This window comes from Citrobacter sp. wls615 (assembly GCF_005281355.1).
Lineage (GTDB): Bacteria > Pseudomonadota > Gammaproteobacteria > Enterobacterales > Enterobacteriaceae > Citrobacter > Citrobacter werkmanii.
Window position 1 is genome coordinate 1 of record NZ_SZXM01000026.1, and the last position, 57,671, is coordinate 57,671.

The 57,671-nt window shown below is 50.8% G+C and carries 55 protein-coding genes, 1 tRNA gene and 1 pseudogene (1 of these 57 running past the window's edge); 33 read left to right on the forward strand and 24 right to left on the reverse strand.

What is annotated here, in order from left to right:
* Positions 1–184 precede the first annotated feature (184 nt).
* The 10 genes from FDX04_RS08225 to FDX04_RS08270 all read left to right on the forward strand — a co-directional run bounded on the left by FDX04_RS08225 (position 185) and on the right by FDX04_RS08270 (position 8,330).
* Positions 185–1,672, forward strand: coding sequence for an EmmdR/YeeO family multidrug/toxin efflux MATE transporter (locus tag FDX04_RS08225; RefSeq protein ID WP_304502716.1), 1,488 nt, complete (start codon positions 185–187; stop codon positions 1,670–1,672).
* 99 nt (positions 1,673–1,771) lie between these two features.
* Positions 1,772–1,847 (forward strand) — tRNA-Asn (locus tag FDX04_RS08230).
* A gap of 438 nt (positions 1,848–2,285) precedes the next feature.
* The gene (hinT, locus tag FDX04_RS08235; RefSeq protein WP_061381942.1) at positions 2,286–2,645 is read left to right on the forward strand and encodes a purine nucleoside phosphoramidase; all 360 of its coding nucleotides are present in this window, start codon (positions 2,286–2,288) and stop codon (positions 2,643–2,645) included.
* Positions 2,646–2,647: 2 nt separating this feature from the next.
* Positions 2,648–3,022: a YcfL family protein gene (locus FDX04_RS08240; RefSeq protein ID WP_042309115.1), complete on the forward strand. Its 375-nt coding sequence runs from the start codon at positions 2,648–2,650 to the stop codon at positions 3,020–3,022.
* 13 nt (positions 3,023–3,035) lie between these two features.
* Complete coding sequence (gene lpoB / locus FDX04_RS08245) at positions 3,036–3,677, forward strand: penicillin-binding protein activator LpoB (protein ID WP_042309113.1); 642 nt, start codon at positions 3,036–3,038, stop codon at positions 3,675–3,677.
* The gene (thiK, locus tag FDX04_RS08250) at positions 3,658–4,482 is read left to right on the forward strand and encodes a thiamine kinase (protein WP_137370763.1); all 825 of its coding nucleotides are present in this window, start codon (positions 3,658–3,660) and stop codon (positions 4,480–4,482) included. The genes lpoB and thiK overlap by 20 nt, the downstream gene beginning before the upstream one ends.
* 10 nt (positions 4,483–4,492) lie before the next feature.
* Positions 4,493–5,518 (forward strand): beta-N-acetylhexosaminidase, encoded by a 1,026-nt coding sequence (nagZ, locus tag FDX04_RS08255; protein ID WP_137370764.1) that lies wholly within the window; start codon positions 4,493–4,495, stop codon positions 5,516–5,518.
* Between the two features lie 21 nt (positions 5,519–5,539).
* Positions 5,540–6,082, forward strand: coding sequence for an alpha/beta hydrolase YcfP (gene ycfP / locus FDX04_RS08260; RefSeq protein WP_003030817.1), 543 nt, complete (start codon positions 5,540–5,542; stop codon positions 6,080–6,082).
* A 235-nt stretch (positions 6,083–6,317) separates the two neighbouring features.
* On the forward strand, positions 6,318–7,622 hold the full coding sequence (gene ndh / locus FDX04_RS08265; RefSeq protein ID WP_042309107.1) for an NADH-quinone dehydrogenase: 1,305 nt from the start codon (positions 6,318–6,320) through the stop codon (positions 7,620–7,622).
* Between the two features lie 168 nt (positions 7,623–7,790).
* A complete protein-coding gene (locus FDX04_RS08270) occupies positions 7,791–8,330 on the forward strand; it encodes a glycine zipper 2TM domain-containing protein (protein WP_003030814.1) in 540 nt (179 codons plus the stop codon).
* Positions 8,331–8,387: 57 nt separating this feature from the next.
* Here the strand turns inward: FDX04_RS08270 and FDX04_RS08275 are convergent, their stop codons facing one another.
* Entirely contained in the window at positions 8,388–10,568 is a 2,181-nt protein-coding gene (locus tag FDX04_RS08275) for a TonB-dependent siderophore receptor (RefSeq protein WP_061381748.1), read from the reverse strand.
* A gap of 249 nt (positions 10,569–10,817) precedes the next feature.
* Positions 10,818–11,453, reverse strand: coding sequence for a TetR family copper-responsive transcriptional repressor ComR (gene comR, locus FDX04_RS08280; RefSeq protein WP_061381747.1), 636 nt, complete (start codon positions 11,451–11,453; stop codon positions 10,818–10,820).
* 243 nt (positions 11,454–11,696) lie between these two features.
* On the opposite strand from comR, the gene bhsA reads away from it, so the two are divergent.
* Entirely contained in the window at positions 11,697–11,954 is a 258-nt protein-coding gene (gene bhsA / locus FDX04_RS08285) for a multiple stress resistance protein BhsA (RefSeq protein WP_029139491.1), read from the forward strand.
* An 86-nt stretch (positions 11,955–12,040) separates the two neighbouring features.
* On the opposite strand, the gene FDX04_RS08290 is transcribed toward bhsA, so the two are convergent.
* The 3 genes from FDX04_RS08290 to FDX04_RS08300 form a co-directional block, all read right to left on the reverse strand.
* A complete protein-coding gene (locus FDX04_RS08290) occupies positions 12,041–13,006 on the reverse strand; it encodes a L,D-transpeptidase family protein (RefSeq protein WP_137359948.1) in 966 nt (321 codons plus the stop codon).
* A gap of 148 nt (positions 13,007–13,154) precedes the next feature.
* Complete coding sequence (mfd, locus tag FDX04_RS08295; RefSeq protein WP_137370765.1) at positions 13,155–16,601, reverse strand: transcription-repair coupling factor; 3,447 nt, start codon at positions 16,599–16,601, stop codon at positions 13,155–13,157.
* A 118-nt stretch (positions 16,602–16,719) separates the two neighbouring features.
* On the reverse strand, positions 16,720–17,784 hold the full coding sequence (locus FDX04_RS08300; protein WP_137370766.1) for an acyltransferase family protein: 1,065 nt from the start codon (positions 17,782–17,784) through the stop codon (positions 16,720–16,722).
* A gap of 261 nt (positions 17,785–18,045) precedes the next feature.
* Between FDX04_RS08300 and lolC the strand changes: the two genes are divergently transcribed.
* The 5 genes from lolC to cobB are packed head-to-tail and all read left to right on the forward strand — an operon-like array spanning position 18,046 to position 22,950.
* Positions 18,046–19,245: a lipoprotein-releasing ABC transporter permease subunit LolC gene (gene lolC / locus FDX04_RS08305; protein WP_137370767.1), complete on the forward strand. Its 1,200-nt coding sequence runs from the start codon at positions 18,046–18,048 to the stop codon at positions 19,243–19,245.
* Complete coding sequence (gene lolD, locus FDX04_RS08310; protein WP_042309095.1) at positions 19,238–19,939, forward strand: lipoprotein-releasing ABC transporter ATP-binding protein LolD; 702 nt, start codon at positions 19,238–19,240, stop codon at positions 19,937–19,939. Before lolC ends, lolD begins: the two co-directional genes overlap by 8 nt.
* Positions 19,939–21,183 carry a lipoprotein-releasing ABC transporter permease subunit LolE gene (gene lolE, locus FDX04_RS08315; RefSeq protein WP_042309093.1) on the forward strand — a complete coding sequence of 415 codons (1,245 nt, stop codon included), beginning with the start codon at positions 19,939–19,941 and terminating at the stop codon, positions 21,181–21,183. The genes lolD and lolE overlap by 1 nt, the downstream gene beginning before the upstream one ends.
* 18 nt (positions 21,184–21,201) lie before the next feature.
* Complete coding sequence (nagK, locus tag FDX04_RS08320) at positions 21,202–22,113, forward strand: N-acetylglucosamine kinase (protein WP_137370768.1); 912 nt, start codon at positions 21,202–21,204, stop codon at positions 22,111–22,113.
* Between the two features lie 15 nt (positions 22,114–22,128).
* On the forward strand, positions 22,129–22,950 hold the full coding sequence (gene cobB / locus FDX04_RS08325; RefSeq protein ID WP_042309089.1) for a Sir2 family NAD+-dependent deacetylase: 822 nt from the start codon (positions 22,129–22,131) through the stop codon (positions 22,948–22,950).
* A 102-nt stretch (positions 22,951–23,052) separates the two neighbouring features.
* Here cobB and potD read toward each other — a convergent pair whose 3' ends face one another.
* Genes potD through potA form a run of 4 tightly spaced genes read right to left on the reverse strand, consistent with a single transcriptional unit; the run spans position 23,053 to position 26,880 of the window.
* On the reverse strand, positions 23,053–24,099 hold the full coding sequence (potD, locus tag FDX04_RS08330) for a spermidine/putrescine ABC transporter substrate-binding protein PotD (protein ID WP_042309338.1): 1,047 nt from the start codon (positions 24,097–24,099) through the stop codon (positions 23,053–23,055).
* 27 nt (positions 24,100–24,126) lie between these two features.
* Positions 24,127–24,906: a spermidine/putrescine ABC transporter permease PotC gene (gene potC / locus FDX04_RS08335; RefSeq protein ID WP_006684943.1), complete on the reverse strand. Its 780-nt coding sequence runs from the start codon at positions 24,904–24,906 to the stop codon at positions 24,127–24,129.
* Positions 24,903–25,760: a spermidine/putrescine ABC transporter permease PotB gene (gene potB, locus FDX04_RS08340; RefSeq protein WP_087857769.1), complete on the reverse strand. Its 858-nt coding sequence runs from the start codon at positions 25,758–25,760 to the stop codon at positions 24,903–24,905. Before potB ends, potC begins: the two co-directional genes overlap by 4 nt.
* On the reverse strand, positions 25,744–26,880 hold the full coding sequence (gene potA / locus FDX04_RS08345; protein WP_038639864.1) for a spermidine/putrescine ABC transporter ATP-binding protein PotA: 1,137 nt from the start codon (positions 26,878–26,880) through the stop codon (positions 25,744–25,746). The genes potB and potA overlap by 17 nt, the downstream gene beginning before the upstream one ends.
* 250 nt (positions 26,881–27,130) lie before the next feature.
* On the opposite strand from potA, the gene pepT reads away from it, so the two are divergent.
* The gene (gene pepT, locus FDX04_RS08350; protein WP_061381742.1) at positions 27,131–28,357 is read left to right on the forward strand and encodes a peptidase T; all 1,227 of its coding nucleotides are present in this window, start codon (positions 27,131–27,133) and stop codon (positions 28,355–28,357) included.
* Between the two features lie 104 nt (positions 28,358–28,461).
* On the opposite strand, the gene roxA is transcribed toward pepT, so the two are convergent.
* The 9 genes from roxA to rluE all read right to left on the reverse strand — a co-directional run bounded on the left by roxA (position 28,462) and on the right by rluE (position 38,111).
* Positions 28,462–29,583, reverse strand: a complete 1,122-nt coding sequence (gene roxA, locus FDX04_RS08355; protein WP_038639870.1) for a [50S ribosomal protein L16]-arginine 3-hydroxylase — start codon at positions 29,581–29,583, stop codon at positions 28,462–28,464.
* 92 nt (positions 29,584–29,675) lie between these two features.
* Positions 29,676–31,139 (reverse strand): two-component system sensor histidine kinase PhoQ, encoded by a 1,464-nt coding sequence (phoQ, locus tag FDX04_RS08360; RefSeq protein ID WP_137359951.1) that lies wholly within the window; start codon positions 31,137–31,139, stop codon positions 29,676–29,678.
* Positions 31,139–31,810, reverse strand: a complete 672-nt coding sequence (gene phoP, locus FDX04_RS08365; protein WP_042309337.1) for a two-component system response regulator PhoP — start codon at positions 31,808–31,810, stop codon at positions 31,139–31,141. The genes phoQ and phoP overlap by 1 nt, the downstream gene beginning before the upstream one ends.
* A 578-nt stretch (positions 31,811–32,388) precedes the next feature.
* Positions 32,389–33,372, reverse strand: a complete 984-nt coding sequence (locus FDX04_RS08375; RefSeq protein ID WP_137359952.1) for a glycosyltransferase — start codon at positions 33,370–33,372, stop codon at positions 32,389–32,391.
* A 434-nt stretch (positions 33,373–33,806) separates the two neighbouring features.
* Positions 33,807–35,177, reverse strand: a complete 1,371-nt coding sequence (gene purB, locus FDX04_RS08380; protein WP_016153410.1) for an adenylosuccinate lyase — start codon at positions 35,175–35,177, stop codon at positions 33,807–33,809.
* A 3-nt stretch (positions 35,178–35,180) separates the two neighbouring features.
* Positions 35,181–35,822, reverse strand: a complete 642-nt coding sequence (gene hflD, locus FDX04_RS08385; RefSeq protein WP_042309320.1) for a high frequency lysogenization protein HflD — start codon at positions 35,820–35,822, stop codon at positions 35,181–35,183.
* A gap of 34 nt (positions 35,823–35,856) precedes the next feature.
* Complete coding sequence (gene mnmA / locus FDX04_RS08390; protein ID WP_003832402.1) at positions 35,857–36,963, reverse strand: tRNA 2-thiouridine(34) synthase MnmA; 1,107 nt, start codon at positions 36,961–36,963, stop codon at positions 35,857–35,859.
* A gap of 53 nt (positions 36,964–37,016) precedes the next feature.
* Positions 37,017–37,478: an NUDIX hydrolase gene (locus FDX04_RS08395; RefSeq protein WP_137359953.1), complete on the reverse strand. Its 462-nt coding sequence runs from the start codon at positions 37,476–37,478 to the stop codon at positions 37,017–37,019.
* A 9-nt stretch (positions 37,479–37,487) separates the two neighbouring features.
* Complete coding sequence (rluE, locus tag FDX04_RS08400) at positions 37,488–38,111, reverse strand: 23S rRNA pseudouridine(2457) synthase RluE (RefSeq protein ID WP_061381740.1); 624 nt, start codon at positions 38,109–38,111, stop codon at positions 37,488–37,490.
* Between the two features lie 201 nt (positions 38,112–38,312).
* Between rluE and icd the strand changes: the two genes are divergently transcribed.
* On the forward strand, positions 38,313–39,563 hold the full coding sequence (gene icd, locus FDX04_RS08405) for an NADP-dependent isocitrate dehydrogenase (protein ID WP_042308974.1): 1,251 nt from the start codon (positions 38,313–38,315) through the stop codon (positions 39,561–39,563).
* A gap of 128 nt (positions 39,564–39,691) precedes the next feature.
* On the opposite strand, the pseudogene FDX04_RS24450 reads toward icd, so the two are convergent.
* A pseudogene (locus FDX04_RS24450) lies at positions 39,692–39,820 on the reverse strand (integrase); the annotation flags it as partial.
* A 38-nt stretch (positions 39,821–39,858) separates the two neighbouring features.
* Between FDX04_RS24450 and FDX04_RS08415 the strand changes: the two are divergent.
* From FDX04_RS08415 to FDX04_RS08460, 10 genes are all read left to right on the forward strand, one after another.
* On the forward strand, positions 39,859–40,587 hold the full coding sequence (locus tag FDX04_RS08415) for a MerR family transcriptional regulator (RefSeq protein ID WP_042308973.1): 729 nt from the start codon (positions 39,859–39,861) through the stop codon (positions 40,585–40,587).
* A gap of 204 nt (positions 40,588–40,791) precedes the next feature.
* The gene (locus FDX04_RS08420) at positions 40,792–41,226 is read left to right on the forward strand and encodes a nuclear transport factor 2 family protein (RefSeq protein ID WP_137370769.1); all 435 of its coding nucleotides are present in this window, start codon (positions 40,792–40,794) and stop codon (positions 41,224–41,226) included.
* On the forward strand, positions 41,223–41,942 hold the full coding sequence (locus FDX04_RS08425; protein ID WP_069324322.1) for an SDR family NAD(P)-dependent oxidoreductase: 720 nt from the start codon (positions 41,223–41,225) through the stop codon (positions 41,940–41,942). The genes FDX04_RS08420 and FDX04_RS08425 overlap by 4 nt, the downstream gene beginning before the upstream one ends.
* Complete coding sequence (locus FDX04_RS08430; protein ID WP_137359956.1) at positions 41,939–43,195, forward strand: NAD(P)/FAD-dependent oxidoreductase; 1,257 nt, start codon at positions 41,939–41,941, stop codon at positions 43,193–43,195. Before FDX04_RS08425 ends, FDX04_RS08430 begins: the two co-directional genes overlap by 4 nt.
* Before the next feature lies 1 nt (position 43,196).
* Positions 43,197–43,919 carry a DUF1365 domain-containing protein gene (locus FDX04_RS08435; RefSeq protein ID WP_137370770.1) on the forward strand — a complete coding sequence of 241 codons (723 nt, stop codon included), beginning with the start codon at positions 43,197–43,199 and terminating at the stop codon, positions 43,917–43,919.
* Positions 43,916–45,136, forward strand: a complete 1,221-nt coding sequence (locus FDX04_RS08440; protein WP_137370771.1) for a cyclopropane-fatty-acyl-phospholipid synthase family protein — start codon at positions 43,916–43,918, stop codon at positions 45,134–45,136. Before FDX04_RS08435 ends, FDX04_RS08440 begins: the two co-directional genes overlap by 4 nt.
* Positions 45,133–45,615, forward strand: coding sequence for a DUF2878 domain-containing protein (locus FDX04_RS08445; RefSeq protein ID WP_137359958.1), 483 nt, complete (start codon positions 45,133–45,135; stop codon positions 45,613–45,615). The genes FDX04_RS08440 and FDX04_RS08445 overlap by 4 nt, the downstream gene beginning before the upstream one ends.
* Entirely contained in the window at positions 45,615–46,142 is a 528-nt protein-coding gene (locus FDX04_RS08450; RefSeq protein ID WP_137359959.1) for a hypothetical protein, read from the forward strand. The genes FDX04_RS08445 and FDX04_RS08450 overlap by 1 nt, the downstream gene beginning before the upstream one ends.
* The gene (locus tag FDX04_RS08455; RefSeq protein ID WP_042308962.1) at positions 46,139–46,669 is read left to right on the forward strand and encodes a DUF3833 domain-containing protein; all 531 of its coding nucleotides are present in this window, start codon (positions 46,139–46,141) and stop codon (positions 46,667–46,669) included. The genes FDX04_RS08450 and FDX04_RS08455 overlap by 4 nt, the downstream gene beginning before the upstream one ends.
* 13 nt (positions 46,670–46,682) lie before the next feature.
* Positions 46,683–47,642, forward strand: coding sequence for a DUF523 and DUF1722 domain-containing protein (locus FDX04_RS08460; RefSeq protein ID WP_137370772.1), 960 nt, complete (start codon positions 46,683–46,685; stop codon positions 47,640–47,642).
* A gap of 130 nt (positions 47,643–47,772) precedes the next feature.
* Here FDX04_RS08460 and FDX04_RS08465 read toward each other — a convergent pair whose 3' ends face one another.
* The 3 genes from FDX04_RS08465 to FDX04_RS08475 form a co-directional block, all read right to left on the reverse strand.
* Positions 47,773–48,018 carry a WlaTC/HtrL family glycosyltransferase gene (locus tag FDX04_RS08465; protein ID WP_249935519.1) on the reverse strand — a complete coding sequence of 82 codons (246 nt, stop codon included), beginning with the start codon at positions 48,016–48,018 and terminating at the stop codon, positions 47,773–47,775.
* Positions 48,019–48,190: 172 nt separating this feature from the next.
* Positions 48,191–48,730, reverse strand: coding sequence for a cytochrome b (locus FDX04_RS08470; protein ID WP_137359961.1), 540 nt, complete (start codon positions 48,728–48,730; stop codon positions 48,191–48,193).
* Between the two features lie 149 nt (positions 48,731–48,879).
* The gene (locus FDX04_RS08475) at positions 48,880–49,152 is read right to left on the reverse strand and encodes a hypothetical protein (RefSeq protein WP_042308953.1); all 273 of its coding nucleotides are present in this window, start codon (positions 49,150–49,152) and stop codon (positions 48,880–48,882) included.
* A 237-nt stretch (positions 49,153–49,389) separates the two neighbouring features.
* Between FDX04_RS08475 and FDX04_RS08480 the strand changes: the two genes are divergently transcribed.
* On the forward strand, positions 49,390–50,913 hold the full coding sequence (locus FDX04_RS08480; protein ID WP_137359962.1) for a cyclic diguanylate phosphodiesterase: 1,524 nt from the start codon (positions 49,390–49,392) through the stop codon (positions 50,911–50,913).
* A 166-nt stretch (positions 50,914–51,079) separates the two neighbouring features.
* Positions 51,080–51,286, forward strand: coding sequence for a hypothetical protein (locus FDX04_RS08485; protein ID WP_137359963.1), 207 nt, complete (start codon positions 51,080–51,082; stop codon positions 51,284–51,286).
* A gap of 128 nt (positions 51,287–51,414) precedes the next feature.
* Here FDX04_RS08485 and FDX04_RS08490 read toward each other — a convergent pair whose 3' ends face one another.
* On the reverse strand, positions 51,415–51,705 hold the full coding sequence (locus FDX04_RS08490; protein WP_042309317.1) for a Bor family protein: 291 nt from the start codon (positions 51,703–51,705) through the stop codon (positions 51,415–51,417).
* Between the two features lie 341 nt (positions 51,706–52,046).
* Positions 52,047–54,134, reverse strand: coding sequence for a TonB-dependent receptor (locus FDX04_RS08495; RefSeq protein WP_137359964.1), 2,088 nt, complete (start codon positions 54,132–54,134; stop codon positions 52,047–52,049).
* 429 nt (positions 54,135–54,563) lie between these two features.
* Between FDX04_RS08495 and FDX04_RS08500 the strand changes: the two genes are divergently transcribed.
* The 3 genes in view from FDX04_RS08500 to FDX04_RS08510 are tightly spaced (each overlapping or abutting the next) and all read left to right on the forward strand, a layout consistent with a single transcriptional unit that may run on beyond the window.
* Positions 54,564–56,150, forward strand: a complete 1,587-nt coding sequence (locus FDX04_RS08500) for an ABC transporter substrate-binding protein (protein ID WP_137359965.1) — start codon at positions 54,564–54,566, stop codon at positions 56,148–56,150.
* Complete coding sequence (locus FDX04_RS08505; protein WP_042309315.1) at positions 56,150–57,124, forward strand: ABC transporter permease; 975 nt, start codon at positions 56,150–56,152, stop codon at positions 57,122–57,124. The genes FDX04_RS08500 and FDX04_RS08505 overlap by 1 nt, the downstream gene beginning before the upstream one ends.
* A protein-coding gene (locus tag FDX04_RS08510; protein WP_137359966.1) for an ABC transporter permease crosses the window boundary here: on the forward strand, positions 57,114–57,671 show its 5' portion. It continues 255 nt past the right edge of the window; 558 of the gene's 813 nt are visible here — the first part of the coding sequence; it begins with the start codon at positions 57,114–57,116; its stop codon lies beyond the right edge, outside the window. Before FDX04_RS08505 ends, FDX04_RS08510 begins: the two co-directional genes overlap by 11 nt.

Consider the following 57,671-nt stretch of genomic DNA (forward strand, 5'->3'; position numbering starts at 1 on the left):
TTCTACCGACTGAACTACAGAGGAATCGTTGTGGAGGCTAATCTTAGCGGCGAAATTTTTTTTGTCAAACCCCATTTTCCTGAATAACGCTCAATTGATGCTTCTCTCAACAGTTTGTTGCATTTGCAGACATTTTAAATGGAAAAAACTTTGCAGCTTTTTGGATTCTCCCTCATCATTTGAAATGAGGTTTCAACTTTCTTCTTTAAGGTCCACTTTGAACGTCTCCGCAGCCTTACGCCAGGTCGCATCCCGCACGCCCTGGTACGCCAAACGCAAGAGTTATAAGGTTCTCTTCTGGCGCGAAATCACTCCGCTTGCCGTGCCTATTTTTCTGGAAAACACCTGCGTGCTATTGATGGGTGTCCTGAGTACTTTCCTGGTAAGCTGGTTGGGAAAAGAGGCGATGGCAGGTGTTGGACTCGCCGACAGTTTCAACATGGTCATCATGGCATTTTTCGCCGCTATCGATCTGGGTACCACGGTGGTAGTTGCCTTTAGCCTGGGAAAACGAGATCGTCGCCGGGCCAGAGCTGCTGCCAGGCAATCGCTGGTGATTATGACGATTTTTGCTACCGTGCTGGCAGCGGTCATTCACTATTTTGGTGAGCAGATTATTGACGTTGTCGCTGGTGAAGCAACGCCCGATGTAAAAGCTCTGGCACTCACCTACCTGGAGCTGACGGTGCTCAGCTACCCGGCAGCAGCCATTGCGTTAATCGGTAGTGGTGCCCTACGCGGTGCGGGTAATACAAAAATACCGCTGTTGATTAATGGTGGGATGAACATTTTGAATATCATTATCAGTAGCATCCTGATCTACGGCGTATTTTCCTGGCAAGGGCTGGGGTTCGTCGGTGCTGGACTGGGGCTGACAATTTCGCGCTACATTGGCGCAATTGCCATCATCTGGGTTCTGATGATTGGGTTTAACCCAGCGCTGCGTATTCCCTTCAAAAGCTATTTTAAGCCACTCAACCTCGCCATTATCTGGGAGGTGATGGGGATCGGCATTCCGGCCAGTATCGAATCAGTGTTGTTTAACGGCGGCAAGCTGTTAACGCAGATGTTTGTTTCAGGCATGGGGACCAGTGTGATTGCCGGGAACTTCATTGCCTTTTCTATTGCCGCACTCATTAACCTGCCGGGGAACGCTTTAGGCTCTGCGTCGACAATTATTACCGGCAGACGTTTAGGAAATGGTCAGATTGCCCAGGCCGAAATCCAGTTACGGCATGTATTCTGGCTGTCGACCATCGGTTTAACTGCCATCGCCTGGCTGACCGCCCCTTTTGCCGGCGTTATGGCCTCGTTTTACACCCACGATCAGGACGTAAAAGAGGTCATAGTCATTCTGATTTGGCTCAATGCGGCATTTATGCCGATATGGGCAGCCTCCTGGGTATTACCTGCTGGGTTTAAAGGCGCACGCGATGCCCGTTTTGCAATGTGGGTATCTATGCTGGGCATGTGGGGCTGTCGCGTTGTGGTAGGTTACACCCTGGGGATCGTTTTAGGATGGGGCGTAATCGGTGTCTGGTTAGGAATGTTCTTCGACTGGGCCGTACGCGCCGCATTATTTTACTGGCGTATGGTGACAGGTCGCTGGCTATGGAAATACCCGCGTCCCGAACAGGAAAAGTGCATAAAACAACCTGTTGCGCCTGAATAATCGGCGAAATGGGGAATATTTCGGCAAACGATTGAATTTATCGATTCAGGCTTTGACATCACTGAGTGGTGTCGCTAATATGCGCCTCGTTCACACGATTCCTCTGTAGTTCAGTCGGTAGAACGGCGGACTGTTAATCCGTATGTCACTGGTTCGAGTCCAGTCAGAGGAGCCAGATTTAAAAAGCCCGCTTAAGGAAACTTAAGCGGGCTTTTTGCTTTTGTTTTTGCTGCCAGGCGCTGTTACCTGGCAAGCTGCTTTTTGAGTTGAGCTATACAGTGTTGTTTTTCCACACTGAGTACCGGTGATTAGCACGCCAGTTGATTGCTCCACGTAATCCTCCTCTATGGGAGTATCATCGAGATTCTCTATAACCACTAACATTCCATACGCATACAGATGATACGGCACATATGAAATGTTGTTTCAGTACTATGCTTAAGCAATAGCGTAGGGAAATGGTTATAAGAGCGGCGCTGACCAGGGTTTTTGCTTAAAAAATCGAGGGTTAAAGTTGAAAGAGCGTGAGTAACTCGCTCATACTCTATACTCGCAGTGTTACCCGGCGTAGCATGGCATAACGCTTGGGCTGTTAATGAAAAAGGAAAACGTCGTGGCAGAAGAAACTATATTCAGCAAAATTATCCGTCGTGAAATTCCGTCGGATATCGTGTACCAGGATGACCTGGTCACTGCGTTTCGTGATATTTCCCCTCAGGCACCTACGCATATTCTGATCATCCCTAATATCCTGATCCCCACCGTCAACGATGTGACGGCAGAACATGAGCAGGCGCTGGGCCGAATGATTACCGTTGCGGCGAAAATCGCGGAGCAGGAAGGCATTGCTGCGGATGGATACCGTTTAATCATGAATACCAACCGTCACGGTGGCCAGGAGGTGTATCACATTCATATGCACCTGTTGGGGGGACGTGCGCTTGGTCCGATGCTCGCACATAAAGGTCTTTAAGCATGACCAGAGGATGCATTGCACTTTCACTGGGCTTGCTGTTGCTGGCAGGCTGTCGCTCACACCCTGAAATTCCGGTCAGTGATGAACAGTCTCTGGTGATGGAATCAGCTATTCTGGCGGCGGGCATAACCGCAGAACAGCCCGTGTTAACAACGTCTGATATTCAGGCTTCAGCATCCTCGCGACTCTATAACGAAAGACAAGAATCCGTCACCGTGCATTATCGGTTTTATTGGTATGACGCCAGAGGGTTGGAGATGCACCCTCTGGAAGCGCCACGCAGCGTGACTATCCCGGCTCATTCGTCGGTAACACTGTACGGCAGCGCCAATTATCTGGGTGCGCACAAGGTTAGACTTTATCTATATTTGTAAGGGGTGAATCTTGATGATCAAAATGAATCGCTACGCATTGCTTGCCGCGCTGGCGATGTTTCTCTCTGGTTGTGTGGCTCAACGTGAACCTGCGCCGGTAGAGGAAGTGAAGCCGGTACCGGAACAGCCCGCGCAGCCGCAACAGCCGGTACCGGTGGTACCAACGGTGCCAGGTATACCGCAGCAGCCGGGTCCGATCGAACACGAGGATCAAACGGCGCAGCCAACACCGCGTCAACGTCACTACGACTGGAACAGCGCAATGCAGCCGATGGTGGGTAAAATGCTGCAGGCCGATGGCGTCAAAGCGGGTGGTGTTCTGCTGGTTGATAGTGTGAATAACCGTACTAACGGTTCATTGAACGCTGGCGAAGCGACTGAAACCTTACGTAACGCGCTGGCGAATAACGGCAAATTTACCCTGGTTTCCGCCCAGCAACTGGCTGTCGCCAAGCAGCAGTTAGGTCTGTCGCCGAACGATAGCCTGGGAACGCGCAGCAAAGCGATTGGTATTGCCCGTAACGTTGGTGCGCAGTATGTGCTCTATTCCAGCGCATCTGGCAACGTCAATTCGCCGGCGCTGCAAATGCAATTAATGCTGGTACAAACTGGCGAGATAATCTGGTCAGGTAAAGGTGCCGTTCAGCAACAATAACAGATTGACGCGCGATGAAGTTATGTCGCGCTACTTTCCGCAGTATCATCCCGTCGTAGCCAGCCACCATGGCTTGAGCGGCGGGAGCTGCATAATCGAACATCAGACCCACCGCTTAGTGCTGCGCTGTCATCACGACCCCGACGCGCCGGAATCGCATTTTCTGCGCCAATATCATGCGTTAAAACACCTACCGGAAAATCTTGCGCCCCGACCTCGTTTTTATACGCGGGGGTGGATGGCAGTCGACTTTTTTCACGGTAAGGTAGAATCCAGATTACCGGACGCCGACGAACTTGCTGACTTATTGTATTATCTGCATCAGCAATCCCGGCTGGGCTGGCGAATCAGCCTGCTGCCGTTACTTGAACAGTACTGGCAGTGTGGTGATCCGGCGCGTCGTACACCACATTGGTTACGAGCGTTAAAGCGGCTAAGAAAAAGCGGCGAGCCCCGCCCTTTGCGGCTGGGGCCGCTACATATGGATGTCCACGGTGACAACATCGTACGCGCACCGTCAGGGTTGCGGCTGATTGACTGGGAATATGCCGGAGACGGCGATATCGCCCTCGAGCTGGCGGCGGTGTGGGTCAGTGATGAGCTCCAGCACCAACAGCTAGTCAGCGCCTATGCCCGACGAGCGTGCATTGAGCCAACCGTTTTGTGGCGACAGGTCAGGCGATGGCGACCCTGGGTAATCATGCTAAAAGCAGGGTGGTTTGAGTATCGCTGGCGACAAACCGGCGATCAACAATTTATCAGGCTGGCCGATGAAACCTGGCGGCAGCTAACAATGAAAGGATGAGGAGAGTAGTGTGGGCCCAGTAATGTTGGATGTCGAAGGGTATGAGCTGGACGCTGAAGAGCGAGAGATTCTGGCGCATCCGCTGGTAGGTGGGTTAATCCTCTTTACCCGAAATTATCATGATCCGGAGCAGTTGCGTGAGTTAGTGCGTCAGATTCGTAGCGCGTCACGTAATCATTTGGTCGTGGCGGTTGATCAGGAAGGCGGACGCGTACAGCGTTTTCGCGAAGGTTTTACTCGCCTGCCTGCGGCCCAATCTTTTGCCGCGCTGCACGGTCTGGAAGAGGGCGGAAAACTGGCTCAGGACGCCGGATGGCTGATGGCCAGCGAAATGATCGCCATGGATATCGATATCAGCTTTGCGCCGGTTCTGGACGTGGGACATATCAGCGCCGCGATTGGCGAGCGCTCTTACCATGCCGATCCGCTGAAAGCGTTGGCTATGGCGACCCGTTTCATTGACGGTATGCATGCCGCTGGCATGAAAACCACCGGTAAACATTTTCCCGGACATGGAGCGGTGACGGCGGACTCACACAAAGAAACGCCAACCGATCCACGCTCAGAAGTCGAGATTCGGGCGAAAGATATGTCCGTGTTCCGGACGCTGATTACGGAAAACAAACTCGATGCCATTATGCCTGCGCACGTTATCTACAGCGATGTGGATCCGCGCCCGGCGAGTGGTTCGCCTCACTGGTTGAAAACGGTGCTGCGCCAGGAGCTTGGCTTCGACGGCGTTATTTTCTCTGACGATCTGTCGATGGAAGGCGCGGCGATTATGGGAAGCTACGCCGAGCGTGGGCAGGCATCGCTGGATGCTGGTTGCGATATGATCCTGGTCTGCAATAATCGTAAGGGAGCGGTCAGTGTGTTAGATAATCTGTCGCCGATCAATGCAGAACGTGTTACACGTTTGTATCATAAAGGTTCATTTTCACGTCAGGAACTGATGGACACGACACGCTGGAAGACGGTAAGCGCCCAGCTCAACCAGCTTCATGAGCGCTGGCAGGAAGAGAAAGCAGGTCATTAACGCACGTTTGGCGAGGATGCGATGATTATCTATTTACACGGTTTTGACTCTAATAGTCCGGGCAACCACGAGAAGGTGTTGCAGCTGCAATTTATCGACCCGGATGTCAGGCTGATTAGCTACAGTACGCGGCATCCTAAACATGATATGCAGCATCTGCTGAAAGAAGTGGACAAAATGCTGCAGCTTAATGTGGACGACCGTCCACTGATTTGTGGCGTCGGGCTTGGGGGGTATTGGGCTGAACGAATTGGTTTTCTGTGTGATATTCGTCAGGTGGTCTTCAATCCTAACCTGTTCCCGTATGAGAATATGGAAGGGAAAATCGACAGACCTGAAGAGTATGCTGACATTGCGACAAAATGCGTGACCAATTTTCGTGAAAAGAACCGCGATCGCTGCTTGGTGATCCTCTCTCGCCATGATGAAGCACTGAACAGTCAGCGCTCGTCAGAAGAGCTGCATCACTTTTATGAGATCGTCTGGGACGAAGAGCAGACGCATAAGTTTAAAAATATCTCTCCGCATTTGCAGCGCATTAAGGCGTTCAAGACGTTAGGTTAAGCCTAATGAGTGTCTAAAAAACCAGCTTTCGGGCTGGTTTTTTTGTCTTTAACCTTCGGGTTGTCTATCTTTTCAGCATCAAAACTTGATGCACATCAATTTTGGTATGACCAATGCACCGTTCGTGTTATTCTCACTCTCGAAGGGCATTTTCATTATCGTAACTTGTTGTTAATTAAAGGCTATGTCAATAACTTTTAATTAACAATTGGTTAATAAATTTGAGGGGGTCACGTTGACTACACCATTGAAAAGGATCGTGATTGTCGGCGGCGGTGCTGGCGGACTGGAAATGGCGACGCAGCTGGGTAAAAAGCTGGGGCGTAAGAAAAAAGCCAAAATTACGCTGGTGGACAGAAACCACAGCCATTTATGGAAACCGTTACTGCATGAAGTGGCGACTGGTTCTCTGGATGAAGGTGTGGATGCGCTGAGCTATCTGGCGCATGCCCGTAACCATGGCTTCCAGTTCCAGTTGGGCTCGGTGGTTGATATCGATCGCGAAGCGAAAACCATTACTCTTGCTGAGCTGCGCGATGAGAAGGGCGATCTGCTGGTTCCCGAGCGTAAAGTACCGTATGACACGCTGGTGATGGCGCTGGGCAGTACGTCCAACGATTTCAACACGCCGGGCGTCAAAGAGAACTGTATTTTCCTTGATAACCCGCATCAGGCGCGTCGTTTCCACCAGGAGATGCTGAATCTGTTCCTCAAGTATTCCGCGAATCTGGGCGCTAATGGTAAAGTGAATATTGCCATTGTCGGCGGCGGCGCGACGGGGGTTGAACTCTCCGCGGAACTGCATAATGCGGTCAAACAGCTGCACAGCTATGGCTATAAAGGACTGACCAATGACGCGCTGAACGTCACGTTGGTTGAAGCCGGTGAGCGTATCCTGCCGGCATTGCCGCCGCGGATTTCCAGCGCCGCGCACAATGAGTTAACCAAACTGGGCGTACGTGTACTGACGCAGACGATGGTTACCAGCGCTGACGAAGGCGGGTTGCATACCAAAGATGGCGAATACATTGAGGCCGACCTGATGGTGTGGGCCGCAGGGATCAAAGCGCCAGACTTTATGAAGGATATTGGCGGTCTGGAAACGAACCGCATTAACCAACTGGTGGTTGAGCCGACGCTGCAAAGCACTCGCGATCCTGACGTGTATGCGATTGGCGACTGCGCTTCCTGCGCGCGTCCGGAAGGTGGATTTGTGCCGCCGCGCGCTCAGGCTGCGCACCAAATGGCGACCTGCGCGATGAACAATATTCTGGCGCAGATGAACGGCAAGCCGTTGAAAGCGTATCAGTACAAAGATCACGGTTCTCTGGTCTCGCTTTCTAATTTCTCTACCGTCGGTAGCCTGATGGGCAACCTGACGCGCGGTTCAATGATGGTAGAAGGCCGTATTGCGCGCTTTGTCTACATCTCACTGTATCGTATGCATCAGATTGCGCTGCATGGTTACTTCAAAACCGGCCTGATGATGCTGGTCGGCAGTATTAACCGGGTGATTCGCCCGCGTCTGAAACTGCATTAATATTGACCTCAGGCGTCGGACGCTTTCACGCATCCGACGCCTTCCTTCAGAGTTCTCTGAATTATCTCGCTTTATCCCTTCCTTCCGCTATTTTCATCCGTAATCTGATTGGCATTCCTTACCTTCTGTTGCAAAGTTGTTGCTAATAGCAAAAAAGGAGGAAGTCCCGTGAATAAATCAATGTTGGCGGGTATAGGGATTGGCGTAGCTGCTGCGCTGGGTGTTGCAGCGGTGGCCAGTCTTAACGTTTTCGAGCGTGGCCCACAGTATGCACAAGTTGTCTCTGCAACACCGATTAAAGAATCGGTAAAAACGCCACGTCAGGAGTGTCGGAACGTGACGGTCACGCACCGCAAGCCGGTGCAAGATGAAAACCGTATCGCGGGTTCTGTGCTGGGTGCCGTAGCCGGCGGTGTTATCGGCCATCAGTTTGGTGGCGGACGCGGTAAAGATATTGCCACCGTGGCGGGTGCATTAGGCGGCGGCTATGCCGGTAACCAGATCCAGGGTTCGATGCAAGAAAACGATACGTACACCACCACGCAGCAGCGCTGTAAAACGGTGTATGACAAATCAGAAAAAATGCTGGGCTACGACGTGACGTACAAAATTGGCGATCAGCAGGGGAAAATTCGTATGGATAAGGACCCCGGCGCGCAAATTCCGTTGGATAACAACGGACAGTTGGTACTGAATAACAAAGCGTAAAATAGCATTATCCTGAACATTAGCCCCCCATTCGCTCAGGCTGGGGGGCTTTTTTTATCAGAAGGTTAAGGCGTAGTTCAGACCAAAGGTACGACCCCGGCCCTTGTATTCATACAGTGACGGGCTACCATAAGTTGGGCTGTACAGCAGTGGCGCACGTTGTCCCCATAGCGTGGTGTACTCTTCATTCAGCAGGTTTTCCACACTGAAGGTCAGCTTACCTAACGGGAGCTGGTAGCTGCCGATAAAGTCCATAGTGTTATAGCCGTCCAGCTTATTGCCGCTGGCGTCACTCAGATCAAATGTTTGCTGGCTCTGTACTCGCAGCGACCACGGTTCAGGCGCCCAGCCGACCCATGCGGTTGCTTTAGATGGCGAAGCCAGAGTGACATCCCATTTCTGCCATTTACCGTTTTGTTTCACTTCGGATTTAATGACGTTGAAGTTGCCGCCCAGACTCCAGTCGGTATCGGCGATGAAATAATCTACCGCACCTTCCAGACCATAAATCCGACGATCGTCGGGCTGTACGTTTATGGTCATATCACTGCGGTTGATAACGATCGATTTATCCGAAGTGGAGTAATAAGCGGCGAGTTGCGTGCGCAGGCTATCGCCCGTGTAACGCCATCCCAACTCGTACGAGTTAACTTTAATCCCTTCCAGTCGTGAATCCGCAACGTTGACGCTGCGCTGAAGCTGGTAATGATCGCCAACCAGAGAATAGGTACCATTACCGTAATATTTCCCCGGATCCGGAAGCTCCACGCCCTGAGAGAAATTAAACCAGGTTTGCTGGCGCTCAGTCAGGTGGGCGAGGATCCCGGCGTTAAACAGGAAGTTATCGTAATCGGTTTTGCCGCCCGGAATGGTATCCGCGGAGTTTGCAAGGCCCGTCGCGATGCCCTGCTGTTGCGCATAGCCAACGAAATCATCAACTCTGTTTTCGGTCCATTGATAGCGTACGCCGCCACTGAGGGTAAAGATGTCGTTTATGTCATAGCTGTTTTGCAGGAAAGGTGCGAAGTTGGTGATGCTGTAACCAGGATAACGCCCGGTAGTATAGGCGGTACGGTTGTCCATGCCGCCGGAGGGCAGAGAGTAAGCCAGATCGAAGAATTTCTGATTGGAGTCGAAGGTTTCATGATCCGCATCGATACCCCACGTCAGTTCCCAGTCATCCATCACCTGGCTGTTGAGGGTGATTTTGGCGCCGAACTGGTCGGTATCCTGCTGTGAGGCGGAGAAACTGGTGACCTTACCTTTGCTGAGCGTCGGGAAAGGATAGAATTTCAGCGATTCGTCGCGGTAATAGATTTGGCTGACCAGGTTCTGACCAAAGAAATCTGCATCTGAATATTGCAGGCTGATCAGATGACGTTCGGTGCCGGGAATACGATCGGAGTTCAGTCCGCTGCTGGTATAAGCTTTACCATTTCCGGTCACGGCGGACATGTTCTCGCCGAGATCCAGCCCGTAATCTTCATCCCCCTGGCTCTTGTAGTACTGGGTAACCAGTTGCAATTGACGGTTATCATCCAGCTCAATCGTCCCGGTGCCCATCACGTCCAGACGATCGGAATGCTGCAGGCCGGTTTGGGTGTTATCCAGCAGCAGAGCATCGTGGTTTCCATCATACCAACCGCCAAACCGTTGATATGCGACGGACATACGACCGGATGCACGATCGGTTCCTCCGCTCACCGCGGCGGCGACGCGTTCGTCATGATCGTTACTGTTATTAAACCCGCTTTTACTGCCCAGTTCGAGTTCAACTTCACGCTCAGGCTGACCTTTTTTGGTGACGATGTTGATCAAACCGCCGGTACTTCCCCCGCCATATAGGGATGTTGCGCCTGAGATGACTTCAATATGAGCAATGTTAAACGGGTCAATGGAGTCAAGTTGGCGGCTGTCGGTGCGGGAAGAATTCAGACGGACACCGTCTATCAATACTACGATGGCGCGACCGCGCATGTTCATGCCGTAGTTGGTTCGTCCCTGACTGCTGACATCAATTCCGGGGATTAACTGAGCAAGAACATCCTTGAACTCTTTACCACCCTGAACTTGCTGTTCAATTTCGCTTCCTTCAATAACCCAGGTCGTTTGTGCCATTTCTGCCACGGTGCGTTGGCTGCGGTTAGCGCTGACGATGAGATTCTCTTCCTCCGCTGCGATAGCCGGTAGGGTTAAGGATAATAAGAGCGGATTGAGCACCCAGAGACGCTTATGCATTTGTATTCCTTTTAAAAAAGTCGGTCTGTTTTTGTTATTGCGGTAGAGAAACCGATAGTTACATTGGGAAACAGGTGTTAAAACAAATGCGAATATTGCTGATAATAATTGTCGTTATCAATACATTTTTTTAAAAAAGATCTGCTAATGCGATGAAAACAATAAGGAATGAAGGGGTATTGGTACAAAAAAACCGAGGGCTTTTGGCCCCCGGGGGTGTCATCTGTTCATGGAAGAGAGAGGAAAGGATTAAGCTTTGATGAGTTCGGGCCACAGTCGCAGGGTGGTGTGTGCGATCTGCATCAGTTTCTCAAATGACGCGCCTTCACGGGCGCTAATCGACATACCCTGTAAAATGCAGTTCAGATATTCGGCCAGCTTTTGCACGTCGCAGTGGGCCGGAATTTCGTCCCGCTGCTGGCGCTGACGAAGGAACTGGGTAAGCGTCTGTTCCTGCATCGCATGGCGTGATTTCACGGTATGGGCGATCTCGCGGGAAGAGGCCGCCAGCGTAGCGGACGTATTAATCATAAAACATCCTGCCGGAGTATCTTTACTGGTAAAGCAGGTGGCTATGGCAGTGAAATAGTCTTCCAGTGCGGACTCCAGGCTTTTTTCCTCACAAAACAGCTGGGCTTCATGTTTCGCCGCGAAGCGAGTTATATAGCGGTCCAGCACGGCACGAAACAACCCTTCCTTGTTGGTAAACTCCGCATACAGCGTGGGCGCTTTGGCACCGGTTGCTTCCACGAGATCGGCGAGCGATGTCGCTTCATATCCGTGCTGCCAGAAGAGTGTCATGGCCTTATCAAGCGCGGCTTCCCTGTCGAACACTTTTGGTCGGCCACGGCTTTTTTTTGCACAACCTGTCGTTTCAGTTGTCATGGCGCCGATGTACCTTTGTTGGCTTTATTGAATAATCATTATAAAAATATTCCCCCCCACACTCCAGCGGATTAGCGATAAAAATAATTTATAGCTATTAGCATGAAAAATAAGGTCTTTATCTTTTATATAACGATCATTATAAAAAAGAGTTGACGTGTGACCTGGATCACATCTATGATTTACCTATCGATCGTTAAGTTAATCATTACGACACCCATTCATCTGCAAAAGGTCACTATTATGAAAAACGTAAAAACTCTGTTTGTTGCTGCTGTTCTTAGCTCACTGTCATTTGCCAGCTTCGCGGCTGTTGAAGTTCAGGCCACGCCTGCAGGTCAACAGAAAGTTGGTACTATCTCTGCAAATGCGGGGACGAACTTAGGTTCTCTGGAAGATCAACTGGCGCAGAAAGCGGATGAGATGGGCGCGAAGTCTTTCCGTATAACTTCCGTTACCGGTCCTAACACCCTTCACGGGACTGCAGTTATCTACAAATAAGATTTAACCCATCGCAATGCCACTGCGAGTTAAATAAAAAACCCCCGCGGAATAAAATCCAGCGGGGGTTTTTTTATGGGGAATGTTTACATCGGTTGTTGAGCCACGTCGTGATGACGGGTGACATCGACCGGCATGCCTGAGCGAATCTCCATCGCATGTTCCATGACGGCAGGGTCCGTTTGCGCCGCATTCTTAAAGGTCTGCATTGCGGTGTTCAACACGATTGGCAACAGTTGCGGGTCGTCATTAATCTTTTCTGACAGCGGCTGGTGTACTTCCACCAGCCGCATGCCGTTAGGCTCGACTGAGGCTTTGATCGGTGTATTAATGATATTGACCTTGGTTCCTGGTTTCACTTGACGGAACAGGGTTTCGATATCACCGTCGCGCAGACGAATACAACCAGAACTGACGCGCATGCCGATGCCAAAGTCAGCATTGGTGCCGTGCAGCAGATAAACGCCGCCGTATGCGGCTAAGCGAATCGCGTGATGGCCCATCGGGTTATCTGGCCCGGCAGGGACAACGGCAGGAAGGTCGATGCCATTTGCTTTATAGCGCGCACGGATATTTGCTGTAGGCGTCCAGGTGGGGTTGGCGCGTTTATCGGAAATGGTGGTTACCATGGTGGGGGTCAGCGTATCACCGCCTAACTGGCCAATGCCGATAGGATATACGGTCACCGAATTTGTTCCCGGCTGGTAATAATAAAGACGCAGTTCGGCGAGGTTGATGACAATGCCTTCGCGCGGTGCATCCGGTAACAGGGTTTGCAATGGGATCGTCAAAACGCTGCCTGGGCGAGGTACGAAAGGATCAACGCCGGGGTTAGCCTGCAACAGCGCTAAAAAGCCGACGTTGTATTTTTTCGCAATCGCTTCGAGAGAACCGCCATTGTCTTCGACAACGTGAACGGCATTCTGTCCCACCAGGCGGCTTCCCGGCGGCGGCAGCGGCCAGGTGTTTGCCTGAGCCGGAAGTGCTAACGCGAAGGTCGCTGCAAGCGTAAAAAACGCTAACCAGCGAGAGAGTCGTTTATTGTTTAACATCACCATAAATCCATTGTTTTTACGTGGTTTTTATTATGTAAAAGTAAACAGGAATTATGGCCGTTTGCTGTGTCGGGAAGTGCAGGGAAGTGCAAAGAGTTTGTAAATTCACAGGCCGGGAGGGCTGTGTGCGCTCCCGGCCTGTTCACTATGCTACGGCGTTTTCTTCAAGCTGGCGCATAAACTGGCGTACCCAGTCGATTCGCGTTTTGCGTTCGCCCAGATCCTGCATAAATTTCAGCCGGGTTGGGCCGTCCAGACGGAAGTGCTGCGGCTGTTTTTGCAGTAAACCAATCAGCCAGACCGGATTGACGTGGTTTTTCTCTGCAAACTCAATCGTGCCGCCTTTTTCATTGCCTTCAAGCTTTCTGATACCCAGTTTCTGCGCCTGTTGGCGTAACCGGGCAATATCCAGCAGCGTACGGGCCGGATCGGGCAGCAGACCAAAACGGTCTATCAGCTCGACCTTAATTTCTTCCAGCTCGTTTTCGCCTTTCGCACTGGCAATACGCTTGTAGAACGACAGTCGCGTGTTGACATCGGGAATATAGTCATCCGGCAGCAGTGACGGCATGCGCAGTTCAACTTCGGTTTGCTGGCTGGTGAGATCTTCCAGCGACGGTTCGCGTCCCTCTTTGAGCGCATCGACAGCATTTTCCAGCAGCTCCATATACAGCGAGAAGCCGATGCTTTCCATGGAACCACTCTGATCTTCACCCAGCAGTTCCCCGGCGCCGCGAATTTCAAGGTCGTGGGTCGCCAGCGCAAAGCCAGCGCCCAAATCTTCCAGCGAGGCGATGGCTTCCAGGCGCTTTTGCGCGTCGGTGGTCATCGCTTTTGGATGCGGCGTCAGCAGCCAGGCGTACGCCTGATGGTGTGAGCGTCCCACACGACCGCGCAACTGGTGCAATTGCGCTAAACCAAAGTGGTCGGCGCGTTCGATGATAATGGTGTTGGCGGTCGGAATGTCGATGCCGGTTTCGATAATGGTGGTACACACCAGCACGTTAAAGCGCTGATGGTGGAAATCGTTCATCACGCGTTCCAGTTCGCGCTCGCGCATTTGACCGTGGCCGATACCAATACGCGCTTCCGGCACCAGTTCCGCTAATCTGTCAGCGGTTTTCTGGATATTTTCAACGTCGTTAAACAGATAATAAACTTGCCCCCCGCGCAGAACTTCACGCAGGATAGCCTCGCGAACCACCAGATTGTCATATTCACGAACAAAGGTTTTCACCGCCAGACGACGGGCAGGAGGCGTGGCAATGATCGACAGATCGCGCATGCCGCTCATCGCCATATTGAGCGTACGCGGAATAGGCGTTGCCGTCAGCGTCAGGATATCGACATCCGCGCGCATTGCTTTGATGCGCTCTTTATGGCGAACGCCAAAACGGTGCTCTTCATCGACAATCAACAGACCCAGATCTTTTAGCTTCACGTCCGCTTGCAGCAGTTTGTGGGTGCCGATAAGAATATCGATTTTACCCTCGGCAACCTGCTCCAGAATTTGCGCTTGCTCTTTGGCGCTACGAAAACGGGACAGCATCTCAATGCGTACCGGCCAGTTGGCAAAGCGGTCGCGGAAGTTGTCGAAGTGCTGCTGCGCGAGCAGGGTGGTCGGAACCAGTACGGCAACCTGCTTGTGGTTCTCTACGGCGAGGAAGGCGGCGCGCATCGCGACTTCGGTTTTACCAAAGCCGACGTCGCCGCACACCAGACGATCCATGGCCAGCGGCTGACACATATCGCTGAGGACCGCGTTGATAGCCTGCGCCTGATCGGGCGTAGTTTCAAACGGGAAGCTGTCGCAAAACAGCTGGTACTGCTCACGGTCATGCTTAAAGGCAAAGCCTTCTTTCGCCGCCCGCTGAGCATAGATATCCAACAGTTCTGCCGCGACATCGCGCACCTTCTCAGCGGCTTTCTGGCGGGCACGAGACCAGGCATCTCCGCCCAGTTTATGTAGCGGCGCATTTTCTTCCGCGCCACCAGCGTAGCGGCTGATCAGGTGCAACGATGACACAGGCACGTACAATTTGGCGTCGTTGGCGTAGGTGAGCATCAGGTACTCGCCGGTGATACCGCCCGCTTCCAGCGTGGTCATCCCGGCATAACGGCCAACGCCGTGCTCCAGGTGCACCACCGGTTGACCTGGATGCAGTTCGGCGAGGTTACGAATTAACGTATCCGGATTGATGGTGCGACGAGAATCCTGGCGGCGGCGCGCCACACGTTCCCCGAGCAGATCGCTTTCACAAATCAGCGCCAGGTTGCGTTTGCTATCAATGAAGCCGTGTTCGGCTGCGCCAATCATCAGATAGCGGCCATTGTCGATGGCTTCGTCGAGACGCAGTATGCGCTTCGGCGCGATTTTGATACGGGCGAGCAGTTCGCCGAGCGCTTCGCGACGACCTTCACTTTCAACCGAGAAAATCACCGGACCGGTGAAGGCTTCAAGAAATTTACGTAACGCATCTAACGGTGCTTTTTGCTGCGCCTGAACCGCGATATCTGGCAACTTCTGGAAGCCGAGGTTAGTATTCGCGGCTTTGTTCGCCAGTGTCTCGGTTTTCAGTTGAACGCGCGGCCAGCGTTTTAGTTCGGAGAACAGCTCATCAACGCGCAGCCACAGCGAGTGCGGCGGCAGAAGCGGGCGCATCGGATCAACACCCCGATTCTCAAAACGCGACAGGGTATCGGCCTGGAAGCGTTCTGCACTGGTCTCTATATCACCCGTATTGACCAATAACGTATTGGCGGGGAAATAGCTGAACAGGGGGGGCAGCGGCTCGCTGAAAAACAGCGGCTGCCAGTATTCAATACCCGCAGGTAACGTGCCTTTGCTAACCTGCTGGTAAATATGTTCGGCGTCGCGTTTAACTTCAAAGGTATCGCGCCACTGGCTGCGGAACAGCTCGATCGCCGTTTTATCGGTCGGGAATTCGTGCGCGGGCAGCAAATTAATGGCATCGACTTCTTCCAGCGTGCGCTGGGTGTCGGTATCAAACAGACGCAGGCTGTCGATTTCGTCATCAAAAAAGTCCAGACGATAAGGCAATTCACTGCCCATTGGGAACAGATCCAACAACGCGCCGCGCGTGGCGTATTCGCCGTGCTCCATCACCTGATCAACATGGCGGTAGCCCGCGCTGTCCAGTTGTTCGCGCAGGGCGTTGCGCGAAAGCCGCTGACCTTTTTTCATCACCAGCGCATGACCGTGCAGATAGCTGTGCGGACAGACGCGCTGCATCAGCGTGTTCACCGGCACAATCAGCACACCGCGCTGCATGGCAGGGAGCTGATACAGGGTGGACAGTCGCGAGGAGATAATCTCCTGATGAGGGGAAAAGCTATCGTAGGGCAGCGTTTCCCAGTCCGCCAGGTTCATTACCATCTGGTCGGTAAACTGACGAATTTCATCATGCAGTCGCAGGGCATTTTGCATGTCCGGCGCGATCAGTACTACAGGACCCGCATGACGTTCAGCGATTTCGGCGACCAGCGTCGCGCAAGCTGCGCCGGTCAGTTCACCTAACTGGCGCTGGTCGGAAGCGCCGGCCGGGAGCGTGTAACGATGTTGTTCAGGCATTCGGTTGTCAGGATCTCGTTTAGATATACATCTGATAAGCAATGTTCTTTATTATCCGTGATCGTTTCTCATAAGCAAATTGATTCGCCCCCTGATGGGGGCAAAAAGCACGTTGAAATTAGCGCGAGGATGTCGATAAAGATGGCGGGGAAAAGAGCAAGTCGGCAACGGTTTTTTGCGAAATTTTACGCACCAGCAAGCCAAACAGGGTGCACAACAGCAGGCAGGCGAAGGGATAAACCAGCAGCAGGAGCAACTCGGCGTACGCAGGCCAGGCGGCATGATTGATTTTGGGGATGAGCGTTAAGCTGAACAGCTCAACCAAAATACGGTGGGTGGTGTAGATGGCGATGGTATTGGATCCAATCACGCTTAACGGGCTGGATGCGCGCATACCAAAGCGCTGCTCGAACTGATAAAACAGCTTCATGATCAGTACAATAGACAGGAGGGAAAGCAGTAGCGAAATATTTGCCAGCCACGCGACCACGGCGGCGACTACGCTAACCATAACGATGAGCGTATGACGGCGCAGGGGCACCTCTTTGATCCATACCATCAGCGTTGCGCCAAACCAGGCGCCGAGACTGTACCAGGGCAGATTGCGAATCACGCTGTTCACTCCCCACCACGGCGTGGGGAAAAAATTGATCGCCACACTCAGCACGACAAACAGCGTCAACAGCGGTAACGCCCAGCGGTTGAAAATCTTACACAGCACAAAATAGACAATCAGTGCATACAGATACCACAAGCTGGTGCTGGCGGTCAGCATCCCGTGGGTGAAGCCAGCGATTGATCCGGCATACGCGGCGTTGGCGGCATGACTCAGATCGCGTTGCGGAGCCAACCAGTTATTGAGCGAGACTAACGCCAGCCATTGCACGACTCCCCATAGCACCAGCACCCAGGCAATACTCCAGATTCGTTTATTCACGCAGGTCGTCCAGGGAACGTTATCGATGTAGCGGCGGATCAAATAGCCCGAAATAAAGAAAAATACCGGCATACGAAACGGCGCCAGGTACAGATTGAGGTAAATCCAGCATTTGCTCAGTATCTCTGAAAGCGGATGCTGAAAGGTGGTGAGGTGCGGGTAAAACGTAATGACTGAGTGGTATATAACCACCAGACAAATGCATAACCCTTTGATTTGATTAATCCATAGTTCTTTTTTATTCATCGAGACAGCGTACCCATATTGTTGGCTATAGCCTGCCATCCTGCGCAACCCGCTGTACGCTGTAATGCGTAACTGTCTGCATTTTGTTTTTTTAGGATAAAGATCAGGGACCGGTACTGAAGGGACGAGGGACAACTACAGCGGATTGATTTGTTTATACTTTTAGGAATAGTGCTGACGAACACTTACGGTTCAGTCATTTACCCATTCCGCTTTCGCTTATATACTCGTGACTTTGCTAACAGCAACCAGACGGATTTCATGTACCAACCTGTCGCTCTATTCATCGGCCTGCGTTATATGCGTGGGTGTGCAGCAGATCGCTTCGGTCGCTTCGTTTCCTGGCTCTCCACCATCGGCATTACTCTCGGGGTAATGGCGCTGGTCACAGTGTTGTCAGTGATGAACGGTTTCGAGCGCGAGCTGCAAAACAATATCCTTGGCCTGATGCCTCAGGCCGTTCTCTCGTCTCAACAGGGTTCCTTAAACCCGCAGCAACTGCCGGAAAAAGCGGTGGTGTTGAACGGCGTCAACCGCGTTGCACCCATAACAACGGGAGATGTGGTGCTGCAAAGTGCACGTAGCGTGGCGGTTGGCGTAATGCTGGGGATCGACCCGGCGCAAAAAGATCCGCTCACGCCGTATCTGGTCAATGTGAAGCAAACAGATCTGCAACCGGGTAAGTATAATGTCATCCTCGGTGAGCAGCTTGCCGGGCAGTTGGGCGTTAACCGTGGCGATCAAATTCGCGTGATGGTGCCGTCCGCCAGTCAGTTTACGCCGATGGGGCGTCTGCCGAGCCAGCGTCTGTTTACGGTGATTGGCACCTTTGCTGCTAACAGCGAAGTCGACGGCTACCAGATGCTGACCAACATTCAGGATGCGTCACGCCTGATGCGCTACCCGGTGGGTAATATCACCGGCTGGCGTTTGTGGTTGAACGAGCCGTTAAAGGTTGACACGTTGAGCCAGCAAACGCTGCCGCAAGGCACTAAATGGCAGGACTGGCGCGAGCGTAAAGGGGAATTATTCCAGGCCGTGCGCATGGAGAAAAACATGATGGGGCTGCTGCTAAGCCTGATCGTGGCGGTTGCAGCCTTTAATATTATTACCTCGCTGGGTCTGATGGTAATGGAGAAGCAAGGGGAAGTGGCGATTCTACAAACGCAGGGGCTAACGTCGCGGCAAATAATGATGGTGTTTATGGTCCAGGGGGCCAGTGCCGGAATTATCGGCGCGCTGCTGGGCGCAGGGCTGGGCGCATTGCTCGCCAGTCAATTGAACAACCTGATGCCCATTATTGGCGTGCTTCTGGATGGCGCTGCGCTGCCGGTCGCCATCGAGCCGCTGCAGGTTATCGTCATTGCGCTGGTGGCGATGGCCATTGCGCTGCTGTCTACGCTTTATCCTTCCTGGCGCGCTGCCGCCACTCAACCCGCTGAGGCTTTACGTTATGAATAAGATCCTGTTGCAATGCGACAACCTGTGCAAACGCTATCAGGAAGGCACAGTGCAGACCGATGTCCTGCACGATGTCAGTTTTTGCGTTGGCGAAGGCGAGATGATGGCGATTGTCGGCAGCTCCGGCTCCGGTAAGAGTACGCTGCTGCATCTGTTAGGTGGGCTGGATACGCCGACCTCCGGCGACGTCATTTTTAGCGGTCAGCCGATGAGCAAACTCTCGTCTGCGGCGAAGGCGGAGCTGCGCAATCAGAAGCTGGGCTTTATTTACCAGTTCCACCATCTGCTGCCGGATTTTACCGCACTGGAAAACGTGGCGATGCCGCTGCTGATCGGCAAGAAAAAACCGGCTGAAATCACTGCGCGCGCGCGCGATATGCTGAAAGCGGTAGGGCTGGATCATCGTGCCAGCCATCGGCCGTCTGAACTGTCGGGCGGCGAGCGTCAGCGTGTGGCGATTGCCCGTGCGCTGGTGAACAACCCTCGTCTGGTGCTGGCGGATGAACCCACGGGTAACCTGGATGCGCGTAATGCGGACAGCATTTTCGAGCTTCTGGGTGAACTTAACCGCTCTCAGGGCACAGCATTTCTGGTGGTTACGCACGATCTGCAGTTGGCGAAGCGGATGAGCCGCCAGCTTGAAATGCGCGATGGTCGCCTGACGGCTGAACTGAGCCTGATGGGAGCAGAGTAATGGCGTCGCCTTTATCGTTATTGATTGGCCTGCGCTTTAGCCGTGGTCGGCGGCGCGGCGGTATGGTCTCGCTGATTTCTGTGATTTCTACCGTTGGCATCGCGTTGGGTGTGGCGGTGTTGATCGTCGGATTAAGCGCCATGAACGGCTTTGAGCGTGAGCTGAACAACCGTATTCTGGCCGTGGTCCCGCACGGTGAAATTGAGGCCGTTAACCAGCCGTGGAACAACTGGCAGGAAGCGCTCGATAAAGTACAGAAAGTGCCTGGTATTGCCGCCGCAGCGCCTTATATCAACTTTACCGGGCTGGTGGAGAGTGGGGCGAATCTACGCGCGGTGCAAGTGAAAGGCGTTGACCCGAAACAGGAACAGCGTTTAAGCGCGCTGCCATCGTTCGTGCAGAACCACGCCTGGGATAATTTCAAAGCCGGTGAGCAGCAAATCATCATTGGTAAAGGGATTGCCGATGCGCTGAAGGTGAAGCAAGGCGACTGGGTGTCGATTATGATCCCTAACGCCAGTGCGGACCATAAGTTACAGCAGCCTAAACGCGTGCGTTTGCACGTGACGGGCATTTTGCAGCTGAGCGGTCAGCTCGATCACAGCTTTGCCATGATCCCTATGAAAGACGCGCAGCAATACCTGGATATGGGATCCAGCGTTTCCGGGATTGCGCTGAAAGTTAACGACGTGTTTAACGCTAATAAACTGGTGCGAGACGCGGGTGAAGTGACCAACAACTATGTTTATATTAAGAGTTGGATTGGCACCTACGGCTATATGTATCGCGATATTCAGATGATCCGCGCCATTATGTATCTGGCGATGGTGCTGGTGATTGGCGTGGCCTGTTTTAATATCGTTTCCACGTTAGTGATGGCGGTAAAAGACAAAAGCGGTGATATTGCGGTATTAAGAACCCTGGGAGCTAAAGATGGTTTGATCCGTGCCATTTTTGTCTGGTACGGCCTGCTGGCGGGTCTGTTCGGCAGTCTGATAGGTGTGGTCATCGGGGTGGTTGTCTCGCTGCAATTGACGCCGATCATCAACGGAATCGAAGCGCTTATCGGCCATCAGTTCCTGTCTGGCGATATCTATTTCATTGACTTCCTGCCATCGGAATTACACTGGCTGGATGTGATCTACGTGCTGGTGACAGCATTAGTGCTGAGTCTTTTGGCGAGTTGGTATCCGGCGCGTCGCGCCAGCAATATTGATCCTGCGAGAGTACTTAGCGGCCAATAACAATAAGAAGGAGCGGTGATGTATTACGGATTTGACATCGGCGGGACCAAAATTGCGCTGGGGGTATTTGATAACCAACGCCGTTTGCAATGGGAAACACGCGTCCCTACGCCTCGCGACAGCTATGAGGCTTTCCTTGATGCGGTCTGCAATCTGGTAACGGAAGCGGACCAGCGCTTTGGCGTCAAAGGTTCGGTGGGTATCGGCATTCCTGGCATGCCGCAAACAGAAGACGGTACGCTGTACGCGGCCAACGTGCCTGCCGCCAGTGGTAAACCGCTCCGTGCCGATCTCAGCGCCCGCCTTGACCGCGATGTCCGCCTGGACAACGATGCCAACTGTTTTGCTCTCTCTGAAGCCTGGGACGACGAGTTCACTCAGTATCCGCTGGTTATGGGGTTAATCCTCGGCACCGGTGTCGGCGGTGGACTGGTGCTTAACGGTAAATCCATCACCGGACGCAACTATATCACCGGTGAGTTTGGTCATATTCGTTTGCCGGTCGATGCGCTGACGCTGATGGGATTTGATTTCCCACTGCGCCGCTGCGGATGCGGTCAATTAGGCTGTATTGAAAGCTATCTCTCCGGCGGTGGATTTGCGTGGTTGTATCAGCATTACTACCATCAACCGCTGGATGCCCGTGAAATTATCGCGCTGTGGGAGCAGGGGGATGAGCAAGCGCGCGCCCATGTTGAACGTTATCTGGATTTACTGGCAGTCTGTTTGGGGAATATCCTGACCATCGTTGATCCTGATTTAGTGGTGATTGGTGGTGGTTTGTCGAATTTTTCCGCTATTACGACGCAACTGGCGGACAGATTGCCACGCCATCTGCTGCCGGTTGCCCGAGTGCCGCGTATTGAGCAGGCACGGCACGGTGATGCGGGCGGAATGCGCGGGGCCGCTTTTTTACATCTTACCGATTAATACAAAGAGGTTGTTATGCTGTCGCGTCGGAGTCATCGGTTAAGCCGCTTTCGTAAAAATAAACGCCATTTGCGCGATCGCCTGCGTCAACGAATCTTTTTCAGAGACAGAGTGGTGCCTGAATTGATGGAAAAACCAAGAGTGCTGGTACTGACGGGAGCGGGGATTTCTGCCGAGTCAGGTATTCGAACCTTCCGCGCGACGGATGGACTTTGGGAAGAACATCGGGTCGAAGACGTTGCGACCCCGGAAGGGTTTAGTCGTAACCCGGAACTGGTTCAGTCATTTTATAACGCCCGTCGTCATCAATTGCAGCAACCAGAAATCCAGCCCAACGCGGCGCATATCGCGCTGGCAAAACTTGAAGCCGAGCTGGGTGACCGTTTTTTACTGGTGACGCAGAATATTGATAACCTGCATGAACGCGCGGGCAGCCAGAATGTCATCCATATGCACGGCGAACTGCTCAAGGTTCGCTGTTCGCAAAGCGGACAGATTCTGGAGTGGACGGGTGATGTGACTGCGGAAGACAAATGCCATTGCTGCCAGTTCCCGGCTCCGCTGCGACCGCACGTCGTGTGGTTTGGTGAAATGCCGCTGGGAATGGATGAAATTTATATGGCGCTGGCAATGGCGGATGTGTTTATTGCCATTGGCACATCAGGCCATGTTTACCCGGCCGCGGGTTTTGTGCATGAGGCGCGGCTGCATGGAGCGCATACGGTAGAGTTAAATCTCGAGCCAAGCCAGGTGGGAAGCGAGTTCGAAGAGAAGCATTATGGTCCGGCAAGCCAGGTGGTGCCCGAGTTTGTTGAGAGGTTATTGAAAGGACTGTGATTTTTTTTGCCGGATGGCGGCAAATGCCTTATCGGGCCTACGGTTCGCATTGATGTAGGCCCGATAAGCGTAGCGCCATCGGGCATTCCTTACAATGCTGAATTAGCGTCCTGCTTTCAGCTTCTGATAGTACTCTTCATAGATAGCGCTGGCGGAACCGACGTCGTTTTGCCATTCCCCTTTGTTGATGGTTTCAGCATCAGGGTAGAGCGTTTTATCGTTCGCGACTTCCGGGCTTAACAGCTTACGTGCCGCCAGGTTTGGCGTTGGATAACCGATGGTTTCTGCGACTTCTTTCGCCACATCCGGGCGCAGCAGGAAGTTAATCAGCTTCAGCGCACCTTCTTTGTTTTTCGCATTAGCCGGAATAGACAGACTGTCCATCCAGAAAATACCCCCTTCCTTCGGCCATACCACTTCCAGCGGGGTCCCCGCCTGGCGCGCGACATATGCGGAGCCGTTCCACACCATCCCCAGATTGACTTCGCCTTCCATATACGGGTTAGCCGGGTTGTCAGAGTTAAATGCCGCGACGTTAGGCATCAGCTTCTTCAACTCGTTATAGGCGGCTTCAATCTCTTTTGGATCGGTTGTATTGCCGGAATATCCCAGCTTGCGCAGCGCCATCTGGAAGACTTCGCGCGCGTCATCGGTTAACAACAGGCTACCTTTGTACTCCGGTTTCCACAGATCTGCCCAACTGGTTACGCTTTTCGGGTCGATGGCATCGCTGTTGACGCCAATGGCCGTCGCACCCCAGATATACGGAATGGAGTAGTCATTGTTGGGGTCAAACGGCTTGTTGAGCATTTCCGGATCGAGGTTGTGGAAATTGGTCAATGTCGACTTGTCGATCTTCTGGATCATGCCTTCTTTACGCATTTTATCGACGTAATAGGTAGACGGAACCACCAGATCGTACGCACCGTCTTTATAGGTTTTGAGCTTGGCGTACATGGTTTCATTCGACTCGTAGGTCGAATAGATAACCTTAATGCCGGTCTCTTTGGTGAACTGCTCCAGCAGTCCTGGCGGCACGTACTCAGTCCAGTTATAGAAATAGAGCGTGTTGTTGTCATTCGCGTGAGCGGCGCTCATTCCCAGTGCCAGAGCACCCGCCGCGAGCAGGTGGCGTGACCATTTTTTCATCATTTAACGTCCCCTGAATTAAGGGCCTTAGCGGCCCTTGGTTTTATCACGTGCAATAAGCTGGCTGGCGATCACCATAACCAGCGACAGAACCAACAAAATGGTCGCCAGCGCGTTCACCTCGGGTGATACGCCGACTTTTACCATTGAGTAGATTTTTAAGGGCAAAATTTCGTAACCCGGTCCGGTGACGAAGGATGAAACGACGACGTCATCCATCGACAGCGTAAAGCTTAGCAACCAGCCTGCGGCTACCGCAGGCATTGCCAGCGGTAGAATGATCTTGCGCAGGATAGTCACTTCGCTGGCACCCAAATCTTTTGCCGCTTCCAGCATTCGCACATCAAAACCTTTCAGACGTGAATAGACCGTCACCACCACAAAAGGCAGACAGAAGGTAATATGCGAAAACAGCAGCGACCAGAAGCCGAGCTGAATGCCAATCAACATGAACAGCACCAGCAGCGAAATCGCCATCACGATATCCGGCGACATCATCACCACAAACAACATGCCGCTGACAAAGGGTTTCCCGCGAAAACGGTAGCGATAAAGCGCGACCGCGGTGAGTGAACCGATCAGCGTGGCAAACGTTGCGGAGAGTACAGCCATCGTCAGGGAGTGCTGCGCCGCCTGCAGCAGGCTGTCGTTGTTCACCAGCAGACCGTACCACTTGGTTGTAAATCCTTGCCAGTTGATGCCAAAGCGCGAGCTGTTAAAGGAGTTCACAATCAAAATAATGATTGGAATGTACAGATACGCGTAGATAGCGGTCATAAAACCGCCACGAAGCAGTCGACCGATCATTCGAGTTCTACCTTCTTGTTCAGCAAGCGGGAGGCGCGCCAGTAGACCAGCAGCATCAGCCCCATCACGATAGTCAGCGTTATGCTGGTAGCTGCGCCAAACGGCCAGTCGCGAATGTTCAGGAACTGCACTTTAATCACGTTACCAATTAACAGGTTTTTCGCCCCACCCATTAAATCGGAAACGTAAAACAGCCCCATTGCCGGCAGCATAACCAGCAGACATCCAGCGATAATTCCCGGCATCGTCAGCGGAATAATGATGCGGGTAAAGGTCTGAAATTTGCTGGCGCCTAGATCGCGTGCGGCTTCCAGCAGCGGTTTGTCGAGTTTCTCAATGCTGGAGTAGAGCGGCATCACCATAAACGGTAGCAGGATGTACACCAGGCCGATAATCACCGCGCTGGGGGTAAACATGATGCGAATAGGGGTATCAATAATGCCGAGCCACAACAGAAACTCGTTGAGATAGCCCTTGGTGCTGAGGAAAATTTTGAGTCCGTAAATGCGAATAAGCGAGTTGGTCCAGAACGGAACAATCAGTAGGAACAGCAGCAGCGGGCGCACTTTTTCCGGCAGCTTTACCAAAAACCAGGCAAACGGATAGCCGAGAACCAGACAGGCGAGCGTGGCAATCAACGCCATATTGAGGGAGTGAACCAGTACCTCAAAATAGAGCGGATCCAGCAGGCGAGTATAGTTTTCCAGCGTAAAGACCATTTTGACGAAATTAGCGTCGTCACGGGTCAAAAAGCTGGTACCGATGATCATCAGGTTGGGCAGAAAGACAAATAACACAAGCCAACCGACAATGGTGACGATCACCACACTCTGGAATTTACTTGTGTTCTTCATCAGCCAGTACGACCTCCCAGCTTTCTACCCAGTTAATCGCCATTTTCTGGTCGAGCGAGTGGTCGAAGTCAGGATCGTCTTCATTGAAGAATTCACTGACCATCACCATCTTGCCATTTTCCAGTTCCACAACCGACTCCAGCGTCATGCCTTTGTAGTTGCGTTCACGCACATAGCCGATAAGACCTTCAATATGATTATCGTCGTTGATCTCATCAACGCGCAGATCTTCCGGGCGCAATAATACGTGCAGTTTTTGTCCAGGCACTACCGCGAAGTTGACGTAAATGTTGCACTCGCGACCTTCCACATTAGCACGAACGCGCTGATCGTCCAGACGCTCAATGACCGTCGCGTTAAACATATTAATCTCGCCGATAAACCCGGCGACAAACAGATTTTTCGGCTCTTCGTAGATTTCGCGCGGCGTACCATCTTGCTCAATCTTGCCATCGCGCATCACCACGATACGGTCTGACATGGTCAGCGCTTCTTCCTGGTCGTGCGTGACAAAAACAAAAGTGATACCAAGCTTACGTTGCAGCGCTTTCAGTTCGTTCTGCATCTGTTTGCGCAGCTTGTAGTCCAGCGCAGAGAGGGATTCATCCAACAGGAGCAAACGAGGTTTGTTGACCACCGCACGGGCAATCGCCACGCGCTGTTGCTGCCCACCAGAAAGTTGATGCGGCTTTCGTTGGGCGAATTCTTCCAGTTGTACCATGCGCAGGGCTTCGGTAACGCGAGGAGGGATATCAGCAGCGGGTGTTTTTTGCATGCGTAAACCGAAGGCCACATTTTCAAACACGGTCATGTGGGGAAATAACGCATAGCTTTGGAAGACGGTGTTCACGTAGCGATTTTCCGCAGGAACGTGAGTGATGTCCTGGTTGTCCAATATGATATGACCGGAATCAACCGTTTCCAAACCGGCAATCAGGCGAAGAACGGTTGTTTTACCGCAGCCAGAGGGGCCGAGCAGCGTGAGAAACTCGCCGTTTTTAATGGTCAAATCCAGGCTGGAAATCACCTCTTTGCCATCGAAACTTTTGCGAATTCCCGCTAATTGCACCAGTGGAGAAAGCGAACGCGGTTGTTTATTCAATTTTTTACTCTGTCCCATGTAAACGCAACGGATGGCTGACCGATGCGGGGTTTGTGGTTAACCACCTTGATGACTCTTAATGAGGGCCGTTATTCTACGGCAAACCATGGTAATCGCCAATCCTTGTTGCGAATTACTGACTTAGCCCTATAGTCAGAGGGGATGTCATGGCGAAATATTCTTACTTGCGGGGATAAAAGTGACCTGACGCAATATTTGTCTTTTGTTGCTTATTGATAATGTTGTCACAAAAAGTGAGGGTGACTGCATGGATAAACTACTTGAGCGTTTTTTACACTACGTGTCGCTGGACACCCAATCAAAATCGGGCGTGCGGCAAGTACCCAGCACCGAAGGACAGTGGAAGTTATTACAACTGCTCAAACAACAGCTCGAAGAGATGGGGCTGGTCAATATTTCACTCAGCGAAAAGGGGACGCTGATGGCAACGTTGCCTGCTAACGTTGCTGGCAATATTCCCGCTATCGGTTTTATTTCCCATGTGGATACCTCACCGGATTGCAGTGGTAAAAACGTTAATCCGCAAATTGTTGAAAACTACCGCGGGGGCGATATCGCGTTAGGTATTGGCGATGAAGTTCTGTCGCCGGTGATGTTCCCGGTACTGCATCAGCTTTTGGGCCAGACGCTAATCACTACAGACGGCAAAACATTGCTGGGTGCCGATGATAAAGCGGGCATCGCAGAAATCATGACCGCGCTGGCTGTGCTAATCCAAAAAGAGATCCCGCACGGTGATATTCGCGTGGCCTTTACGCCTGACGAAGAGGTCGGTAAAGGGGCGAAGCATTTTGACGTTGCTGCATTCGATGCGCAGTGGGCCTATACCGTTGATGGCGGTGGCGTAGGGGAGCTGGAGTTTGAAAACTTTAACGCCGCGTCGGTTAATATCAAGATCGTGGGCAACAATGTGCATCCCGGCACCGCAAAAGGGGTGATGGTGAATGCGCTGTCGCTGGCGGCGCGTATTCACGCCGAGGTTCCGGCAGATGAAAGCCCGGAAACGACGGAAGGCTATGAAGGCTTTTATCACCTGGCGAGCATGAAAGGGACGGTTGATCGGGCGGATATGCACTACATCATCCGGGATTTTGACCGCAAGCAGTTTGAGGCGCGTAAACGCAAGATCATGGATATCGCCAAGAAGGTTGGCAAAGGGTTACACCCGGACTGCTATATCGAACTGGTGATCGAAGACAGCTACTACAATATGCGCGAAAAAGTGATTGAGCATCCGCACGTGCTGGATATTGCCCAGAAGGCGATGCGCGATTGCGATATTGAACCTGTGCTGAAGCCTATTCGTGGCGGAACCGACGGCGCGCAGCTGTCGTTTATGGGGTTACCGTGTCCTAATCTGTTCACCGGCGGCTACAACTATCATGGCAAACATGAATTTGTGACCCTGGAAGGGATGGAAAAAGCGGTGCAGGTAATTGTACGTATTGCGCAGTTAACCGCGAAGCAGCAGTAAATTTCTCGGTAGATGCCGGATGGCGCTTTGCCATCCGGCCTGGAATATTTCATTCGGGTAGGCCTGATAAGACGCGTTAGCGTCGCATCAGGCACAATCACACACTATCCTTCGAAGAACCAATACCCGCTATTAACCAATGCGGCCAGCATGGCAAGGAAAGATGGATCTTCCAGCGCATCCTCAAAATTCTCGGCCGTCAGTACGATATGGCTGGCAAGGGCTTCAAGGGCAGGACGATGCGGCGAGTCAATTTTCTCACCATTGGCGTAGATATCATCGCCGATGCGCAATACACGCAATCCACCCAGACGCACTAATACATCCCCTTGCTTCAGGGCGTCGTAGATTTCGTCAGGCTGATAGGGTGGCTCTGGCGGGGCAATATCCAGTTCATGACGAGACTGAGAAATAAACTCACCAAACCATTGTTGGAAATGTTCAGGTTGATTAATCAGCCCCAGCATCATTTCGCGCAGCTTGTCCATCTCCTGCGGTAGAACGTCAGCCGGATGATCGCGGGGCGGCAGATCCGGATCGCTGTAATATGTGCTGCCCAGTTCACGCTGTAAAACGTAATCGGCAAATCCGCTGATCAGCTCGCGAGTGTTTGGCGCACGGAAGCCCACCGAATAGTTCATGGCGTTTTCCAGCGCGTAGCCTTCGTGTGGGAACCCTGGCGGAATATACAGAATATCGCCGGGTTCCAGCTCTTCATCAATGATGGCTTCAAACGGGTCGACCTGCAGCAGATCCGGGTGAGGGCAGTGCTGCTTCAACTGTAGTTTTTCGCCCACGCGCCAGCGGCGGCGTCCGGTTCCCTGAATAATAAACACATCGTACTGATCCAGATGCGGGCCAACGCCGCCTCCGGGTACGGAGAAGGAGATCATCAAATCATCGATACGCCAGTCCGGCAGCTCGCGAAACGGACGCATCAGCGCCGCGGTTGGCTCATGCCAGTGATTGACCGCCTGTACCAGCAGCGACCAGTTGTTTTCGCCAAGATGGTCATAGCTTTCGAATGGACCGTGGCTAACCTGCCATTTACCGTCCTGATGGCTGACGAGTCGGCTGTCGACTTCGCTTTCCATTGCCAGTCCAGCCAGTTCGTCAGGAGAGAGTGGATCAATAAAGTTGTTAAACCCGCGTTTTAAGACCACAGGACGTTTTTGCCAGTGGCGTTCCAGAAAATCGGGCCAGTTGAGTGTGAGTTGGTATTCCATAATGAGCATCCCGCAGGCTGGTATCTGCAACCGATTATAACGGATACTTAACCTCAAGCGTGAAGTCAGTACATATTTATTACATGCGGCGGTTACTCGTCTTTCTGACCCGGCTGCTGGCGGCCAAAAATGACTTCCATGCGTGCGCCGCCCAGCAGGCTGTCACCTGCAATAATTTGCCCGTCGTACTGTTCGGTGATTTCACGCGCTACCGCCAGTCCGACACCTTGTCCTGGTCGTAGCGTATCGACTCGTTGTCCACGGTCAAACACTACTTCTCGTTTGCTATGCGGAATGCCGGGACCATCATCTTCAACCAGAATATGAAGCTGATCTTCTGATAGTCGCGCTGAAATCTCGACGAACTCCAGACAATATTTACAGGCGTTATCCAGCACGTTTCCCATCACTTCGACAAAATCGTTCTGCTCGCCTACAAAGCTGATTTCAGGTGAGATGTCGAGATTAATGTTAACGCCTTTACGCTGATACACCTTATTCAGCGCCGAGGTAAGTTTATCCAGCAACGGCGCGACAGGATGCAGTTCCCGGCTGAGCAGGGCGCTACTGCCACGCATGCTGGCGCGATGCAGGTAATAGCCAATCTGCTGGGAAATACGACTGATTTGCTCGAGCATGATCGGCTCCGCGTCGCTTACGTTCATTTTTTCGTTACGCATCGAGCGGAGCGTACTTTGCAATACGGCCAGCGGGGTCTTCAGGCTATGGGTAAGATCGGTTAACGTGGTGCGGTATTTGTCGTAGCGCTCACGTTCGCTTTTCAAAAGCCGGTTGAGGTTGCGGACCAGACTGGTCAGTTCACGCGTGGTCGCGGGATTCAGCATTTCACGATGATGTTCTTCAAGCTCACGAACTTCACGCGCCAGCGATTCAATAGGTCGCAGGCTCCACCAGGCGGCCACCCATAACAGTGGAATGACCAACAACAGGTTGGCGATCAGCACATAAATGAACCAGCTCCAGACCATATACGAGCGCTTTAACTCAATAGGAATGGTATCGACAACCACAATGGTCAGTTGGGGCATTCTGGCGGTGGCTGGATAGACATTCACCGCAACCGAATGGGTCATTTCAGCGTCGCCGTCGTCTTCTCTGACTTCTTTTAACTGCTGCTGTGCGGAGTGATCTGCGCCCAGCAACGTGCTGGTGGCGTCGACATTGGCTTCAATTTCATGAAAACCGTTCGTCTTAAGCCAGTCAGGTTGAATACTCTGGGTCAGCCAGGGGACGTTGCGCTGTGCCCACAGCAATTTGCCGTTTTCATCATAAATCAGCGACATTGTGGGGCTTTGCATATCGAGATTCTCGGGTAACTCGACATTAATTTTACCGTTATCCCATTTCGCCAGGGTATAGAACAGATTGCTTTCGCCGCGCAACAGGCGAAACGTTGTCTTATCAAAGCTGACGCTATAACCCACCAGGGCAACGATGCCGTAGGCCAGTGAGAGCACCAATACCACGCCAGCGGTTGCCAGTAAAAAACGTAGCCGAAGTGATAACGGGAAAAAATGACGCAATAGTTTATTCATTAGCGCAATTCAAAAAGATATCCCTGGCCACGCACGGTGGTGATGACGTCGTCAGGATACTGCGCCTGTATTTTTTTGCGCAAACGTCCCATCAGAACATCAATAGTATGACTTTCACGCAGCTCGGCATCCGGATAAAGCTGCAGCATGAGCGAATCTTTACTGACCACTTTGCCGTTATTACGGATGAGTGTTTCCATAATGGTGTATTCGAACGCCGTGAGCTTGATCACCTCATCATTGACGGATAACTCACGGCGAGAGAGGTCCACCTGAAAAGGTGGAAGGGAGATAATCTGCGATGCCAGACCGCTGTTGCGACGCATCAATGCCTGCATGCGCGCAGCCACTTCTTCAATGTGAAACGGTTTGGTGACGTAATCGTCGGCGCCGGCGCTGAGCACTTCCACCTTGTCCTGCCAGCCTTCACGGGCGGTTAATACCAGAATCGGGAGTGAAACATCATTGCTGCGCCAGCGGCGGATCAACGACAAGCCATCTTCATCAGGGAGCCCTAAATCAACGATCGCGATATCCGGCAGATGTTCATTAAGGTAATAGTCTGCTTCCTTAGCGTCCTCTGCATCATCCACCTGATGCCCTAAATCCTGTAACTGAACCTTGAGGTGGTGGCGTAATAAAGCATTATCCTCGACAACCAGTACGCGCATCATCGTTACTCCCTATATGAACGGTATGAATAGTTTAACGCTGATTATGTGGATTGAAAGCAGCGCTATGAAATTAAATAACTTTTCTCATGCTCCCCTGCCCGTGGGGGCGTCCTTGGGAAGGGGGGCTATTAGTGCCAGGTACTCATGAAGTCAAAGTGGATCGGGATCGTTTTTGGATAGCTTGAGTCGCGACACTTCTTCATAAGGAGCATGCAATATAAACTGGCTTCGGTTTGCGAGCTTAAGCATTTCTGATAAAACTGCCATCTGTTTATTGACCGTTGAGGACGCACGGCCTTGCCTGGCCAGATTCGGCATTGCCGGGTTAATAATTGTCCCTGTCATATCTAACTATGTATGATTATTCATCATTCAGAGAATGAAGATATAAGTTTAAGTTGCATGGAAAAACTAACGTGCATTGATTTATCGCTTCAAATCCTAGGCGCGCCAGATATTAACTGGCCCGAACAACCTGCGTAACTACGTATAAGTAGTTAACATATAGTTATGTAGTAGGGGTTTAGGGATACTAAACCCATTAGAGAAGTTGCCAAAAATAGGCTGCAAGTTATTTATACTTTAGTCCGACTAGACCTAAGTTTATATTTTATCTTCTTTATAAGACAATATTCTCGAATTAAGATGGTGTTAATTCTCTTGCTCAATGTTTGTGTGCTGGAGAATGGTGTGATTGCATTTTTTATATGGTGAATTTGCTCTTTGTTAAAGTGGCAATAACCATTAATTCTTGTGCTTATTCTTTTTGCCAGACTATATGTCTGGTGAACCGCTGGTGCTATGGTTTCGATCTCGCTCTTGCTTTTTGTGTTAAGCAATTCATTGAAAACAGCCATGGCACATATTATATCATCGACATCTTTTATTCGAGGTGCGTTAGTTATACTATTTTTCCTGACTCGGTATAAAACAAGAATATCGGTCATGCGTTTGATTTTTTTTGATAGAAGATATGTCTTGGGTATTAAAGCTATATCTTCATAATGCCTGTCAATTGGAAAGCGCAACGTATTAAATATGAATTTTTTATAAACTCTTGCCCATGGAAACCATTCGTTTTTAGAAAATGTTTCACGTAGATTACTTATTGAATCTATGGTTAATGTTTCGTTTGTGGATACGATAGATACAGCGGTTACTTTCTGTGTGTTGTCGTCATAAAATCTATTTGCATTAAACTCAATTAAATCAATGTCATCAAGCTTTAGTGTTGGACTGATTTTATCCCAAAATGATGAATCCCAAAGATCATCACCATCTAAAAATGCCAAATACTTCCCTGAACAAGCATCAATCCCTGCATTTCTGGCAGCAGATACACCTTGGTTTACTTGAGTGATTAATTTAATGGATTTATTTTTGTTTTTACTTATGAATGATTCTATTTCTTCAATGGAGTTATCTGTAGAGCCATCATTAATCACAATGATCTCGACGCTATCATCTATTTGACAGCATACGGATTGTAAACATTGATAAATATAATCCTGGCAGTTATAGCAGGGGATTATGACGCTTAACAAGACAGGGGTATCCATTAAATGTTTCCTTAAGTTACAAAACTTAATCCAAATTAAACTTTTTGCGAGGCTGAGAGTTTCCTCGAGTTTTTTATCTTACCATACCGAAGAAGGAAATCATCGTGTAATTGTATACAGTCGTAGACCAGGTAGACTAGTGCACTTGCAATATAGTGCGGAATGATTTCGTGAGCAACGGATAGTTCTTTTCCAGCATGATACATTAATGTACTTAATCTGTAGTCAGCCAGAAATTAACATCTTCTAAAATTATAAGTCAATTTTAAGGTTTAGCGGTGATTATGTGGCTGTGGGGATAAACATTTAATAAACCGGGGGAAGGGAGGCTATCACTGGCGAAAAAAGCCAGAAGGCGCTGACGCTTATCCGGCTTGCATACGACATAAACTGGTGGCCGGAACAGGCGCAATTGCTCTCCGGCGCAATACAGATTACTTCAGTTCATCAACCATAGTGACGGCGCGACCAATGTAATTGGCTGGCGTCATTGCTTTCAGGCGAGTTTTTTCGTCTTCCGGCAGGGCCAGACCGTCGATAAACTGCTTCATACCTTCAGCGTCAACGCGTTTGCCGCGGGTCAGTTCTTTCAGCTTCTCGTAAGGCTTTTCAATACCATAGCGACGCATCACGGTCTGGATCGGCTCGGCCAGAACTTCCCAGTTATGGTCCAGTTCATCCAGCAGATGATCGCGATTCACTTCCAGTTTGCTCACGCCCTTCAGTGTGGATTGATACGCGATCAGCGCATAGCCAATACCGACGCCCAGGTTGCGCAGAACGGTTGAGTCCGTCAGGTCTCGCTGCCAGCGGGAAACCGGCAGTTTGCTCGCCAGATGTTGCAGTACCGCGTTAGACAGACCCAGGTTACCTTCGGAGTTTTCGAAATCGATTGGGTTAACCTTGTGCGGCATGGTGGAGGAACCGATTTCGCCCGCGATAGTTTTCTGTTTGAAATGGTTCAGCGCCACGTAACCCCAGACATCGCGGTCAAAGTCGATCAGGATAGTGTTGAAACGTGCGATGCAATCAAACAGCTCGGCAATGTAGTCGTGCGGTTCAATCTGCGTGGTGTACGGGTTCCACTGGATGCCCAGCGACGTAACAAACTCTTCGCTGAACTGATGCCAGTCTACTTCCGGGTAAGCGGCGATGTGGGCGTTATAGTTGCCCACGGCACCGTTGATTTTACCGAGAATTTCGACCTGGTTAAGCTGGCGGTACTGGCGCTCCATACGGTAAGCCACGTTAGCCATTTCTTTGCCCAGCGTAGACGGGGTGGCAGGTTGACCGTGGGTACGGGAGAGCAGAGGGATATCGCGATACTGTACGGACAGATCTTTCACTGCGTCGATAAGCTTACGCCAGTATGGCAGGACTACTTCGTCGCGAGCGGTTTTCAACATCAGCGCGTGAGACAGGTTGTTGATGTCTTCTGACGTACACGCGAAGTGGATAAATTCGGAAACGGCGTGCAGTTCCGGGATATCAGCCACTTTTTCTTTCAGGAAATACTCAACTGCCTTCACATCATGGTTAGTCGTACGCTCAATGGTTTTGATACGCGCGGCATCTTCTTCATTGAAGTTAGCGACGATCGCATCAAGGAAACCGATTGCGTCGGCAGCAAAAGCAGGAACTTCCTTGATCGCTGCGTGCGCGGCCAGTTTTTGCAGCCAGCGTACTTCAACCTGTACACGGAATTTCAGCAAACCGTATTCACTGAAAATCCCGCGCAGCGCGCTGACTTTATCGCCGTAGCGTCCATCGACAGGGGAAACGGCGGTCAGTGAGGATAATTCCATAGATCACAACTCCGGGGTTAAATGAGCAAGAATTTGTTTTGCCTGAGTCGTCAGGCGATTACGAGAAAACATGAGTTGCAGACGGCCTCCACCAACCTGATGCCAGAGCACTGCTGCACGAATGCCAGCCAATAGCGAAGCGCGTACTTTAGCCTGAACTTGTGGGCTCTGGAGGATAGCAGGGGAACCCGTGACCTGAATACGCGGGCCGAGTGGGCTGATGACGTCAACATAAATGCCAGCCATCGCGCTCAGCAACGTTTCTGACTGCAAATCAAAATGGTCCAACTGGCGCTGTAAGCCGTTGATACGGTCTCCCAGCGTGTCCATAGCGCCTTTGGCCGCTGACAGCTTACGCTCCAGTACCATCAGGCTTAACGTGTAGCGGGTGAGTTCCGCGTTCAGCCCCTGACGACTGCTGGCGTTGAGCACGCCGAGCAACGTTTCAAGGCCAAGTCGCAGGTTAGCTTCACTCCCGCCAAAAACCCCAAGCGTCGAGCTGGGGTTCATGTCGATGATACTGTTAAGTGAAACGTGTAACGCATCGGCATCACAATGCCCCTGGTGCGCCAGTTCTTGCACCAGGCGTGCCGACTGGCATATACCTGCCAGGGCGAGGGTGATGTCATAATAATTCTTTGCCACGTTCACTGCTTCCTTGTATCAAATGTGTAAATAATTAGACCGGCAAAGGCAGGCGTTGTTCGATAATTCCGCCGCCGAGGCAGACTTCGCCATTGTAAAAGACAGCCGACTGACCCGGCGTTACCGCCGCAACCGGTTCGTCGAAAATGACTTCAATACGTTCAGCATCCAGCGCTTTAACGGTGCACGGAATGTCAGTCTGACGGTAGCGGGTTTTCACCGTGCAGCGCATTGTGCCGGTGAACGGTTCGCGATCGACCCAATGCAGCTGTTGTGCCACCAGGCCAACGGACATCAGGCGTGGGTGTTCGTGACCCTGAGCGACAACCAGAATGTTGTTCTCAACGTCTTTATCCACCACATACCATGGATCTTCCGTCCCTTCTTTCGTACCGCCAATGCCCAGACCTTTACGTTGGCCCAGAGTGTGGTACATCAGTCCCTGGTGCTGGCCAATCTCTTCGCCGTCAACGGTGATGATTTTGCCAGGCTGAGCGGGCAGGTAGCGACCAAGAAATTCGCGGAACTTACGTTCGCCGATGAAGCAGATACCCGTGGAATCTTTTTTCTTGGCGGTAATCAGACCGAGATCTTCGGCAATTTTACGCACCTGTGGTTTTTCCAGTTCGCCGACCGGGAACAGACTTTGCGCGATTTGCTCATGGCCGAGCGTATAGAGGAAATAGCTCTGGTCTTTATTGCCATCAAGCCCTCGCAGCAGGCGGCTTTTGCCGTCGACATCCGCGCGGCGCACGTAGTGACCGGTGGCGATGTAATCGGCACCTAAATCTTCAGCGGCAAATTCGAGGAAGGCTTTAAATTTGATCTCTTTATTGCACAGAATATCCGGGTTCGGCGTACGACCCGCTTTGTACTCTTCAAGAAACAGCTCAAAGACGTTGTCCCAGTATTCTGCAGCAAAGTTAACGGTATGCAGTTCAATGCCAAGTTTGTCACAGACAGCCTGTGCATCCGCAAGGTCGGCAGCCGCTGTGCAATATTCCTCGCCATCGTCCTCTTCCCAGTTCTTCATAAACAGGCCTTCTACCTGATAGCCCTGTTGTTGCAACAGCCAGGCAGAAACGGAGGAATCGACACCGCCGGACATGCCGACGATCACTTTTTTTGGGCTTTCAGACATAGGAATACTCACGACATTGAACTTCAAGGCGGCATATTCTAGCACGCAGCCCTTTACTTGACACCCTCTGTAAACGGCCAGTTAAATTCACCGATCATTGCCAGCGAATAGCGCTGCCCGCTCTGATAACAGAGAATGCTCTCGGCAACCAGCGGTGAGCGCAGGTTTGGCGCTGAGAGAATCTCTTCTGCGCTGACCCAGCGACAGCAATCAATATCACTGTCATGGGGTTCAGTAGCGCACATATTGGCAAGTTCGATAGAAAACAGAAAACGTAAAAAAGGCGTTCTGTCCGGCGCAATCCATTGGTGCATCCGAATGAAGTGCTGCGGCTGTGCGTTGATGCCTGTCTCTTCCCATAGCTCACGGGCGGCGGCCTGTACCAGGGTTTCGTCTGCTTCCAGGTGCCCGGCAGGTTGATTCCACAAGGCTTTGCCGTTTATGGTTTCCTCAACGACTAAAAATTTATCTTCTGCATGCACAATGCAGGCGACCGTAACGTGTGGTTTGAACATACCGATTCCTTATACAGTTGCATCCCGCCATTCGCCGTTAGCGAGATTATCCAGCGTGTAATTACCCATGGCATAGCGGATGAGGCGTAGCGTAGGAAACCCAACATGTGCTGTCATACGCCGTACCTGACGGTTGCGGCCTTCATATAAGGTGACTTTTAACCAACTGGTGGGAATATTCTTCCGTTCACGAATGGGCGGTGTTCTCGGCCACAGCCAGGCGGGTTCTTTTACCACTTCAATGCCTGCAGGCAGCGTGGGGCCATCGTTAAGCGTTACGCCAGTGCGCAGGGCTTCCAGCGCTTCGGGCGTAGGTTCTCCCTCAACCTGAACATAATAAATTTTCCCCGTGCGCTTGCCGGGCTGCGTTAACCGCGCCTGTAATGCGCCATCATTGGTCAGCACTAAAAGCCCTTCACTGTCCCGATCCAAACGACCCGCAGCATACACGCCTGGCACAGGAATAAAATCTTTTAACGTTTTGCGTCCCGCTTCGTCAGTAAATTGTGGCAAAACATCGTAGGGTTTATTGAACAAAACCACGCGTTTTGGCTGGTTTTCTTTACGCTGTTTAGTGACTTGTCGTGAGCTGAATCGCTTAACTTGGTGATTTCTAAAAGAAGTTTTTTGCATGGTATTTTCAGATTATATCAATTGCCGCATTATAGCCTAAGAACGAGTGTCTTTCATGGCGACGAACAATAGGGTAGTATTGACATGCTCATTACAAAACATTAACAAAAAATTGCTCTAACGCAGTCGTGCAGCAGGACGCCAATGCACATGCAGCGCGATGACAGACGAGCAAACCAGAAGCGCTCGAAGGAGAGGTGAATGGAAAGCAAAGTAGTTGTTCCGGCGGAAGGTAAGAAGATCACCCTGCAAAACGGCAAACTCAACGTTCCTGAAAATCCGATTATCCCGTTCATTGAAGGCGACGGTATCGGCGTTGATGTAACCCCACCGATGATCAAAGTTGTCGATGCTGCTGTCGAGAAAGCCTATAAAGGCGAGCGTAAAATCTCCTGGATGGAAATCTACACCGGCGAGAAATCCACTCAGGTTTATGGCCAGGACGTCTGGCTGCCTGCTGAAACCCTTGATCTGATTCGTGAATATCGTGTTGCCATCAAAGGCCCTCTGACCACGCCAGTTGGCGGCGGTATTCGCTCTCTGAACGTTGCTCTGCGTCAGGAACTTGACCTGTATGTCTGCCTGCGCCCGGTGCGTTATTACCAGGGTACGCCAAGCCCGGTAAAACACCCTGAACTGACCGACATGGTTATCTTCCGTGAAAACTCCGAAGATATCTATGCGGGTATCGAGTGGAAAGCAGACTCCGCAGATGCTGAGAAAGTGATTAAATTCCTGCGTGAAGAAATGGGCGTGAAGAAAATTCGCTTCCCGGAACATTGTGGTATTGGTATCAAACCGTGTTCTGAAGAAGGGACCAAACGTCTGGTTCGTGCGGCGATCGAATATGCCATCGCGAACGATCGTGATTCTGTTACCCTGGTACATAAAGGTAACATCATGAAGTTCACTGAAGGCGCGTTCAAAGACTGGGGTTACCAGTTAGCGCGTGAAGAATTCGGTGGCGAATTGATCGATGGCGGCCCGTGGGTGAAAATCAAGAACCCGAAATCCGGCAAAGAAATCGTGGTTAAGGACGTTATCGCCGATGCGTTCCTGCAACAGATCCTGCTGCGTCCTGCTGAGTACGATGTGATTGCTTGTATGAACCTGAACGGCGACTACATCTCTGATGCGTTGGCAGCACAGGTGGGGGGGATTGGTATCGCGCCAGGCGCGAACATCGGTGACGAATGTGCGCTGTTCGAAGCGACCCATGGTACTGCACCGAAGTACGCAGGCCAGGATAAAGTGAACCCTGGCTCTATCATTCTGTCTGCAGAAATGATGCTGCGCCACATGGGTTGGGTCGAAGCGGCTGACCTGATCGTTAAAGGTATGGAAGGCGCGATTAACGCGAAAACCGTAACCTATGACTTCGAACGTCTGATGGATGGCGCTAAGCTGCTGAAATGTTCAGAGTTTGGTGACGCGATCATCGAAAACATGTAATCCAGATTCTGGGTTGTATGAGAACGGGAGCCGAGAGGTTCCCGTTTTTTTGTGCCTGCAACATTGTTTCCCCAAAATGCTTCCCCAAAAACCAGGCGTGCTCACCCCGTTTTTACTTCGACAACAGTTCAATCCTTACCCCTGTCGTCGTGATATTTGTCTGTCATTTTTCTTGATTTATGTTCCAATAATTTGTGGATATCAATCCCTTGTGCTTTATATCTTCTTTCTGAAAGTGATTGTTGCTCGTGGTTCGTAGTATATTGAAAGTATTATTGGTTATTAGGTGCTCTGTATGTCCTATTCCATCGGTGAATTTGCGAGGCTTTGTGGAATAACCGCCACAACGCTGCGCGCCTGGCAACGTCGTTATGGACTTCTCAAACCACAACGTACGGATGGTGGGCACCGGTTGTATAGCGATGACGATATCCAACAGGCGCTTAAAATTCTCGATTGGGTGAAAAAAGGCGTACCGATAAGCCAGGTTAAACCGTTGCTGTCCCGCCCTGGTGCCCGGCGAACGAATAACTGGCTCGCTCTGCAAGAGAGTATGCTGCAGCGCTTGAACGAAGGGAAAATAGACTCTCTGCGCCAGCTTATTTATGATGCCGGTCGCGAATATCCCCGCCCTGAACTGGTGAGCGAGGTGCTGCGCCCTCTGCGAAGCCAGGTATCAGCTAACGTGCCGGCTATCATGACGCTGCGTGAAATCCTTGATGGTATTATTATTTCTTACACCTCGTTTTGCCTGGAAGGGGATAAGCGTGCGCCGGGCGATAACTACCTGATTACAGGCTGGCATCTTACCGACCCCTGCGAGATCTGGCTTGAAGCGCTTGGTCGCACTGGACAGGGACATCGCATTGATGTGCTTCCTGTACCGCCCGCGATGCTTGCGCCTGAAATTTTCCCCGAACGCAAATGGCTGTTGGTGACGTCCGGCAAACTCACCGTAGCGCGCAAAAAACAGATAGACCTCTGGCAACAGCAGGTCAACTCCCTCGAAGTGATCCCGCTTTAATTCTCTGTCATTACCTTTCTTGTGTGTTGATTGGTCACTACCTTAGTGGCTTACGAATAAATTTGCTCAAAAATATTAAACTTTAATTTATTGAATTAAATGAATTTATAATTATTTTTTAGTATAAACTTGGACAAATTAAAGTGTTTGTGTAAGTTTTAATTATACCGCCTACGTAATGTGGTTCACACAAGGGTAAGAGCTATGCGCGCACCGCCATCCGTTATCGACAGGTTTGTGGATTACTACGCCAGTTTGGATCGCCAGCCCGTCCCCGCGCTTGCCGGTTTGTACGACGTGCACGCGGTACTTGTCGATCCCTTCGGGGAACATAACGGGCTGTTTGCCATTCAGCGCTATTTCTCGCATCTCCTGGCGAATGTGAACGTCTGCCGTTTTGCCATTGACCCTCCACTGTGTGAGACCGGGCGGTTTGCTGTGACGTGGACAATGTACTGGTCGCATCCGCGTATTGCTGGCGGAAAAATACGATCTTTGCCGGGATGTTCAATGGTCGAGACACATGGCGAGAAGATTTTTCGCCAGCGTGATTATTACGATGCCGGTGAGATGCTCTATGAGCATCTGCCGCTGTTGGGTTGGGCCGTTCGCCACGTTAAAAGGAGGGTGCGCGCATGATGACTGTCCTCATTACTGGCGCAAGTTCAGGGATTGGCGCCGGGCTTGCAAAATCATGGGCCGATGACGGCTGCCACGTGATTGCCTGTGGCCGCAATCCCGAAAGGCTGGAACAACTGCGCCAATCCCACGCCAACATCACAGTACGCCTGTTCGATATGACAGACAGGGACGCCTGTCGCCAGGCGTTGGCGGACTGCAAACCCGAACTGGTTATTCTCTGTGCCGGAACTTGCGAATATCTCGACCACGGCTGGATAGATGCAGGGAAGGTTGAACGGGTGATGGCGGCGAATTATCAGGGCCCCATCAACTGCCTGGCAGCGCTTCAGCCGCAGTTAACTTCCGGTAACCGCGTGGTGCTGGTCAGTTCGATGGCGCACTGGCTGCCGTTCCCACGGGCGGAAGCCTATGGTGCGTCTAAAGCCGCGCTAACCTGGTTTGCCAATAGTTTGCGTCTGGACTGGGAGCCAAAAGGTATTGCCGTGACCGTCGTTTCGCCAGGATTTGTTGATACCCCGCTTACCCGTAAAAACGATTTTCCTATGCCCGGGCAGGTGAGTGTAGAGCAGGCGGTGAAGGCTATTCGCCGTGGCCTGGCGAAAGGAAAAAATAGTATTGCCTTCCCGACAGGTTTTGGCGTGTTGCTGCGTCTGTTGGCCGGGCTGCCTGAGAGTCTCCAGCGCGCGTTGCTGCGCAGGATGGTGCGATCATGAAAATTGCTATCATTGGCAGTGGTATTGCCGGATTAACCTGCGCCTGGCGTCTGGCCGGACATCATCAGGTGACGCTTTTTGAAGCGGCGTCGACCCCTGGCGGCCATACTGCGACGGTAGATATAGCGACTCCACAGGGGAATTTCGCGATTGATAGCGGCTTTATCGTCTACAACGACCGAACTTATCCGCGTTTTATGGGCTTGCTGAGTGAACTCGGTATCCAGGGGCAAAAAACGCAGATGAGTTTTTCGGTGCATAATACGCAAAGCGGTATGGAGTACAGCGGTCATACTCTGACTTCCTTGTTCGCCCAACGTCAGAACCTGCTCAAACCCGCATTTTGGGGAATGATGAAAGAGATTGTCCGTTTTAATCGTCTGGCTAAACGGGCATTGAATGATGTCGATGCCAACGCCACGCTACAGACCTTCCTCGACCAGCACCATTTCAGCGCGTTCTTTGCGCGTCATTATATTCTGCCGATGGGCGCAGCCATCTGGTCATCTTCGCTACAGGAAATGCGCCATTTTCCGTTGCCGTTGTTCTTACGCTTCTTTGAACACCACGGCCTGCTGGATATCTGGCATCGTCCGCAGTGGTACGTGGTGCCAGGCGGATCGCGCGAGTACATTCGCGTTATGCTGGCGAAGCTGGGTGAGCGTCTGGCATTGCACCTCAATGCGCCTGTTCAGCAGGTCATTCGTCACGACAGCGGCGTCAAAATCCAGTTGGCAGGATCAGTACAGACGTTTGATCAGGTGATCTTCGCTTGTCATTCTTCGCAGGCTCTGGTCGTGCTTGGTGATGCCACCACCGCAGAACTCGACGTGCTGGGCGCAATTAGCTGGCAGCGTAACGAGGTCGTTTTGCACAGCGATCGCCGCTGGTTACCGGTACGCGAACGCGCGTGGGCAAGCTGGAATTACCGCCTGAGTGGGCAAGATCGCGCCAGCGCCTGTGTCACCTATAACATGAATATTCTCCAGGGATTACCCGAAGGAAGCCCGCTATTCTGCGTGACCCTCAACCCGGACACCCCTATTGACGAGCGATTCGTCTGGCGACGCTTTGTCTACGAGCACCCATTGTTTAATCCCGACAGCTGGCGCGCGCAGGCGCGCCGCACTGAGATCAACGGCCTGCGTCGGACCTGGTTCTGCGGGGCTTATTGGTACAACGGCTTTCATGAGGATGGCGTGCGCAGCGCGCTCGATGTAGTACACGGCATTGCCGCAGGAGAGGGGGGCTAAGATGAACAGCTGCCTGTACCACGGTGTTTTGCGCCATCGCCGCCTCCAGCCAGCAACACACCAGTTTAGTTATCAGGTGTTTATGGCGTGGCTCGATTTAGATGAACTCGCACAGCTTTCGGGCGTAGGCGTGAAACGTAATCGCTTCGCCGCGACAGCTTTTCATGATGCGGATTACCCTCTGGGGACACCGTTAAGAGAGAGCGTGTTGAATAAGCTTGCCTGCCTGACGGGCGAACATCCCGGGGGGCGTGTAATGCTTCTGACACAGCTGCGCTATTTCGGTTTTCATTTTAACCCGGTCAATTTTTACTACTGCTATGACCGTTCACAGCGTCTGCGCTGGGTACTGGCGGAAGTCCGCAATACGCCATGGAATGAGCGACATTACTACGCTGTAGACGCACAGGAAAAGCGTCCGTTGGAAAAAGTGTTCCATGTATCGCCGTTTAACCCGATGGATATGGTCTATCACTGGCGATTTAACCCGCCGGGTAAAACGCTTCATATGCATATCGAAAACCACCAGGCAGAGAAGATTTTTGATGCTAGCCTGATGCTCAAACGCGAGCCGTTGACGCAGGCGAGTTTACGCGCGTTGCTGCTACGACTGCCGTTGATGACGCTGAAAACGGTGTTCGCGATTTACTGGCAGGCGCTACGCCTGTGGCTCAAGCGAGTCCCTCTCTACAACCATCCCGTCAGCAGGAGTGAACGATCATGACCGATCCCGTCTTTGCGCTTGAACCTGATGTTCCGCGCAACCTGCGTGTGGCGCGTTGGCTTATTTTCCGCATGCTGAGCGGCCTTCGCCAGGGTTCTGTCACGATGCGGGAAGGGGAGCAGACCTTACATTTTGGTGATGTTTCAGCTGAATTACGCGCTGAAGTACATATTCTCTCGCCCACAGTGTACTGGCGGGTGCTGAAAGGCGGAAGTCTTGCGGCGGCTGAGGCCTGGATGGACGGAGAGTGGGAAACGCAACAGCTCACGCCGTTACTGCAAATATTTGCGCTTAACAGCACCCTACTGGGACGCCTGGAAAGCGGTTTTCGCCTGCTTGGCCGACCCGCCGAGCGTTTGCGTCACTGGAAGCGTCGCAACCATCGGCAACAAGCAAAAGAAAACATTGCCGCGCATTACGATCTCGGTAATGCATTTTATGCGTACTTTCTTGATGAGGATTTACTCTATTCCAGCGCCTTATTCACCAGCCCCGAGCAGTCTTTAGCGCAGGCTCAGCAGGCCAAAATGGCGCGGCTTTGCGAGCAACTGGCACTGACCGCGAATGATCACCTGCTGGAGATTGGTACTGGTTGGGGGGCGATGGCGGAATTCGCCGCCCGCCACTACGGTTGCCGTGTAACCACCACGACCCTGTCTCAGGAACAGTTTGCCTGGGCGAAAGCGCGGATTGTCCGCGCAGGTTTACAGGAGAGAGTCAACGTCCTGCTGTGCGATTACCGCGACCTGACCGGGGAATTCGACAAACTGGTGTCGGTTGAAATGATCGAAGCGGTTGGTCAGCGTTATCTGCCGACGTTTTTCCGTACCTGCCAGGCGCGACTGCGTCGTGGGGGAAAACTGGCGATTCAGGCCATTACCATTCAGGATCAGCGCTATCGCGAATACAGCAAAGGCGTTGATTTTATTCAGCGCTATATCTTTCCAGGGGGCTTTTTACCCAGTATCACCGCGATGAGCGGCCTGATGACAAAGCATACTGACTTTGTGGTTCGTAATCTGTTCGATATGGGGCCTGACTACGCCCGGACGCTTGCGCTCTGGCGACAAGGATTTGTTCACGCCTGGCATGACATTGAAAAACTGGGATTTGATGAGCGTTTTCGCCGTATGTGGCTGTACTACTTCGGCTACTGCGAAGCCGGTTTTAACGCCCGCACGATCAGCGTGGTGCAACTGACGGCGGAACGTCCATGAACCGCCATTTTCAGGTCTTTATCCTGGCTGTCGGGTTCGATATGTACTGGCTCATGGTGGTGTTATTTCGTGAGCGCGGCCTGGCGTTATGGCTTGGGCTGGCTATTCTGGCCTGCTTCTTGCTGCCGTCTGCGCAACGTCTGTACGCGTTAATGCTGGCAGCGGTGGGTAGTGGTCTGGATGCGCTGTGGGCGTTGACGGGGTTGATTAATTTTAACGGCGAAGCATTGTTGCCGTTATGGATGGTTGCGCTTTGGCTCATGTTCGCTGTCCTGTGGACGCACCTTACCTGCTCGACTACCTTGCCGGGATGGCTGCTGGCCATAATGGCCACCGGTGGTGGGCCGATCGCCTATGTGATAGGAGAGCGTTTGGGGGCCATTACTTTTCTGGAACCAACATTTATTGTTGTTGGCTTAATGGCGACGGGCTGGCTGGTGTTGATGCTGTTTTTTCATATTTTCATGGGGAAACACTAATGAAACCTGCCTTATTGATACTGCTGGGCGTCATGGCGACGGCGCCTTTTGCCGGTGCAACTGACTGGTTAATCTGGCGGAAAGTCGGTGATGCGACGCTCTCCTGGGGACCATTCACGATCTATACCTCACAACTGCGCACGCCGGATGGTCGCTATCGCGGGCTGAAAGAGGATCAAGCACTGATTATCACCTATCAGCGCAATATTGAACGGCAAGAACTGGTTAATGCCACCCGCGAACAGTGGCGAGCGCAGGGTATTCTGGGGCGGGAAGCGCAGAGTGAGTCCTGGCTTCGCATGTTGAGTGAGATATGGCCAGACGTCGCGCCAGGTACGCAACTGGCTTTTGTATTGCAAGATAAGCAGGGGAAGTTTTGGTATCGCGCTTCAGCGGCTCAAAGGCACTTTATCCCGCTTGGCCCACCGCAGTCGGCGGCGTTCAGCGAAAACTTTCTCTCTGTCTGGCTGGGTTCCCGCACGCAATATCCTGAGCTGCGTCAGCAGCTTACTGGAGGTGAAAAATGAAACGTTTATTGGCCCTGAGCCTGCCCTTGCTGATGCAGGTGGCTGGTTGTAGCGCTGAAATTGCCGACTATCGGCAACAGCAGCCGACGCTGGATATCTTTCAGTATTTTCAGGGAGAAACGCAAGCATGGGGGATGATTCAGGACCGCAGCGGTAAACAGCTTCGTCGCTTCCATGTCGATATTAACGGCGATGTGGTGGGAGACACATTGACCCTCAACGAACGCTTTGTGTACGACGATGGAGAGAAACAGCAGCGGGTGTGGCATATCCGTAAAGTTAGCGCCGATCGTTACGAAGGTACTGCCGGTGACATTGAAGGCGTGGCGAAGGGGCAAGCAGCGGGCAACGCGTTCAACTGGCATTACAGTATGAATGTGAAAGCCAGCGGCAGAACCTGGTTGCTGAATTTTGACGATTGGATGTACATGCAGGATGCTAACCATCTGTTTAATAAAACGGAGATGAAGAAATTTGGCCTCACCGTCGGTACGGTGACGCTTTTCTTCTCCCGTAAAACGCGATAGTGAGGAAGAGGTCATGAAAATGCAACCCATCGTTGGGATCAGTGGCTGTTTAACGGGATCTGCCGTCCGCTTTGACGGCGGGCATAAACGGGCAGAATTTGCGATGGAGAAACTAGCCCAGTGGGTGACTTTCCAGCCTGTTTGCCCGGAGATGGCGATAGGTTTGCCTGTCCCTAGGCCAGCGCTGCGCCTGGTGCAAACGACTGTCGGGGATATTCGCATGCGTTTTAGTCACGCACCTCACGAAGACGTGACCGACGAAATGGCTGACTTCTGCCAGCGGTATCTGGCAGGGCTGGACACACTGTCCGGTTTTATCGTCTGTGCAAAATCCCCCAGCTGTGGAATGGAACGTGTGCGCTTATATGACGATAAAGGCAATCGCGGGCGTAAAGACGGGGTGGGACTGTTTACCGCCGCGCTGATGGAGAAATATCCGTGGCTACCGGTAGAAGAAGACGGGCGACTGCACGATCCGGTCCTACGCGAAAACTTCGTCGAAAGGGTTTTCGCACTACAAGAGCTCAATATGCTGCGCAAAAATGGCCTGACGCGGCGGGCTCTACTGGATTTTCATAGCCGTTATAAATTGCAATTGCTGGCTCACCATCAGGCCGGATATAGGCAAATTGGCCCATTTGTCGCATCACTGCATGAATGGGAGGATCTGGAGGCTTTCTTTGCGGTCTACCGGGATAACTTAATGACAATTCTGAAGAAACCAGCCTCACGTAAAAACCACACAAACGTGCTTATGCACATTCAGGGGTACTTCCGTAATCAGTTAACAATGCGTCAGCGCGGCGAGTTGCGCGAGGTGATCCTTCATTACCGCGCAGGACTACTACCCATCCTGGCCCCGATGACGTTGCTGAAACATTATCTGGCGGAATACCCGGACGATTATCTACTGACGCAGAATTACTTTGATCCCTATCCGCAAGAATTAGCATTGCGACTGACTGTTAATTGATCATGACTGATAAACAGAACCGAGCAGAGTGATAATTTATGTCGTGTTCGAAATCTTTAATTACCGCTCTTCGCTCATAGTAGACGTCAGTTTTACCTTTATCGGTATTGTGTATGTCTACAATTTAATATTATTTCCCGATAAGTGTTACTTTTAACCTTCGTGAAAAAGAAACAAAATCATTCCTGCCATACAGTTTAAAAAAATTAAACCATCGATTCTTACCGAGATGATTTAGTTTGATTAATTGAGGTTTAAAATGGTAGCACATTATAAAAATACCCTGGTCATCATCAACAATATTGTTTCTAAGCGTTTTTATTTGGCACTGACAAACCAATTCATAATTGTTACTTGCCTTTATCTGTATAAACACACAGTGCTTATACTGTGTGTTTATCTGATATACAAGGGGGACCGTCAATATGAATTGACGTCCCCCGGGGATGATTATGTTATGAGGGGATAGAAAGAAAGATAAGCATTATAGTGAATAACAAATAAACTAATGCTTTCTACGTTTTTTAGTGCCTATGTTTCTAATCTCATCATTTCAGATGTTTATGTTCAGGCATCATTCTTAAAAGTGTATTGTCCTTCTGTATGGCGTGATGAAATAATGCCGCGCCAGCATGGGCTGCAATCAAGAAATAGCCTACATTTGCCAGAGTTTCATGAATAGCTTTCACGACGGCTTTTATTTCATCATTGCTATGAACGAAAGAGGGGATGTTTAAACCTAGAAAAAACCAACTCTTTCCACCGTAAGCCATCGTCAAGACACCTAATAACGGTAGCGCCAGAAAAGAGACATAGAGCATGATATGCATTAATTTGGCTGATATCCTCTGCCACTGGGGGGGCGTAGGTGTGATAGCTGGATCGTCATACTTATGTTTGAGAATTAAACGTATTATCATTAAACACCAGACAAATACCCCTGCATTATAGTGTGTTTCTTTCATCAACAGATAGGAGGCACTGCCTTTGGGAAACCAACCGCGAAATTCCATTGTGGCATAGGTTATCGCGATTAACACCAGAGTTAGCCAGTGCAAGTGAATCTGAAGTCTTGAGAATCTGCTCATTGTTTTTCCTCGAATGATGCGCCACCGCAACCGTATCGTATTGAGCTTAACAAATCCTTATCTTCATTAAGAGATTAGGATTTTGTTATTTCTATTTCGGGTAAAACGATCGCATAGTTGATAGGGGATCATTGCGAGTTTGTCAGGATTCAATTTTTCGACGAAATTTTATACGGGAAAACATGTAGAGCATTGGCTGCAATGGGGTAAACGCCGAGGCTTTCAGTTCTGGCCTTGATTTCCTCAAATGGGAGTGAAGGAGATGGTTCCCGTCCTCCCCAGAGATTGATCCCTTCCGGGATGTCATCTCTGCCGTATTCCTCGGCGATCTCAATCGTTTTGCCATTATTCAATTCGATGACAACGCTTTTTCCATCAATGGGGATCAGATTTCCGTCATTGTCAGTAATAAAGATTTTCATTTGCTCTCCTCCTGATTATGCCTTCTCATCATAGCAAATTAAATGTGGGGCAATACTGCTATTGCTCTGAAAATGCACAATGATTATTTGCTATTAATCAATGCGTTATGATGAGATTTAGAAAAAATGATTGGTTTCATGGCGATTTATGTTGCTGTCGACCATGCTCTGTAGAGACAAACATGACTCAGTCAACGTCCGTTTTAACGTGTTCATTTTTCGCCACAGGATATAAGAATGCGCAAAGCACTGTTACCGATACTTGCTGCGATATGTCTGTTCGTAATCGGTGTTTTTATTCTCAATATGCAGCTTTGGTATTCCTCATCAATGGAAGCTCTTGGTGGGGCACGATATGCCGCGAAAAATATGGACAATATACTTAATGAAGCTTTTCAGGCAACGGGTACCGCTAAGCGCATCGCTGAAAAAAAATGCGACCTGGAGAGCCAATACCAGCTCGGAACTGAAGCTGCGCTTCGGCCCCATTTACGAACGCTGATTATTATTCGGAAAGGGAAGGTTTGGTGTACCTCACTGCCAGGTAATCGGATCTTGTTGAAACAGATACCTGTGATACCTGATACGAATTTGCTGTTGGCCTCTGCACAAAATACGGTGAATGAGATACCCGTTTTACTTTATCAAGCTCATTTTCAAACAAGTAGTATCATTATCACGATAAGTGGGGTGCATATCCGGGGCGCATTGAATGTCCCATTAAAAGGACTGACCTATTCATTGCGGGTAGGCGACAAAGTGCTTGGTTCATCGACGGAAGTGAAAGTCTTCAAGGCGAGTGCGCAGCAGTCTGGTCAAGTGAATTCTGCAAAGTATCCCTTCAGCATTATTTTCGAACAGCCTCCATTATTTAGCTTAAAAAGGCTCGTCACTAATGGTCTGGGAATTCTGATTTTCATCCTGCTGATCTCGGTCGCTGTGGCTTATGCCATCGATAAATATTTGAATAAGGATGATACCCCTGAAGAAACGTTGCGCAGAGCGATAGATAAAGGGGAGATAGTGCCTTTTTATCAACCAATCGTAAATGGTCGCGATGGAACGTTACGCGGTGTCGAGGTGCTGGCCAGATGGAAGCACCCAAGGGCTGGGTATATCTCTCCGGCCTCTTTTATTCCAGTTGCCGAAAAATCAGGTCTGATAGTGCCGCTGACTCAAAGCTTGATGAGGCAGGTCGCTGCGAATATGAACTCCATCGCCAGCAAATTGTCATCCGGCTTCCATGTCGGAATTAACTTCAGCGCATCCCATATCACTTCCCCTACGTTTGTGGAGGAGTGCCTGCGCTACAGAGACAGTTTCAGCCGTAATGATTTAAATTTGGTGATTGAAGTGACTGAACGAGAACCGTTGCATGTGGATGATGATCTTGTGCAGAGGCTCAATACGCTTCATGAAAATGGTTTTGTCATTGCGTTAGATGATTTTGGTACAGGTTATTCTGGACTTTCTTACTTGCATGATCTGCACATTGACTATATCAAAATCGATCAGAGTTTTGTGGGACGGGTAAATGACCTGCCTGATTCAACCCGAATTTTAGATTGTGTCCTCGACCTGGCGCGTAAGCTGTCTTTAAGCATTGTTGCTGAAGGTGTTGAAACGAAGGCGCAGCTTGATTATCTCAACAAAAACAACATTGTTTTCCTGCAAGGGTACTATTTTTATAAACCGGTCACTTTTACTGAGTTTATTCTTATTCTGCTTTCAAAACCCAAAGTGAAGGTTTTTGTCGAATAAAATGGAAGGTATCTTGTTGATAGAAGTGAGAATGGGGAGGAATTGGTCGTAGAAAACCTGTTTTTTCTTTATCGTGAGATGAATCTCAGACTGTGTTATTCAAAGAGCATATCCTTAGTTGTGTAGCGGTTATTTGCGTTCTCACATACAGCAAACGGATAACAGTATGACAGATATAACCTTTACTAAGGGACACACTTCAAGTCGCGAAGTGACGGTAGTACATAAGAAAAAGTTGGCTGCGCGCACTAGAATTCAGTACTCAAACCGCGATCAATTAGCTATTGCTGCAGTTCTGTTTGTAGGCGGTATCGCTGGAGCTATTGTTTTGGCAACGTACTTACTGATACTGGAAGGGATATTTCTGTACTAATTGTTTAATTGTTCTTATGTTTTATTACGGTGTTTGTTGTGTTGCTAATGCCATTTCTCAGTAATGATCAATATTATTAACCATCAGTAAAGTTAAGCAGGTATTCCTGAAAACACCTGCTTAAAATATCATTTAGAACAATATACTCTGGCTTCCCGAGGAGTATAGATGCCAATCGTGATGATGCGCAAGAAAACATCCATACCAGACTCCTGAACTTCTGTACGAACAACTTTGTCTGCACCGCCGCATACAGAAGCTGCATCGATGGTTTGTGACTGGCCAATACCATTAATGAAAAAATTCTGTCTGGTTTCCTGAGAGGGTTTTTCTGCAATGCCGTTGTTGATTTTAAAGGTTTGCTGAGCGCAACCGGATAGAGCTGTTGCCGCAATAATTGCAATCATTAACTTTTTTATTTTTACCATTTTATAGTGTGGGATAGAGAGCAAATGTTCTTCTTTAATGCTGCTGGTACATATCCGACCAGCACTTATGTCTGGCACTATTATGCTGACTGTTTATCTATTATTTAGTTAGATAAATGAGTAATGAATTTTCTGTTTCGACTTTGTAGAACATTAGTGATTGCTTGCGATATCAGCTTACATTTTATCAATGTCAGCATTAAAGTGGATAAAATATATGGGAGTTAATGTGTTTTTCTCGGAAACATCAATACTATATAAGTGAGGTCTCGAACAGTTACGTATTTGAACAGAGCTATCAGAGATAGCCCTGCCAATAAAACATTTTAAAATTAGAACTGATAGTTTAAAGAAACCCAATAATTACGGCCTGGATTTACGTATCCAGTGGTGGATTGCGCAGTCTGATAGTAATCACCTGCATAGGTGCTATTACGGCCCACCTGGTACAGTTTAACTTCGCTGAAGTCTTTATCCAGTACGTTATTGACTGCCGTATTTAGCGTCAGGTCTTTGGTCAACTTATAAGACATTCCCATATCGAGAACGGTCCAGGCTTTTAAATCCGCACCTTTGTCGTCATACACCGCCTTTTGTACCGCGCTGAGGTTCTCGTAATTTTCGGTAAAGCGTGGCGCCTTACCGCGATAACGGGCGCTCAACCAGGCGTTCATATCTTCTGTAGCCTGCCAGTTCAGGCGAGCGTTAGCCATATGCTTGGGGGTGTAGCTCAACGGCGCGCCTTTATTATCACCATCTTTTTGTTTGCTCTGTGTGTAGGTGTAGTTGAGGGATAAACTCAGTACGTCCGACCAGACAGGGAAGGTGCTGGCGAATTCAATACCATCGGTCCTTGCCTTACCGCTGTTGGTATAGCTGTTGGTATTATCATCGATAGAATACGAGACAATTTTATTTTTATATTCGGTATAGAAGCCGGTAACGTTGGCGTTCAGTCCGGCCTCGTTTTCATAATATAGCCCGGTTTCGTAGCTGATACTTTCTTCCGGCTTGAGGTCAGGGTTACCGACAGTATTAACAGTTCCTTGCGCAGTTACGCCGCTAATGCCGTTATGCAACTGGCTGAGTGATGGCGCTTTATAACCTGTCGTGACACCGCCTTTGAGCGTCCACTCATCGGAGACATCCCAAACCATATAGGCGCGAGGACTCAGGTGGCCGCCAAACACATCATTATGCTCATAACGGGTACCTGCGGTTAACGCCAATGAGTCGAGTATATGCCATTCATCTTCCGCGTAGGCTGCCCACGTTTTTTGGTGGAACGTCTCGCCGGTATTGGCCAGTACAACACCGTCTTTCATTCGCGCATCCCAGTATTCCCCACCAAGGGTTAACAGGTGTGAGTCACCTAATGGCGTCAGCAGCACTGAGTCCAGAATGACGTTAGTGTTTTTCAGTTCACGCGCATCACCGGCGCGGCCAGCGTTTTCCGGCGTGAGTGCGGAGGAGACCAGTTGTCGGCCTTTGTTCTCGGTCTCATTCCAGCCGAGGGATGATTTCCAGGTGCCGAACGTTAAGGCGGTATCGTGGCCGAGAGTCACTTTGTTGCGCTCATAGCGCAGCGTTTTATCATAACCTCCCGTCAGGTTGCCCAACTGTCCATCGTCATTGTCATAGCGCTGTCTGGCAGAGTCGAGATCTAACCACAATGTATTGTTCTCATTAGCTTTCCAGTCCAGTCGGGTGCCGATATTATAGTTCTCAGATTCAGTAGGATAGGGTACGCGAGTAGAGGCAGTATCGCTCAAAGAGGTGACGCTTGAACCCTGGCGCTGCGTTGTGCTTCCGCGAACCTGCATATCCAGCACGCCTGCGATTAACGGACCGCTGGACCAGAAGTTGGCGACCGTGCTGTTACCCCATTTATTACTTTCTTGCAGGTTAACGCCGGTATTGATGGAGGTGCTCCATTTATCGGTACTTTTTTTGGTAATGATATTCACCACGCCACCGATTGCGTCGGAGCCATACAGCGTCGACATTGGGCCGCGGATCACTTCGATATGATCGATTGCCGCCAGCGGTGGCATAAAGCTGGTATTCATGGCAGAGAAGCCGTTTGGCGTTACATCGCTGCTGCCGTTTTGACGAATACCGTCAATCAGTATCAGGGTATAGCTCGCAGGCATACCACGGATGCTGATCTCCAGACCACCGGTTTTACCGGTGCTGCTTTCAACATCCACGCCCTCTACTGAACGCAGGGCTTCACCTAAGTCATTATATTTATTGGTTTGTAACTCTTGCTGTGAAATTACGGAAACACTGGCGGCTGCGTTGGTAATTTTCTTTTCGTAACCGGAGGCGGTGACGACCATGACATCTTCAGCAAAAACCAGGGGGCTGGTGAAACCCAGACAGGACAGAACGACAGAGGCAACAGGTTTTAAACGCATAGTCAAACTTCCTTTGTTAAAATTCAAAGGCAGTAAGATAATTGATGGAAATGATAATACAAATAATTATCATTACAAATTTACATAACTTGTCACTTCTGGTGTTTTTCTTGAATAAATATACATAAATTGTCATTAATTTAGCGCAAGGGAATGGTAGGGATTACAATAGTCTCTATGTGGAATTATTAGATATAAATTAATATGTTAATGAATAAATCGCTAAATTTTAAACTTTTTCTGGGGTTCATATCGTACTCATAACGGAGTATCAGAAAAAAGTATGATAATTTTAGAAAATCGTCATACTTTTCTGCGCCGCATCATTTTTTTCGCCAATTCTCTTCGCCATAATCCCTTTCCCAGGAGACTGCTTAACGACAAGGCATCGTTAAGCGGCATATACATAACGCAAATCTGGATAAAATAATGATCAAAGGCAAGCTGGCACTCCTGACGTGTGCATTGACTCTCGCATTAACCTCACCACTCCTCGCCGCGCAGAATGCGGACGCAGGTCAGACGTTAAAACTGGCGATTGGACCAGAGCCAACGGAAGGGTTTGACCCGATGTTGGGCTGGAGTCATGGCAGCTATTTGCTTTTGCATGCACCGTTATTAAAACAAAATGCAGATATGAGCTGGGGAAACCTGCTGACGGAGAAGGTGGTGACCAGCGCTGATGGCAAAACCTGGACGCTGACGCTAAAACCTGACCTTAAATTTTCTGATGGTTCGCCGCTAACCGCTGAAGATGTTGTGTTCACCTATAACAAAGCAGCAAAAAGCGGTGGGAAAATTGACATGGGGAACTTCGCTCATGCCAGTTTGAAAGATAACCGCACGGTAGAAGTGACACTGAGTAACCCGCAGAGCACCTTTGTGAATGTGCTGGGATCTTTAGGCATTGTTCCGGCAAAGCTATATAACGAAAAAACATTCGCCAAACATCCGATTGGTGCAGGTCCTTATCGGTTGGTGAGTTTCCAACCCGGGCAGCAACTGATTGTGGAGGCTAACCCCTGGTATGCCGGTAAGAAAAATGATTTCAGCAAGCTGGTGTTTGTTTTCCTTGATGAAGATAACGCTTATGCCGCAGCGCGCAGTGGGCAATTGGGATTAGTACGTATTGCGCCTTCGATGGCGGTCGCCCCTCAGCAGCAGAATTTGAAACTGTGGGTGCGTAACAGCGTGGAGAATCGGGGCATTGTGTTCCCGATGATTCCTGCAGGTAAAAAAGACGCCAATGGTTATCCAATTGGTAACGATATCACAGCCGATGTCGCGATCAGACGCGCCATCAATTACGCTATTGATCGTAAGCAGCTCGCCGATCAGGTTATGGAAGGTCATGCGATCCCCGCCTATAGCGCGGTTCAGGGCCTGCCGTGGCAGGGGCCGTCAGTCGCGTTCAAAGATGGCGACAGCGAAAAAGCACGAATGATTCTGGAAGAAGCTGGCTGGAAAGTGGGGAAAGACGGTGTACGAGTGAAAGAGGGCAAAGAGGCGCGCCTGACTTTATGGTATGCCAGCGGTGACAGTACCCGCCGGGATTTAGCCGAAGCAGTCCGTGCGATGCTGGAGCCTGTGGGTATCCAGGTATCATTGCAATCCGGAAGCTGGGAAACCGTTGAGCGTCATATGCATGCCAACCCGACGCTGTTTGGTTGGGGAAGCCTAGATCCCATGGAACTGTTCCATCATTACAGCAATCAGGCTGCTGGCGTGGAGTATTACAATCCCGGTTACTACAGTAATTCTGTCGTTGAAGAGCATCTCAAACAGGCTATTGATGCACCGGACTGGCAAAAAGCGCTGCCTTTCTGGCAACAGGTCGAGTGGGATGGCAAGCAAGGCGCTGGTGTACAGGGCGATGCCGCATGGGCATGGTTATTGAATATTCAGCACACTTACCTGGCAAATCCATGTATTGACTTAGGCAAAGGCGCACCGGAAATTCACGGGAGCTGGTCATTGCTCAATAATCTGGATGAATGGACCTGGACCTGTCGTTGATGAAGTCTGTAGTGGGCCATTTTCTCCGGCTGATAGTGTTATTAGTGCTGGTTGCGGCTGGCACTTTTGTGCTGCTCAGCTTTTCTCCGGTCGATCCGATTCGCGCCTATATCGGCAACGATCTCCTGCACGTGCCGCCGGAACAATATGCACGTATCGCCGCTCGCTGGGGATTGGACCAGCCACTGTGGGAGCGTTTTGGTAACTGGTTTATACGGGTATTGCAGGGCGATCTCGGCTACTCGATGTTGTTTAATGCGCCGGTTGCCAGCGTGATCAAGGAGCGCTTTGCTACCTCGTTTGCGCTGCTTAGCGGCGCATGGCTGCTCTCCGGTATAGTGGGGACGGCAATGGGATTTGTCGCCGGACGCTACCTCAATCGCTGGCCGGATAAAGCAATTTGTCGCCTCAGCTATCTGCTTTCCTCGTTGCCGACCTTCTGGATTGGCATGCTGCTGCTGGCGTTATTTGCCGTTCGTTGGCCGGTATTCCCGGTATGCTGTGCGTGGGAGCCGGGCAACAACAGTGATATGGCGACACTAACCGAGCGTCTGCGCCATCTGGTGCTTCCCGTTTGTGCGCTAAGTTTGCTGGGGCTGGGGCAGATTACGCTGCATACGCGGGAAAGTATCGCCAGCGTCATGAAGAGCGAATTTGTCCGTTTTGCGCGCTCTCAGGGTGACAAAGGTTGGTCACTGTTGCGCCATCAGGTTCTGCGCCACGCTATCACGCCCGCGCTGTGCCTGCAGTTCGCCTCGCTGGGAGAACTGTTGGGGGGCGCACTGCTGGCAGAAAAGGTTTTTGCTTATCCCGGGCTTGGGCAGGCGACCATTGATGCCGGATTGCGGGGCGATCTACCGTTACTCATGGGGATCGTTTTATTTAGCACCGTGCTGGTTTTCATTGGCAATTCACTTTCGACCTGGTTTGTTCATGTGTTGAACCGTGCTCTGGAGCGACCCGATGCTCTATAATCCGACGCCGACGCTTATTCGTCTGGTGCTCTCTTTCAGCTGCCTGCTATTCATTGCGGTGTATGGCGCAGCCACGCTGGACAACCCGTTGAGCGTGAATTTACTTGCCCGTCATCTGCCCCCCGATGCACTGTACTGGTTCGGTACCGATAACCTCGGTCGCGATCTGTGGGTGCGTTGCTTTCAGGGGGCATTAACCAGTCTGCAAATTGGTATTGGCGCGGCCTTGTGCAGCGGCTTCATTGCATTAATGATGGCGGCGGTTTCTCGCCTGCATCCTCGTCTGGACGTGCTTATGCGTCTGATAACTGATGCCATGCTGTCGATGCCGCATCTGCTGCTGCTTATTTTGATTTGTTTTACTCTGGGCGGTGGGAAAAGTGGGGTGATCATGGCGGTGGCGCTAACCCACTGGCCGCGCCTCGCATTGATTCTGCGTGCTGAGGCCGAGCGCGTTGCCCATAGCGATTATCTGACGCTGACGTGGCGTCTGGGACATGGTCATTTTTACTGCTGGCGACATCACTATCTACCGGCGCTGTTACCC

Bases quoted from the DNA above. Each gene is read 5' to 3' on its own strand.
- FDX04_RS08415 (WP_042308973.1), top strand. From the start codon at position 39,859: ATGTCCTATTCCATCGGTGAATTTGCGAGGCTTTGTGGAATAACCGCC.
- potB (WP_087857769.1), bottom strand. From the start codon at position 25,760: ATGAAGAACACAAGTAAATTCCAGAGTGTGGTGATCGTCACCATTGTC.
- mnmA (WP_003832402.1), bottom strand. From the start codon at position 36,963: ATGTCTGAAAGCCCAAAAAAAGTGATCGTCGGCATGTCCGGCGGTGTC.
- FDX04_RS08480 (WP_137359962.1), top strand. From the start codon at position 49,390: ATGCGCAAAGCACTGTTACCGATACTTGCTGCGATATGTCTGTTCGTA.
- FDX04_RS08290 (WP_137359948.1), bottom strand. From the start codon at position 13,006: ATGTTAAACAATAAACGACTCTCTCGCTGGTTAGCGTTTTTTACGCTT.
- FDX04_RS08460 (WP_137370772.1), top strand. From the start codon at position 46,683: ATGAAAATGCAACCCATCGTTGGGATCAGTGGCTGTTTAACGGGATCT.
- potC (WP_006684943.1), bottom strand. From the start codon at position 24,906: ATGATCGGTCGACTGCTTCGTGGCGGTTTTATGACCGCTATCTACGCG.
- FDX04_RS08435 (WP_137370770.1), top strand. From the start codon at position 43,197: ATGAACAGCTGCCTGTACCACGGTGTTTTGCGCCATCGCCGCCTCCAG.
- FDX04_RS08275 (WP_061381748.1), bottom strand. From the start codon at position 10,568: ATGCATAAGCGTCTCTGGGTGCTCAATCCGCTCTTATTATCCTTAACC.
- bhsA (WP_029139491.1), top strand. From the start codon at position 11,697: ATGAAAAACGTAAAAACTCTGTTTGTTGCTGCTGTTCTTAGCTCACTG.
- FDX04_RS08475 (WP_042308953.1), bottom strand. From the start codon at position 49,152: ATGAAAATCTTTATTACTGACAATGACGGAAATCTGATCCCCATTGAT.
- roxA (WP_038639870.1), bottom strand. From the start codon at position 29,583: ATGGAATACCAACTCACACTCAACTGGCCCGATTTTCTGGAACGCCAC.
- FDX04_RS08420 (WP_137370769.1), top strand. From the start codon at position 40,792: ATGCGCGCACCGCCATCCGTTATCGACAGGTTTGTGGATTACTACGCC.
- cobB (WP_042309089.1), top strand. From the start codon at position 22,129: ATGCTGTCGCGTCGGAGTCATCGGTTAAGCCGCTTTCGTAAAAATAAA.
- FDX04_RS08375 (WP_137359952.1), bottom strand. From the start codon at position 33,372: ATGGATACCCCTGTCTTGTTAAGCGTCATAATCCCCTGCTATAACTGC.
- rluE (WP_061381740.1), bottom strand. From the start codon at position 38,111: ATGCAAAAAACTTCTTTTAGAAATCACCAAGTTAAGCGATTCAGCTCA.
- FDX04_RS08500 (WP_137359965.1), top strand. From the start codon at position 54,564: ATGATCAAAGGCAAGCTGGCACTCCTGACGTGTGCATTGACTCTCGCA.
- ycfP (WP_003030817.1), top strand. From the start codon at position 5,540: ATGATTATCTATTTACACGGTTTTGACTCTAATAGTCCGGGCAACCAC.
- FDX04_RS08395 (WP_137359953.1), bottom strand. From the start codon at position 37,478: ATGTTCAAACCACACGTTACGGTCGCCTGCATTGTGCATGCAGAAGAT.
- nagK (WP_137370768.1), top strand. From the start codon at position 21,202: ATGTATTACGGATTTGACATCGGCGGGACCAAAATTGCGCTGGGGGTA.
- lolC (WP_137370767.1), top strand. From the start codon at position 18,046: ATGTACCAACCTGTCGCTCTATTCATCGGCCTGCGTTATATGCGTGGG.
- FDX04_RS08445 (WP_137359958.1), top strand. From the start codon at position 45,133: ATGAACCGCCATTTTCAGGTCTTTATCCTGGCTGTCGGGTTCGATATG.
- FDX04_RS08505 (WP_042309315.1), top strand. From the start codon at position 56,150: ATGAAGTCTGTAGTGGGCCATTTTCTCCGGCTGATAGTGTTATTAGTG.
- potD (WP_042309338.1), bottom strand. From the start codon at position 24,099: ATGAAAAAATGGTCACGCCACCTGCTCGCGGCGGGTGCTCTGGCACTG.
- FDX04_RS08425 (WP_069324322.1), top strand. From the start codon at position 41,223: ATGATGACTGTCCTCATTACTGGCGCAAGTTCAGGGATTGGCGCCGGG.
- FDX04_RS08455 (WP_042308962.1), top strand. From the start codon at position 46,139: ATGAAACGTTTATTGGCCCTGAGCCTGCCCTTGCTGATGCAGGTGGCT.
- FDX04_RS08495 (WP_137359964.1), bottom strand. From the start codon at position 54,134: ATGCGTTTAAAACCTGTTGCCTCTGTCGTTCTGTCCTGTCTGGGTTTC.
- lolE (WP_042309093.1), top strand. From the start codon at position 19,939: ATGGCGTCGCCTTTATCGTTATTGATTGGCCTGCGCTTTAGCCGTGGT.
- lolD (WP_042309095.1), top strand. From the start codon at position 19,238: ATGAATAAGATCCTGTTGCAATGCGACAACCTGTGCAAACGCTATCAG.
- FDX04_RS08450 (WP_137359959.1), top strand. From the start codon at position 45,615: ATGAAACCTGCCTTATTGATACTGCTGGGCGTCATGGCGACGGCGCCT.
- FDX04_RS08300 (WP_137370766.1), bottom strand. From the start codon at position 17,784: ATGAATAAAAAAGAACTATGGATTAATCAAATCAAAGGGTTATGCATT.
- FDX04_RS08485 (WP_137359963.1), top strand. From the start codon at position 51,080: ATGACAGATATAACCTTTACTAAGGGACACACTTCAAGTCGCGAAGTG.
- purB (WP_016153410.1), bottom strand. From the start codon at position 35,177: ATGGAATTATCCTCACTGACCGCCGTTTCCCCTGTCGATGGACGCTAC.
- FDX04_RS08470 (WP_137359961.1), bottom strand. From the start codon at position 48,730: ATGAGCAGATTCTCAAGACTTCAGATTCACTTGCACTGGCTAACTCTG.
- icd (WP_042308974.1), top strand. From the start codon at position 38,313: ATGGAAAGCAAAGTAGTTGTTCCGGCGGAAGGTAAGAAGATCACCCTG.
- FDX04_RS08430 (WP_137359956.1), top strand. From the start codon at position 41,939: ATGAAAATTGCTATCATTGGCAGTGGTATTGCCGGATTAACCTGCGCC.
- mfd (WP_137370765.1), bottom strand. From the start codon at position 16,601: ATGCCTGAACAACATCGTTACACGCTCCCGGCCGGCGCTTCCGACCAG.
- FDX04_RS08225 (WP_304502716.1), top strand. From the start codon at position 185: ATGAGGTTTCAACTTTCTTCTTTAAGGTCCACTTTGAACGTCTCCGCA.
- potA (WP_038639864.1), bottom strand. From the start codon at position 26,880: ATGGGACAGAGTAAAAAATTGAATAAACAACCGCGTTCGCTTTCTCCA.
- phoP (WP_042309337.1), bottom strand. From the start codon at position 31,810: ATGCGCGTACTGGTTGTCGAGGATAATGCTTTATTACGCCACCACCTC.
- comR (WP_061381747.1), bottom strand. From the start codon at position 11,453: ATGACAACTGAAACGACAGGTTGTGCAAAAAAAAGCCGTGGCCGACCA.
- FDX04_RS08240 (WP_042309115.1), top strand. From the start codon at position 2,648: ATGACCAGAGGATGCATTGCACTTTCACTGGGCTTGCTGTTGCTGGCA.
- pepT (WP_061381742.1), top strand. From the start codon at position 27,131: ATGGATAAACTACTTGAGCGTTTTTTACACTACGTGTCGCTGGACACC.
- phoQ (WP_137359951.1), bottom strand. From the start codon at position 31,139: ATGAATAAACTATTGCGTCATTTTTTCCCGTTATCACTTCGGCTACGT.
- FDX04_RS08440 (WP_137370771.1), top strand. From the start codon at position 43,916: ATGACCGATCCCGTCTTTGCGCTTGAACCTGATGTTCCGCGCAACCTG.
- lpoB (WP_042309113.1), top strand. From the start codon at position 3,036: ATGATCAAAATGAATCGCTACGCATTGCTTGCCGCGCTGGCGATGTTT.